Annotated in this window: 52 protein-coding genes and 3 pseudogenes (1 of these 55 only partly in view); 17 read left to right on the top strand and 38 right to left on the bottom strand. The window is 67.6% G+C overall.

The features are described from left to right. The 3 genes and pseudogenes from DIE12_RS24315 to DIE12_RS24325 all read left to right on the top strand — a co-directional run. Positions 1–468, top strand: a pseudogene (locus DIE12_RS24315) (TetR/AcrR family transcriptional regulator); the annotation flags it as partial. A 131-nt stretch (positions 469–599) separates the two neighbouring features. Next, the gene (locus DIE12_RS24320) at positions 600–1,475 is read left to right on the top strand and encodes an alpha/beta fold hydrolase (RefSeq protein ID WP_124521137.1); all 876 of its coding nucleotides are present in this window, start codon (positions 600–602) and stop codon (positions 1,473–1,475) included. Between the two features lie 37 nt (positions 1,476–1,512). Next, the gene (locus DIE12_RS24325) at positions 1,513–2,655 is read left to right on the top strand and encodes an FAD binding domain-containing protein (protein WP_124521139.1); all 1,143 of its coding nucleotides are present in this window, start codon (positions 1,513–1,515) and stop codon (positions 2,653–2,655) included. Between the two features lie 31 nt (positions 2,656–2,686). Here DIE12_RS24325 and DIE12_RS24330 read toward each other — a convergent pair. From DIE12_RS24330 to DIE12_RS24340, 3 genes and pseudogenes are all read right to left on the bottom strand, one after another. Beyond that, positions 2,687–3,237, bottom strand: a pseudogene (locus DIE12_RS24330) (SDR family NAD(P)-dependent oxidoreductase); the annotation flags it as partial. A 165-nt stretch (positions 3,238–3,402) separates the two neighbouring features. Continuing rightward, positions 3,403–3,684, bottom strand: a complete 282-nt coding sequence (locus DIE12_RS24335) for a YciI family protein (protein ID WP_044847093.1) — start codon at positions 3,682–3,684, stop codon at positions 3,403–3,405. Positions 3,685–3,797: 113 nt separating this feature from the next. Further along, a complete protein-coding gene (locus DIE12_RS24340) occupies positions 3,798–4,589 on the bottom strand; it encodes an alpha/beta fold hydrolase (RefSeq protein ID WP_124521141.1) in 792 nt (263 codons plus the stop codon). Between the two features lie 337 nt (positions 4,590–4,926). On the opposite strand from DIE12_RS24340, the gene DIE12_RS24345 reads away from it, so the two are divergent. Continuing rightward, complete coding sequence (locus tag DIE12_RS24345; protein WP_221623418.1) at positions 4,927–5,796, top strand: AraC family transcriptional regulator; 870 nt, start codon at positions 4,927–4,929, stop codon at positions 5,794–5,796. Between the two features lie 51 nt (positions 5,797–5,847). On the opposite strand, the gene DIE12_RS24350 is transcribed toward DIE12_RS24345, so the two are convergent. The 10 genes from DIE12_RS24350 to DIE12_RS24395 form a co-directional block, all read right to left on the bottom strand. Then, positions 5,848–6,780, bottom strand: coding sequence for a fumarylacetoacetate hydrolase family protein (locus DIE12_RS24350; protein WP_044847090.1), 933 nt, complete (start codon positions 6,778–6,780; stop codon positions 5,848–5,850). 48 nt (positions 6,781–6,828) lie between these two features. Next, positions 6,829–8,130 (bottom strand): MFS transporter, encoded by a 1,302-nt coding sequence (locus tag DIE12_RS24355; protein WP_124521143.1) that lies wholly within the window; start codon positions 8,128–8,130, stop codon positions 6,829–6,831. Between the two features lie 95 nt (positions 8,131–8,225). Continuing rightward, the gene (locus tag DIE12_RS24360) at positions 8,226–9,413 is read right to left on the bottom strand and encodes an acetamidase/formamidase family protein (protein WP_260427859.1); all 1,188 of its coding nucleotides are present in this window, start codon (positions 9,411–9,413) and stop codon (positions 8,226–8,228) included. Between the two features lie 48 nt (positions 9,414–9,461). Continuing rightward, the gene (locus DIE12_RS24365) at positions 9,462–9,938 is read right to left on the bottom strand and encodes a heme-binding protein (protein WP_260427866.1); all 477 of its coding nucleotides are present in this window, start codon (positions 9,936–9,938) and stop codon (positions 9,462–9,464) included. Positions 9,939–10,203: 265 nt separating this feature from the next. After that, on the bottom strand, positions 10,204–11,328 hold the full coding sequence (locus DIE12_RS24370; protein WP_124521149.1) for a YncE family protein: 1,125 nt from the start codon (positions 11,326–11,328) through the stop codon (positions 10,204–10,206). A gap of 102 nt (positions 11,329–11,430) precedes the next feature. Further along, positions 11,431–12,534: a porin gene (locus DIE12_RS24375; RefSeq protein WP_124521151.1), complete on the bottom strand. Its 1,104-nt coding sequence runs from the start codon at positions 12,532–12,534 to the stop codon at positions 11,431–11,433. A gap of 275 nt (positions 12,535–12,809) precedes the next feature. Then, on the bottom strand, positions 12,810–13,817 hold the full coding sequence (locus DIE12_RS24380; RefSeq protein ID WP_124521153.1) for an ABC transporter permease: 1,008 nt from the start codon (positions 13,815–13,817) through the stop codon (positions 12,810–12,812). Then, on the bottom strand, positions 13,814–14,794 hold the full coding sequence (locus tag DIE12_RS24385) for an ABC transporter permease (RefSeq protein WP_124521155.1): 981 nt from the start codon (positions 14,792–14,794) through the stop codon (positions 13,814–13,816). Before DIE12_RS24385 ends, DIE12_RS24380 begins: the two co-directional genes overlap by 4 nt. Further along, entirely contained in the window at positions 14,784–16,301 is a 1,518-nt protein-coding gene (locus DIE12_RS24390) for a sugar ABC transporter ATP-binding protein (RefSeq protein WP_221623419.1), read from the bottom strand. Before DIE12_RS24390 ends, DIE12_RS24385 begins: the two co-directional genes overlap by 11 nt. A 99-nt stretch (positions 16,302–16,400) precedes the next feature. Continuing rightward, complete coding sequence (locus DIE12_RS24395) at positions 16,401–17,411, bottom strand: sugar ABC transporter substrate-binding protein (protein WP_124521159.1); 1,011 nt, start codon at positions 17,409–17,411, stop codon at positions 16,401–16,403. 382 nt (positions 17,412–17,793) lie between these two features. Between DIE12_RS24395 and DIE12_RS24400 the strand changes: the two genes are divergently transcribed. After that, entirely contained in the window at positions 17,794–18,858 is a 1,065-nt protein-coding gene (locus tag DIE12_RS24400) for a LacI family DNA-binding transcriptional regulator (protein ID WP_124521161.1), read from the top strand. Between the two features lie 459 nt (positions 18,859–19,317). Here the strand turns inward: DIE12_RS24400 and DIE12_RS24405 are convergent, their stop codons facing one another. From DIE12_RS24405 to DIE12_RS24430, 6 genes are all read right to left on the bottom strand, one after another. After that, a complete protein-coding gene (locus tag DIE12_RS24405; RefSeq protein ID WP_124521163.1) occupies positions 19,318–19,668 on the bottom strand; it encodes a cupin domain-containing protein in 351 nt (116 codons plus the stop codon). Further along, the gene (locus DIE12_RS24410; RefSeq protein WP_124521165.1) at positions 19,665–20,642 is read right to left on the bottom strand and encodes a zinc-binding alcohol dehydrogenase family protein; all 978 of its coding nucleotides are present in this window, start codon (positions 20,640–20,642) and stop codon (positions 19,665–19,667) included. The genes DIE12_RS24405 and DIE12_RS24410 overlap by 4 nt, the downstream gene beginning before the upstream one ends. 105 nt (positions 20,643–20,747) lie before the next feature. Continuing rightward, complete coding sequence (locus tag DIE12_RS24415; protein ID WP_124521167.1) at positions 20,748–21,629, bottom strand: 3-keto-5-aminohexanoate cleavage protein; 882 nt, start codon at positions 21,627–21,629, stop codon at positions 20,748–20,750. Between the two features lie 18 nt (positions 21,630–21,647). Further along, complete coding sequence (locus tag DIE12_RS24420) at positions 21,648–22,397, bottom strand: SDR family NAD(P)-dependent oxidoreductase (protein ID WP_044847082.1); 750 nt, start codon at positions 22,395–22,397, stop codon at positions 21,648–21,650. A gap of 13 nt (positions 22,398–22,410) precedes the next feature. Continuing rightward, positions 22,411–23,325, bottom strand: coding sequence for a dioxygenase (locus DIE12_RS24425; protein ID WP_260427860.1), 915 nt, complete (start codon positions 23,323–23,325; stop codon positions 22,411–22,413). Positions 23,326–23,583: 258 nt separating this feature from the next. Further along, positions 23,584–23,904, bottom strand: a complete 321-nt coding sequence (locus DIE12_RS24430) for a hypothetical protein (RefSeq protein WP_124521171.1) — start codon at positions 23,902–23,904, stop codon at positions 23,584–23,586. Positions 23,905–24,194: 290 nt separating this feature from the next. On the opposite strand from DIE12_RS24430, the gene DIE12_RS24435 reads away from it, so the two are divergent. Both DIE12_RS24435 and DIE12_RS24440 read left to right on the top strand, forming a co-directional pair. Then, complete coding sequence (locus DIE12_RS24435) at positions 24,195–25,103, top strand: LysR substrate-binding domain-containing protein (RefSeq protein WP_124521173.1); 909 nt, start codon at positions 24,195–24,197, stop codon at positions 25,101–25,103. A gap of 286 nt (positions 25,104–25,389) precedes the next feature. After that, positions 25,390–25,626, top strand: coding sequence for a DUF4148 domain-containing protein (locus DIE12_RS24440; protein WP_124521175.1), 237 nt, complete (start codon positions 25,390–25,392; stop codon positions 25,624–25,626). Between the two features lie 395 nt (positions 25,627–26,021). On the opposite strand, the pseudogene DIE12_RS24445 reads toward DIE12_RS24440, so the two are convergent. Then, positions 26,022–26,305, bottom strand: a pseudogene (locus tag DIE12_RS24445) (porin); the annotation flags it as partial. A 5-nt stretch (positions 26,306–26,310) separates the two neighbouring features. Here DIE12_RS24445 and DIE12_RS24450 point away from each other — a divergent pair. The 5 genes from DIE12_RS24450 (at position 26,311) to DIE12_RS24470 (ending at position 33,249) form a co-directional block, all read left to right on the top strand. After that, positions 26,311–26,709, top strand: coding sequence for a helix-turn-helix domain-containing protein (locus DIE12_RS24450; protein WP_260427861.1), 399 nt, complete (start codon positions 26,311–26,313; stop codon positions 26,707–26,709). A 105-nt stretch (positions 26,710–26,814) separates the two neighbouring features. Beyond that, the gene (locus DIE12_RS24455) at positions 26,815–27,156 is read left to right on the top strand and encodes a DUF4148 domain-containing protein (protein WP_124521177.1); all 342 of its coding nucleotides are present in this window, start codon (positions 26,815–26,817) and stop codon (positions 27,154–27,156) included. A 278-nt stretch (positions 27,157–27,434) separates the two neighbouring features. Beyond that, entirely contained in the window at positions 27,435–28,670 is a 1,236-nt protein-coding gene (locus tag DIE12_RS24460; RefSeq protein WP_124522888.1) for an efflux RND transporter periplasmic adaptor subunit, read from the top strand. Next, the gene (locus DIE12_RS24465; protein ID WP_124522890.1) at positions 28,667–31,858 is read left to right on the top strand and encodes an efflux RND transporter permease subunit; all 3,192 of its coding nucleotides are present in this window, start codon (positions 28,667–28,669) and stop codon (positions 31,856–31,858) included. The genes DIE12_RS24460 and DIE12_RS24465 overlap by 4 nt, the downstream gene beginning before the upstream one ends. Continuing rightward, positions 31,855–33,249 (top strand): efflux transporter outer membrane subunit, encoded by a 1,395-nt coding sequence (locus tag DIE12_RS24470; protein ID WP_124521183.1) that lies wholly within the window; start codon positions 31,855–31,857, stop codon positions 33,247–33,249. The genes DIE12_RS24465 and DIE12_RS24470 overlap by 4 nt, the downstream gene beginning before the upstream one ends. Before the next feature lie 138 nt (positions 33,250–33,387). On the opposite strand, the gene DIE12_RS24475 is transcribed toward DIE12_RS24470, so the two are convergent. The 5 genes from DIE12_RS24475 to DIE12_RS24500 all read right to left on the bottom strand — a co-directional run bounded on the left by DIE12_RS24475 (position 33,388) and on the right by DIE12_RS24500 (position 38,458). Beyond that, positions 33,388–34,290, bottom strand: coding sequence for a LysR substrate-binding domain-containing protein (locus tag DIE12_RS24475; protein WP_124521185.1), 903 nt, complete (start codon positions 34,288–34,290; stop codon positions 33,388–33,390). Positions 34,291–34,615: 325 nt separating this feature from the next. Beyond that, a complete protein-coding gene (locus DIE12_RS24485; protein ID WP_124521187.1) occupies positions 34,616–35,527 on the bottom strand; it encodes an NAD-dependent epimerase/dehydratase family protein in 912 nt (303 codons plus the stop codon). Between the two features lie 248 nt (positions 35,528–35,775). After that, positions 35,776–36,945 carry a class C beta-lactamase gene (gene ampC, locus DIE12_RS24490; protein WP_124521189.1) on the bottom strand — a complete coding sequence of 390 codons (1,170 nt, stop codon included), beginning with the start codon at positions 36,943–36,945 and terminating at the stop codon, positions 35,776–35,778. Between the two features lie 185 nt (positions 36,946–37,130). Then, positions 37,131–37,943, bottom strand: a complete 813-nt coding sequence (locus DIE12_RS24495) for an alpha/beta fold hydrolase (protein WP_124521191.1) — start codon at positions 37,941–37,943, stop codon at positions 37,131–37,133. Between the two features lie 107 nt (positions 37,944–38,050). Continuing rightward, positions 38,051–38,458: a hypothetical protein gene (locus tag DIE12_RS24500; protein ID WP_124521193.1), complete on the bottom strand. Its 408-nt coding sequence runs from the start codon at positions 38,456–38,458 to the stop codon at positions 38,051–38,053. Between the two features lie 52 nt (positions 38,459–38,510). Here DIE12_RS24500 and DIE12_RS38190 point away from each other — a divergent pair, with 52 nt between their 5' ends. Beyond that, positions 38,511–38,990 carry a hypothetical protein gene (locus DIE12_RS38190; RefSeq protein ID WP_185641017.1) on the top strand — a complete coding sequence of 160 codons (480 nt, stop codon included), beginning with the start codon at positions 38,511–38,513 and terminating at the stop codon, positions 38,988–38,990. A gap of 148 nt (positions 38,991–39,138) precedes the next feature. Then, positions 39,139–39,897, top strand: a complete 759-nt coding sequence (locus DIE12_RS24510) for a hypothetical protein (RefSeq protein ID WP_124521195.1) — start codon at positions 39,139–39,141, stop codon at positions 39,895–39,897. On the opposite strand, the gene DIE12_RS38195 is transcribed toward DIE12_RS24510, so the two are convergent. The 9 genes from DIE12_RS38195 to DIE12_RS24550 form a co-directional block, all read right to left on the bottom strand. Beyond that, positions 39,891–40,028 (bottom strand): hypothetical protein, encoded by a 138-nt coding sequence (locus DIE12_RS38195; protein WP_185641015.1) that lies wholly within the window; start codon positions 40,026–40,028, stop codon positions 39,891–39,893. The two genes, DIE12_RS24510 and DIE12_RS38195, sit on opposite strands and share 7 nt — an antisense overlap. A 39-nt stretch (positions 40,029–40,067) precedes the next feature. Then, positions 40,068–41,270 carry a beta-propeller fold lactonase family protein gene (locus tag DIE12_RS24515; RefSeq protein WP_124521197.1) on the bottom strand — a complete coding sequence of 401 codons (1,203 nt, stop codon included), beginning with the start codon at positions 41,268–41,270 and terminating at the stop codon, positions 40,068–40,070. A gap of 120 nt (positions 41,271–41,390) precedes the next feature. After that, positions 41,391–42,893: a M81 family metallopeptidase gene (locus DIE12_RS24520; protein ID WP_124521199.1), complete on the bottom strand. Its 1,503-nt coding sequence runs from the start codon at positions 42,891–42,893 to the stop codon at positions 41,391–41,393. Then, positions 42,890–44,170, bottom strand: coding sequence for a Zn-dependent hydrolase (locus tag DIE12_RS24525; protein WP_124521201.1), 1,281 nt, complete (start codon positions 44,168–44,170; stop codon positions 42,890–42,892). The genes DIE12_RS24520 and DIE12_RS24525 overlap by 4 nt, the downstream gene beginning before the upstream one ends. Before the next feature lie 34 nt (positions 44,171–44,204). Next, a complete protein-coding gene (locus tag DIE12_RS24530; protein ID WP_124521203.1) occupies positions 44,205–44,906 on the bottom strand; it encodes an ABC transporter ATP-binding protein in 702 nt (233 codons plus the stop codon). Further along, positions 44,903–45,670: an ABC transporter ATP-binding protein gene (locus DIE12_RS24535; RefSeq protein ID WP_124521205.1), complete on the bottom strand. Its 768-nt coding sequence runs from the start codon at positions 45,668–45,670 to the stop codon at positions 44,903–44,905. Before DIE12_RS24535 ends, DIE12_RS24530 begins: the two co-directional genes overlap by 4 nt. Further along, positions 45,667–46,710 (bottom strand): branched-chain amino acid ABC transporter permease, encoded by a 1,044-nt coding sequence (locus tag DIE12_RS24540; RefSeq protein ID WP_124521207.1) that lies wholly within the window; start codon positions 46,708–46,710, stop codon positions 45,667–45,669. Before DIE12_RS24540 ends, DIE12_RS24535 begins: the two co-directional genes overlap by 4 nt. After that, positions 46,707–47,567, bottom strand: a complete 861-nt coding sequence (locus DIE12_RS24545) for a branched-chain amino acid ABC transporter permease (RefSeq protein WP_124521209.1) — start codon at positions 47,565–47,567, stop codon at positions 46,707–46,709. Before DIE12_RS24545 ends, DIE12_RS24540 begins: the two co-directional genes overlap by 4 nt. Before the next feature lie 69 nt (positions 47,568–47,636). Further along, positions 47,637–48,845: an ABC transporter substrate-binding protein gene (locus DIE12_RS24550; protein ID WP_124488055.1), complete on the bottom strand. Its 1,209-nt coding sequence runs from the start codon at positions 48,843–48,845 to the stop codon at positions 47,637–47,639. A 233-nt stretch (positions 48,846–49,078) separates the two neighbouring features. On the opposite strand from DIE12_RS24550, the gene DIE12_RS24555 reads away from it, so the two are divergent. Further along, positions 49,079–49,933 carry a FadR/GntR family transcriptional regulator gene (locus tag DIE12_RS24555; protein ID WP_124521211.1) on the top strand — a complete coding sequence of 285 codons (855 nt, stop codon included), beginning with the start codon at positions 49,079–49,081 and terminating at the stop codon, positions 49,931–49,933. Between the two features lie 67 nt (positions 49,934–50,000). On the opposite strand, the gene DIE12_RS24560 is transcribed toward DIE12_RS24555, so the two are convergent. The 3 genes from DIE12_RS24560 to DIE12_RS24570 all read right to left on the bottom strand — a co-directional run bounded on the left by DIE12_RS24560 (position 50,001) and on the right by DIE12_RS24570 (position 54,315). After that, entirely contained in the window at positions 50,001–51,425 is a 1,425-nt protein-coding gene (locus DIE12_RS24560; RefSeq protein WP_124521213.1) for an aldehyde dehydrogenase family protein, read from the bottom strand. Between the two features lie 36 nt (positions 51,426–51,461). Then, the gene (locus DIE12_RS24565) at positions 51,462–52,859 is read right to left on the bottom strand and encodes an aspartate aminotransferase family protein (RefSeq protein ID WP_124521215.1); all 1,398 of its coding nucleotides are present in this window, start codon (positions 52,857–52,859) and stop codon (positions 51,462–51,464) included. Positions 52,860–52,923: 64 nt separating this feature from the next. Further along, complete coding sequence (locus DIE12_RS24570; protein ID WP_124521217.1) at positions 52,924–54,315, bottom strand: APC family permease; 1,392 nt, start codon at positions 54,313–54,315, stop codon at positions 52,924–52,926. Here DIE12_RS24570 and DIE12_RS38725 point away from each other — a divergent pair. Both DIE12_RS38725 and DIE12_RS24575 read left to right on the top strand, forming a co-directional pair. Beyond that, complete coding sequence (locus DIE12_RS38725; RefSeq protein ID WP_260427862.1) at positions 54,314–54,442, top strand: hypothetical protein; 129 nt, start codon at positions 54,314–54,316, stop codon at positions 54,440–54,442. The two genes, DIE12_RS24570 and DIE12_RS38725, sit on opposite strands and share 2 nt — an antisense overlap. A 129-nt stretch (positions 54,443–54,571) precedes the next feature. Further along, complete coding sequence (locus DIE12_RS24575) at positions 54,572–55,666, top strand: AraC family transcriptional regulator (protein ID WP_124521219.1); 1,095 nt, start codon at positions 54,572–54,574, stop codon at positions 55,664–55,666. 136 nt (positions 55,667–55,802) lie between these two features. On the opposite strand, the gene DIE12_RS24580 is transcribed toward DIE12_RS24575, so the two are convergent. Beyond that, positions 55,803–56,955: the 3' portion of a multidrug effflux MFS transporter gene (locus DIE12_RS24580; protein WP_124521221.1), read on the bottom strand. It continues 26 nt past the right edge of the window; the window shows 1,153 of its 1,179 coding nt (coding positions 27–1,179); the start codon falls outside the window, past its right edge; its stop codon occupies positions 55,803–55,805.

The following is a 56,955-nucleotide window of genomic DNA, read 5'->3' on the forward strand; positions in this document are numbered from 1 at the left end:
GAGATCTACACGTGGAACTCCGACTGGGAAAAACTGATCGCGGACCGCACGGTCCCGCTGCAGGAACGGCTCGTCACGTTCTATCGCGCGTACGCGCAAACCATCCTGCGGCGCGAATGGATCCGCACCTTCATCTTCGCGGGGCTCAGCCGCGAGGGTTTCAACACGCGCTACCTGTCGCGGTTGCGCGAACGCGTGTTCCTGCCGGTGCTGCGCGAGTTGCGGCACGAATACGACATTGCGACGCCGGCGACCGAGGCACAGCGCAACGCGGAAATCGAACTGGTCTGGAGCTTGCACGCGAGCATCTTCTATTTCGGCGTCCGCAAGTGGGTCTACGGCCTGCCGGTGCCCGACGATCTCGACACCGAAATCGAACGGCTGGTCGATGCGTTTCTCCACGGCACGCCCGCTACGCTGAAGCAGCTCGCATCCGGCGCGGGTGGCCGGCGCCGCCGGCGCGCGTAATCCGGCGCGCCGCGCGCCGCCAGACGATTTCAGAACAATTTATCCGGCGCGCCGATCGCTTCGCCTATCCTCGAACGGCATCTGCGCCCGCCTCCGGCTGCGCGCACACCGAACCGGACAGGGACCACCCGATGACCCACGACGCGCCTTCGATCACGCATCACACCGTCACCGCGAACGGCATCCGCCAGCACTACATCGATGCCGGCAGCGGGCCGGTCGTCGTGCTGCTGCACGGGTTCCCGGAAACCAGCTTCGCGTGGCGCTTCCAGATCCCGGCGCTGGCGCGGCGTTACCGCGTGATCGCGCCCGACCTGCGCGGCTACGGCGAAACCGACAAGCCGGCCGCCGGCTACGACAAGCGCAACATGGCGCGCGACGTAGCCGGCCTGCTCGATGCGCTCGGCATCGGCCGCATCGCGCTCGTCGGCCACGATCGCGGCGCGCGTGTCGCGACGCGCTTCTCGAAGGACTTCCCCGAGCGCGTCGACCGGCTCGTCGTGATGGACAACGTGCCGACGCGCATCGTCGCGCAGAACATGACCGCGCAAACCGCGCGCGCGTACTGGTTCTTCCTGTTCCATCAGGTGCCCGACCTGCCCGAGGCGCTGATCGCCGGCAAGGAAGCCGAGTGGCTGAGCCATTTCTTCGCCGACTGGTGCTACAACCCGCACGCGATCTCCGGCGACGCGTTCGACACGTACGTGCGTGCGTACCGGCGCCCGGGCGCCGTGCGCGGCGCGCTGGCCGACTATCGCGCGAACGCGGAGGACGTGAAGCAGGATCTCGTCGACGCCGACGTCCCGATCGCCTGCCCGACGATGGCCATCTGGGGCGAGGATTTCTACGCGGTCGGCAAGCTGTTCGACATGAAGTCCGTGTGGGAAAGCATGGCGACGAACCTGCGCGCCGAGCCGATCGCGCAGTGCGGGCACCTGCCGCAGGAGGAGCAGCCGGAGCGCGTGAACGCGTTGCTGCTCGACTTCCTCGCGCACTGGGAAGGTTGAACCGCCGCGTGCGGCGAATCATCGGGGGAAAGCAATCATGAGCGATGTTTCGGGACCGTCGGCGATCGTCGTCGGCGGATCGGTGGGCGGACTGTTCACGGCAACCGCGTTGCGGGCGGCCGGTTGGCGCGTCAAGGTGTTCGAGCAATCCCCGAACGATCTCGACAGTCGCGGCGGCGGCATCGTGCTGCAGCCGCCGATCGAGCGCGCGTTCGCGTTCGGCGGCGTGCCTGTGCCGCGCGACGCGGGCGTCGATTCGGGCGACCGGATCTACGTCGACGAACGCGACCGTATCGTGCAGCGCTTCTACATGCCACAGACGCAGACCGCCTGGAACGTGATCTACACGGCGCTGAAGCGCGCGCTGCCCGCCGACGTCCTGCACGCCGGCGTCGCGTTCGACCGGTTCGAGCAGGACGGCGCGCGCGTGATCGCGCATTTCTCGGACGGCCGCGTCGAGCAGGCGGACCTGCTGGTCGGCGCCGACGGCGGCCGCTCGGCCGTGCGCGCGCAGCTGCTGCCCGATGCGCGCCCCGCGTACGCGGGGTATGTCGCGTGGCGCGGGCTCGTCGACGAGCACCTGCTTCCCGACCCGGTGCTGCAGGTGCTGCGCGAACGCTTCACGTTCCAGCAAGGCGACGCCCACCTGTTCCTGACCTATCTGGTGCCCGGCCGCGACGGCGCGATCGCGCCCGGCAAGCGGCGCGTGAACTGGGTCTGGTACCGGCGACTCGCGCAGGATCGCCTGCCGTCGCTGTTTCTCGGCCAGGACGGCATGCAGCGCGACGGCTCACTGCCGCCCGGCGCGATGCGCGACGACAACCGGCTCGAACTCGTGAACGCCGGCCGCCGGATGCTCGCACCGACGCTCGCCGCGCTCGTCGACGCGACACAGGCGCCGTTCGCACAGGCGATCCTCGATCTCGCGGTCGAGCGCATGGCGTTCGGCCGGGCCGTGCTGCTCGGCGACGCGGCCTGCCTCGTGCGGCCGCATACGGCCGCCGGTGTCGCTAAAGCGGCGGACAACGCGGTCGGTCTTGCCGAGGCGCTGCGCGGCGGCGTGCCCGCCAACGCGTTCGACGCCGCGCTGTCGCGCTGGGAAGCCGCGCAGCTCGCGGCCAATGCGTCGCTGTCCGCGCTCGGCATCTCGCTCGGTACGCGGATCATGGGACGCGCGTGACGGCACACCGGCCGTGTGCCGCATCGTTCGATCACGCAATGCTCTCGACCACGCCGCCATCGACCCGCAACGAGGCGCCGGCGGTCGCCGACGCCTGCGGCGAACGTACGTAGACGACCAGGTTCGCGACCTCCTCCGGCATGATCGGCCGCTGGAGAATCGAGCTGCGCCGATGCGCGCACACGAAGTCGATGCCGAACTGCTCCACGGACTTGCCCTGCCGTGCCGCGGTCGCCTCAACCATCGAGCGGAAGCCATCCGACAATGTCGGCCCCGGCAGGACCGCGTTCACAGTCACGCCGCTGCCGGCCGCCTGCTTCGCGATGCCGCGGGCGACGCTCAGTCGAGCGGTCTTCGAGAAGCCGTAGGCGAGCATGTCCGGGGGAACGTTCAACACGGACTCCGACGATACGAACACCGCGCGCCCCCGGCCGCGTGCGATCATGCCCTTCGGGTAAGCGCGCGTGAGCCGCACGCCGGACATCAGTTGACGAGGAAGTACCGCCCCCATGCGTCGTCGTCGGCGCTGAAAATCGTGCCCGGCGCATAGAAACCGACGTTGTTGACCATCGCGGCAAGCGCGGCTTCAACCCGTCGCGACCGCCCCGGCGGGCGCAGGCGGCACACGCGTCAAAGACGTGCGATACCGGTGGCGTCATCCCGTTGATCGATGCACGCGCGGACTGCATTTCCTTGGCCCCGCTCACGAACGCGCGCCGCGGGGCCGATGAATGGCGCAAAGGCGCCTCAGTGCTCATCTGCGCGGTTCAGGAAGAACCGGATGTCGACCGTCTTCCAGATGCCTTCCGTATGGAACGGATCGTCGAGCACGAGTCGCCGTACTGCTTCGATATCGTCGGCGTCGTAAAGAAACAGGCTCCCGCCCACCGAGCCGTCCGGATCGATGAGCGGCCCGGCAATGCGCGCCTTCAACGGCGAAGCGAGCAACCGCGCCTTGTGTGCGGCAAAGTGGGCCTGGCGCCGCTCCGCCATACCCGGGTGATCGAGGCAGTAGACAATAAATAGCATGTTCTTTCCTAATTTTCAGAATCCATCATTTGATTCGGATTCCTCCAATATCACCAAGCATCCTATGAACTCGTGAACGGAGCCGTTTCATCAGAGCGAGCGCATCGACGCGATCAGCGGCCGTAGCGCAGCAGGAAATCCCGCAGCTTCGGATTGACATCGTGGGCATGGGTCAGATTCGGCGTGTGTCCGGCCCCGGCCACGCCGACTATTCCCTTGGAGTTCGGCAGCCCTTCGGCAAGCGCCTCGCCGCAACGCAGCGGAATGGCCGCATCGGCCATGCCGTGAACGACGATCGACGCATGCGTGATCTCGGCGAGCCGCGGTGTGATGTCGTCGCGCGACGTCAGCGCATCGACCGGGTATTCGAAATGATCGCGCGGAATCTTCAGCCATTTCTCGATCCACGCCGACGCGGGAAAGCCGGCGCCGAGCAGGAACCCGGCGAGGTGCTCGGCGACGTTCGCCGCACCATTTCGCGCCCACTCCGCCTTGAGTTCCTCGAACGACGCAATCACCGGTGCCTCGTCGAGATCGCTGCGCGTCGCGATCAGCGCGAGCGCGCGGAACCTGGCGGGTTCGAGCAGCGCCGCACGCATCGACACGAACCCGCCCTGCGACATCCCGACCAGCGAAGCCGTCGCGATTTCCAGGTGATCGAGCAGCGCGATCAGGTCGCGGGCCGAGTCCCAGTAGCTGAACGCGCGGTCGATCGGCCCGGTCGTGCCGAAGCCGCGCTGATCCCAGACGACACACCGGAACGTGTCGTCCAGTGCGTCGACGTTCGGGCGAAACATGTCGCCGTCCATCAGGAAACCGTGACTGAAAACGACCACCGGCGCTTCCTTCGGGCCGGACTCTTCATATGCGAAACGGATACCCTCGCGTTCAAACCATGCTTTCATCCTCAGCCTCTCGTCAACTCGGACTAGCCGGGGCAGCGCCGTGCGGCCCACTCGCTTCACACTCTATCTTTCGGGCGGCGGAGGCGATGGTCGATTGAAGCGACGGCTTACCGGATCGTCCGGATTTTTTATCGCGAGGCATGTCGATGCGTTGCGCAATGCGCGTCTGCGATCTTCCCCGGATTGACGGGCCGCCGCGCATTTGATTTAGTAGATGGCTTGTGCGGACGTTCAGGCGCCATCGCTTTATCGCAACGGTGCCAGCCGTTTGCATCGAAGCGGAGCGAGCGAAACCTGCGACGGCGCTCCAGCCGCGGCGATACCGGAGAAGGTTGAAATGGCGCAAGCAGCAATGGAATCGGAAAAGCCCGTCTGGATTCTGCAAGGCGAGTTCGGCCGTGCCACGGTGAACTTCATCAGCCGGCCGCTGGTCGCCCATGCGCACTCGCAGTACCAATTCTTGTTCAAGCTGGGCGGCAGCGACTGCGATTTCCGGATGGGTGCGGAGGACTGCACGCTCAGTGCCGACTCCGCGATCTGCCTGAATCCGTGGGTCGAACACGCAAAGTGCGCGAACAAGGACACGCCGTCGCTGATCCTGTCGCTCGTGATCGAAACGCCGTGGCTGCGCAAGCAGCTCGGCCTCGCGGACGGCGGCCCGGCCGACATCTTCCCGCGCAGGATCGTCGTCGTGACGCCGGACGTGCAGCATCACGTCGATCGGCTGGCCGCCGCCATCACGAATCATCTCGTTGCGCAGGATGCGGGCTGCCTGCCGATCCTCGACGATCTCGTGACGGCACTCGGGCGCGATTTCGCCGATCCCGAACTGACGACGCGCATCGCGCCGTCGACGCGTCCGGTCGACTTCAGAATCCGGAAGGCGCTCGACTTCATCAAGCGCGCGCCATCCGCGAACATGACGGTCACGCAGGTCGCCGCCGAGGTAGGGTTGTCGCGGTCGCGTTTTTTCGAGCAGTTCCGGCGCTGCATGGGCATCTCGCCGCAGCACTTCATCGACTGGGTGAGAATGTCGCACGCCATCCGGCTGCTCGCGGCGAGCGACCGGCCGCTCGCCGATATCGCGGACGAGCTCGGCTTCGAGGAACACAGCCACTTCACCCGCTTCTTTGCGCAGCACATGGGCGTGCCGCCGAGCGATTTTCGCCGGCATTCGGTCACGCTCGATCTCGAGCGATTCGACTGACCGGCGCGGCCGGTCTGCCGCATGCACGCGCTGGCGCACATGCGGTACCGGTCAGGCGAGCAGGTCGGTCGGATCGGCAATCACCGGATTGCCCAGCACGCCCAGCCCGTCGATCTCGATCTCGACCCAGTCGCCCGGACGCATGTGCACGAGGCCCGGCGTCGGGAACGGTCCGTACTGGCGCGTCAGGTCGTTGCCCTCCACATCATCCGGTTCGGGCTTCAGCGCGCCCGGCGTCCCCATCGCGATCAGGTCGCCAGGGCGCAACCGGTAGCCGCGACTCAGGTAGCTGACCGTGCGCGCGACGTCGACGAGCATGTCGTCGAGGGGCGCGCGCTGCCGCACGACGCCGTTGATTCGCGTGAGCACGGTGTGCTTCGCCGGGTTGCCGAATTCGTCCGCGGTCATCAGCCACGGACCGTAAGACCCCGACGCCTCGAAGCATTTCCCGAGGCCGAACTGCCGGTTGTGCACCTGGTATTCGCGCACCGAGCCCTCGTTCAGGCACGTGTAGCCGGCGACGTATTCCAGCGCGCGCTCGACGGGAATGTAGCGCCCCGGCTTGCCGATGATCACGCCGAGTTCGCCCTCGTAATCGAATGCGCGCGCAACCGGTTCCGGCGGCGCGACGATCGGCTCGCCCGCGCCGACATACGACGCGGCCGTGCGCAGGAACAGGTGCGGATAGTCGGGATTCGTTTGCAGGCCGGTCTCGGCGATGTGGCTCTTGAAGTTCAGCGCAAGCGCCCACATCGCGTTGGGCCGGCCGAGGAACGGCTTCAGCGTCACGGACGCGAGCAACCGGGTGCCGGTCCGGCCGGCGGCCGATGCGCGCAGACGGTCGAGCCCGTCATCCATCTCGAGGATCTCGATCAGAGTCGCGGGCAAGTCCGGCGCGATCTCCGCGACCGGGATGAACTGCGTATCGCTGGTGACGACGCCGAGCGCTTGAGTGCCCGCGTCCGAATAAGCAATGATTTTCATGGTTGAGCGTGATTCCGCTGGTTGCGAGGAAGATGTGTCGAAAACGACTCAGTGCACGGTCGACGCGCCGCCCGCGGGCGCTTCGCGTTCGGGCGTGCGGCGGCCGATGATCGCCAGCGCGCCGAGCGCGGCAATTGCCGCGATCGCCGGCACCACGGCCACGAGCACGATGTTGCGCGGCTCCCAGCCGGTCGCGAGCAGTGCGCCGCCGATCGCGGGGCCGATGAAAGAACCGATCCGCCCGATCGCATGCCCCCAGCCAACGCCGGTGGCGCGGATGGCCGGCGGATAAAACGCCACCGCGAGCGCCGTCTGGCCCATGATTCCGTTGACGAGCCCCGCGCCGATCACGCCGATCGACAGCAGCACGGTCGACAGCGGCAACGCGGCCTGGCTCAACGCGCCGATGCCGGCGATCACGCAGACGATCCCCACCGCCAGTGCCGACTTCACGCGCAACCTGCCCGCAACCGTCATCGCCGTCACCGCGGCCGTCATCAGCAGGTTGCCGCTCAACCCGCCGACACTGAACGCAGCCATGCCGGCCGGTGCCCGATCGAGCGAAAAGCCGAACGAGAGCAGCAGGGTCGGCAGCCAGAACAACAGCGCATAGACGTCCATGAAGATCAGGAACGAGAACAGCCACAGCACGCCTGTATAGCCGGCACGGCCGTCGGCGAACAGCGCGCGGACCGGATTCGCCACCGGCCGCTCCGGATGCGTCGCGCCCTTCTCCTCGGCGGTGGCCGCCGGCAGGATCCCGAAGAACGCCGGCGCGACCACGAACGGCAATGCACCGCCGATCAGGAATACCGACTGCCAGCCGAAGCCGTGCATCAGCGGCCCACCGATCACGCCCCCGGTCACGGCACCGACCGACATCCCGGTCGTCACGAGCACCGACGCGGCAACCTTGTGCTTCGCGCCGATGATCGAAGCCGACGCCGTGATCGCGATCGGCAACGCCGCGCCCAGCCCGATCGCCGCCAGGACGCGCATCACCGACAGCAGCGCCACGCTGTCCGCGACCGCCGTCAGCAGCGTGCAGCCGCCGAACAGCACGACGCTGGCCAGCCCGACGGCGCGATGCCCGAAACGATGGGCGAGCGATCCGGTGACAATGAAACCGATCGCCGCGCCGACATTCGTCGCGACGAAGACCGGCGTGAACGCGGCCGGCGCGAGATGCCAGTCGCGCGCCAGCGTCGGCACGACGAACGAGATCGACGTCGTGTTGAAGCCGTCGAGAACGACGACGAGAAAGCAAACGAGCAGTGCGACAGCCCGGCGCATTCCGCCGATGTCCTGGCTGCCGGCGTCGGCCGTGGTGTGTTGGTCATGCGAATTCACTACGCAACCTCCTGCGGCGCGCGCGGGCCGGCTCGCCGTGAAGCACGGCCGCGGCCCGCGCGGCCGGTCGTTCCAAAGCGGTAAGGAACGTGCGCTTACGCGCGCACGTAATCGGACAGGCGCCGCAGCATGCCGGCGGAGAATATGTTCTTCGGCACCATGCAGTGCACGCCTTTCGGCGGCTCCGTCTTGTAGACCGTGCCGGTCTGGTGCGCGTACTGCGTGATCCGGAAGCTGCCGGCCACGCTCAGGATCCCGTAGCAATCGACCGCCGGGATTCCCGTGGCCGACGACATCCAGCCGATCGTCTGGCGAATGCACGACACGAGCGCGTCGTCGAGGCTGTCGGCGAAGCCGAAGGCGATCCAGTGTTCCGGGGTCTCGGCCAGCGGGCCGTTGAGCGCCGATCGCTTGTGGAGCAGGAACTGGATGCGCATCTCCTCGAACGCGGATTCGATCGACGTCTGATCGATGTTTCCCTCGCCCGATGCGCCCATGGAACCGCCCGTCCACACGCGCGCGCCGGCGACCTGCACGGGCAGAAACACCGAGGTCCCGACGCCGAGCACGGCGCAGTCGAGATTGCCGCCGTAGCTGCCTGCGAAGTTCGCGCTGGTCACCCGGTCGCCGGGCGGCTGGGTGCCGAGATAGGCCTGGAACGGCTTCAGCGGAATCCGCACGCCCGGTACGTACGATGCGTAGGTGCGCGCGTCATCGAACTTCAGGTACCGCAGATACGGGCCGAAATCGCCGGGCAGCGCGCCGACGCCCGGCGGCGCCGAATTCCAGCCCCAATCGATCGGCCGCATCTTCAGCATCCGGCATTCGACGAGGTCGCCCGGCTCGGCGCCGTCGATCTCGACGGGCCCGATCAACGAGAATGCACCGTTCGGATATTTCTTGCGGATGGGCTCGCGCTCCTTGAATCCCATCCCGTACTTCGCTTCATTGCCCCAATTGGTCCACGTGCCGTCGTACCAGACCGTGTCGCCCGACCGGATCGAAGCCGCGGCCTCGGCGTCCGGCGTCATCTGACCGACCTGCACCGTCTTCCACGACGGCACGAGCTTCACCGTCTTGCCGCCCGGCAGGACGTGCGGCGTGGCCGCCCGCGCCCCGGGGGCCGCCGTTTGCGCGCGTGCCGCGCCGGCCAGACCCGCCGCGATCGCGCCGAAGCCTAGCTTCAGCATCGTGCGCCGGCATTGCGCGGTGCCGTCCATCGTCATCGCGCCGCTCGTTTCCGTGCCGCTCGCCGGCGTGCCGGCCGCGTGTTCGATTTCCATGTTGTGTCTCATACGTCTTCCAGACTGGGTTTCAAGGACAATGCGCGTTCAACGCGCGGATTGGGCACCGAGCCCGGCGATCGCCTTCAGCACCACCTGATCGTCGATCTCGGACGGCGCGCCGGCGGCGCCGATCGCACCGAGCAGATGACCGTTCATGAAGACGGGGAACGTGCCGCGGCCGGGCAGGAACGGCGCGTAATAGCCGGCGCCGGACATGTTGCTGTACTCGGACGGATCGTCCCGGTAGCGATGTTCGAGCGTGACGCCTGACTGGCCGCCGAGCGCGACGGACGCGAACGCCTTGCCGCGCGCGAAGTCGATGCTCGAAAACGACGCACCATCCATCCGCACGGCGGCGAGCAGATGGCCGCCGGGATCCACGACCGCGAAACCCATCGCCAGGTGCCGTGCATCGGCCTCGGCAATCGCGAGCGACAGCAGCGCCTGCGTCTGCGCGTAGCTCAGCGCATAGGTCAGGGTCGCGGCGTCACTGCGCACCTCTTGCGCGCACGCAGCGTGCATGGCGACCACGCAGCCGGCTCCCACGCCTGCCCGCGTCAACCATCGCCGAACCCGTAACCTGCTGAATTTCACTTCCATCTCCTGACTCCATGCCATCCGGTACGCCCAAGTCCCCGCGCACGTCCGGCCAGGCCGTTTCGGTCGACCATCGGGCCTCGCGATCGACCGTCGAGTCCGATATCCGGTTGCGCGCAGCAGTCGCTCGCGGTGTACAAAAAAGTCCGCGGGAGCCCGTCTCCCGCGGCAAATCACCACACTGGAGCCGTTACTCCGTCGCAAACACCGCCACACCGGTTCCCGGGAACTGCTCGGAAGAGCCGGCACCGTACGGGACGAACACGTGATGCGACGCACCGTCGACCGCGACCGAATGCGAGAACTTGCCGGTCGGCACGATCGCGACGAGGCTGCGGGTGCTCGCGTCGACGATCCCGAGCGCGGAGTCGAACTTCGCGTCCTTCGCGCCCACCCGCGAGACGTTGTCCGCCGAGTGGTGGCCGGCGGCGAGGAAGTAGCGATTCGACACCGGGTCGTAGGCCACCTCGTCGGCGCCGCCGAACGGCAATTGCGCGAGCGGCGTCCCGTTCGTGCGATCGATGATGACCGTCGTCTGCTTCCCGCCTTCGTCGGGATCGCAGCCGATCAGCGCGTCGTTGCCCGGCCCGAGCGCGATGCCGGTCGGGCCTTCACAGCCCTTCAGCTTGAACACGGACTGCACGACCGGCTTGCCTTCGAGCACCGACTTCGCCGGAATCAGATCGACCTCGCCCTTCGGGTTGGCCTTCGTCCCGTCGTTGTTCAGCACGAAGTTGTCGTTCTTCGCGTCGAACTCGCATGCCTCGAGGCCAGTCGAGTCGGCAAGCGGCATCTTCGCGATCACCGATTGCGTCTCGGTGTTGATGAAGGTCACGAACGGCGGCTGCTCGGCACCGCTCGAGAACATCGCGACATGATGCTTCGGGTCGAGACAGCCCTCGTCCGCGCGAATGCCGGACGCGCTGACCTCGATGCGCTTGACGAGCTGCTTCGACGCGACGTCGATCACCTTGACCGCGTTCACGTCGCCCACGTACACCTGCGACGTGCCCGGAATCGGCAACACGCCCGACGGCCCCGACTTTTCGTGCGTCGGGCCGATACCTGCGAAATCGGCCTTGATCCGGTCGCGCAGCTTCATCGTGGTCGCATCGAATACGTCGAGCGTCCCGTTCGCGCCGTCGGCGAGGTAGTAGTTGCCGTCCGACACGGCGCTGATATCGAAGCCGAACGATTTCTCGCTCGTGACCGGGATGGTCGTGATCAGCTTCGGGCCGCCGGCATCGGCGCCCCACGCGATCGCGGCGGCAGCGGTCAGGCTCATCATCGCGAGTGCGATACAGGTACGTTTCATCTTTGTCTCCTCGTGGTACTCATGGATAGACCCGACGCAAGCCGGGAAGCGATGCATTCGCGGGCGACCGGCACCGTGCCGGCCGAGCGCCGCGCGATACGGTCAGAACGTGTGCGCGAGGCCGACCCGGACGTCCGCCTGATGACCTGTCGGTGCCGGCGCGAAACTCGCGCCGATCACGGCGTCGACTCCGCCGGACGCCTTCAGGTAATCGGAGGACAGGTAGACCGTCGTGCGCTTCGACAGGAAATACAGCGCAGCGGCCGTGACCTGGTTCCACGCGTGCGCTTCGAAACTGGTGTGCTGATAGCCGCCGACGAGCTGGAACGCCGGCGTCACCTGCCACGTCGCGCCGCCCTCGTAGACGTTCATGACCGACTTCGCGTCCTGGAACTTCAGCACCGTGTTGGTGTAGTTCGCATACAGCGTGACGTCGCCGATCGCATACGAGCCGCCGACACCCAGCGTGCCGAGGGAGCGGATCTGGAAATTCGGCGCGGTGTCGGTGACGCTGTCGCCCGCGCCCGTCGCGACCGGCAGGCCGAAGAACGAATGCACGCCGATCTGCGCGTACGGATCGATCGTCGGCGTGGCGACGAACGTGTACATGGTCGCGAGCGTCAGCGGGCCGTTCGTGTACTGCAGGCCCGCGCTCCAGCCGCTGCCGTCGTGGAAGCTGCCGGGGGTATTGCTGAACCCGTACATCGCGCCGAACTGGAATCCGCCCCACGTCGGGCTCATGTACTTGATCGAATTCGTCAGCCGATCGTTGTTCGTGCGGTCGAAATCGCCGAGGTGAATCGCATAGCCGCTGCCGGCCGAACTGACGTTGAGCGGCGCGAGGAATTCGGCCGTGAAGTCGAACTGCTTGCCCAGCGTGACCGAGCCGTAGGGTGTCTGTACGCCGACATACGCCTGTTGCCCGAACAACGTGTTGGCCTGGTTCAGTTGCCCGTTGTTCATGTTGAACAGCGAAGACAACTTGAAGATCGCGCGATTGCCACCGCCCAGGTCTTCCGCACCCGACATGATCCACACGTTCGGGAACAGCACGCCGCTGTCCATCTTGTAGTTGTGATGCCCGCCTTCGTTCGTCACGAATGTCAGGCCGTTGTCAAGCTTCCCGGAGAGCGAGATGCTGCTCTGTGCGAAGGCCGATCCGCTCAACGCCGCGCCGATCAGTGCGGCGATCGCTGTCTTTTTCATCTCCACCACTGTCTACCCCTCCATTTCAGTCTTTCGATACTGGATGCCGATGCACGGAATGCTTTTTTGATCTGTATAACTAATCATCCAGATGGCCACGTCGGAAGTGAAAGGTCGTGCGATCCGATCTGACGGCCCGACCGGACCGGATCGCAAGATGTCGATCACCTGGCATTCATGTTAAGGACACTTCCGCCGGCGACCATCGCCGAAGAGTCTCACCGCTTGTCAAATCGTCTCTTTGTTTTCGCCGGGAAAACCCGGCGTCGCGGCCGTCAGCCGATCCGCTCCGCATGCCGGCGGCCGAGCGCGTCGGTAAGCACGGCGACCAGCAGCACCACGCCGACGACGAGCGGTTGCCAGTTGGCATTGAGGTTCAGCAGATTCATCCCGTCGATGACAAGCGCCAGCGTCACGCAACCGAGCAGCGTGCCGAACAAGGTGCCGGTCCCGCCGAACAGCGAAGCGCCGCCGATCAGAATGGCCGCGATCGCAGGGAGCAGGATCGGCTCGCCCATCGCCGAATCGGCCGCATTCACGCGCGCCAGATAGACCACGGCCGCGATGCCGGCCATCAAGCCGCTGATCGTATAGACCGCGATCCGGCGGCGGCGCACCGGAATCCCGGACAGCCGCGCGACCTCCGGACTCGCGCCGATCGCGTAGATCTCGCGGCCGAAGTTCAGTCGCGCGGTGACGATCGATCCGACGACGAGCACGAGCAGCATCATGTAGACGGGAATCGGCACGCCCCACCAGAACCCGGTACCGAGCGCGCGAAAGCCGGCCGAAAAGCCGAAGATCTCGTTGCCGCCCATGTAGTGAAAGGCAAGGCCCTGCACGACCCAGAGCATCCCGTAGGTCGCCAGGAACGGCGGCAGCCTCAGGAACGTGACCGCCATGCCGTTCAGCAGTCCGATCGATGCGCCGCACGACATCGATATCGCGACGGCGAGCCACGGGGACACGCCCGCCTTCATCGCACCCGCTGCCAGACAGGCGGACAGCGTGAGATTCGCGGCGATCGACAGGTCGAACCCGCCCGACAGGATCACGATCGTGAGGCCGGACGCCAGCAGGAACATCAGGCTCGCCTGCCGCAGCACGTTCAGCAGGTTGCCGGACGTCATGAAGCCGTCCGATGCGAACGCAAGCGCAATCGCAATCGCGCCGACGAATACCGCTCGACAGATCAGCGCGTTCGCATCGTCGGACAGGCGGCCTCGGCGTTCGATGCGCCCGACGCGCACCGCCGCCGACGGAGAGGGATTCTGGAGATTCATGCTTGCGCTCCTGCGACACGGGATTGACGGACGCTATCGACGACGACGACCGCGAGAACCAGCAAGCCGATCGTCACGACCTGCAGCGACGATTCGATGCCGACCAGGTTGAGTGCGTTGCGCAGCACGCCGATCGTCAACACACCGATCGCCGTGCCGGGCAACCACCCTGCACCGCGCTCGAACGACGTGCCGCCGAGCACGACGGCCGCGATCGCATCGAATTCCATGCCGATCGCGGCATTCGGCTCCGCCGCGTTCATGCGCCCGACGAGCAGGAGTGCGGCGAGACCCGCGAACAGCCCGCTCATCGCGTAGATCGCGACGTGATGGACGCGCGCACGAACACCGGCCAGCGTGAGCGCGTCGCGGTTGCCGCCGATCGCGAACACATAGGCACCGAACCGCGTGTGGTAGAGCAGCAGATGCGTGACCGCGTAGGCCGCGACCGCGCACGCGATCGGGAACGGCACACCGAGTACCGACGCCCCGTACAGCGCGCCGACCGCGGGATTCGCGACGACGACCGCATTGCCGTCGGTCAGCACGAGCGCAACGCCATGCGCGACACCCAGCGTGCCGAGCGTCACGACGAACGGCGGCAGCGCGAGTCGCGCGACGAGCATCCCGTTCAGGAAGCCGATCGCGATCCCGACCGCCGCGGCCGCGCCGAGTGCGGCACCGACACCAGCGCCCGCACCGAGCATCTGCGCGAACACGACGCCGCACAGGCTCAGCAACGCGCCGACCGACAGGTCGAGCCCCTCACTCAGGATCACCAGCGTCATCGGCATCGCGATCATCACGAGGATCGCGACCTGGAGGCCGATGTCGACCAGGTTCGCGCGCGACGCGAATCCCGGTACACCGAACGCCGCCGCCGCGACCAGCGCGACGCTGGCCCATACGATCGAAGGCAGCGGCCGTTTGCGCCGTGCCGCCGAAACCCTGCCATTTCGTTTCGTTTCAATCGACATCGTCACCTCCATGCATCGCCAGACCCAGAATGCGTTGCTCGCTCAATTGTTCGCGCGGCAGTTCGCCCGAGATCGCGCCGCTGCGCATCACGTACGCGCGGTCGCAAACATGCACGATCTCCGACAGCTCCGAGCTGATCAGCAGCACTGCCGCGCCCTGCTCGACGAGCCGTTCGATCAGGTTGAAGATCTCCGTCTTCGCACCGATATCGATGCCGCGCGTCGGCTCGTCGAAGATGTACAGCCGACAGTCGGCGCTGAGCCATTTGCCGATCACGATCTTCTGCTGGTTGCCGCCGCTCAGGTTGCGCGCCCGTTTCGCCGGATCGCCCGGCGCGATCCGCAGCCGCTCGATCAGGTCGCGCGTCACGCGCCTCGCGCGGGCCGGGCGATACCAGCCGTTCGGGAACAGTCGCCACAGGCTCGACACGAGCAGGTTCTCGTGCACCGAGCGGCGCAGCGCGACGCCTTCGTGCTTGCGGTTTTCCGGAATCAGGCCGACGCCGCGCCTGACGACCTCGTGCGGGCCGCCCGATACCGCCTTGCCGAAGATTTCGATGCGCCCGCCCTGGATCGGGTCGGCGCCGATCACCGCGCGCGCGACCTCGGTCCGCCCGGCGCCGACGAGCCCCGACAATCCGACGATCTCGCCGCAGCGCACCTGCAGGTCGACGCCGTTCACGCCCGTCGACGTCGTCAGGCCGCGCACGTCGAGTGCCACCTCTCCGCATGCGCCGAAATAACGGCGCTCGTAGACCGCGCCGACCTTGCGCCCGACCATCAGCGCGATCAGCTGCTCAGGGGTCGCGTCGCCAGCCGGCATCGACGTCACGAGGCGCCCGTCGCGCAAGACGGTCACGCGATCGCCGAGATCGAACACTTCCTTCATCCGGTGCGAGATGTAGACGATCGCCACGCCGGAGGTGCGCAACCGATGCACGACCGCGAACAGTGCGTCGGCTTCCCGGTCCGAGATCGCGGCGGTCGGCTCGTCCATCACCAGCACGCGCGCATCGTGCGAAAGCGCTTTCGCGATCTCGACCATCTGCTGCTGCGCGACGCCCAGGTCCGCCGCGTGGGTGCGCGTGTCGTACGCGAGCCCCAGTTGCGCCAGCACGGCCGCCGCGTCCGCGTGCATGCGCCGGTGATCGACGAGGCCGAGACGGTTGCGCGGCTCGCGGCCGAGATAGATGTTCTGCGCGATCGACAGATGCGGCACGAGCGAGAACTCCTGGAAGATCACCGCGATGCCCAGGCGTTTCGCATCGGCGGGCGATTCGATCGCGACGGGCGTTCCGTCGTAGCGAATCTCGCCGCCATCGGCACGGTAAGCGCCGAACAGCACCTTCATCAACGACGACTTCCCGGCGCCGTTCTCGCCGAGCAACATGTGCACTTCACCCGGATACAGCGCGAGGTCGACGTCGGTCAACGCCGCCACACCCGGAAAATGCTTGCAGATCTTGCGTAATTCGAGACGCGGAACGCGCCCGGTCGAGGTTTCCATGTTCATCTCCACGGTGCGGTTCGGCGGTCGGCCGTGCATCATGCGGCGGCCGGCGCACGTACCGCGATACGGGCCGTCAGGCCGGCCCGCCTGCACGCGTCAGTTGCTGGCCACGTCGCTCCACGCCGGGCATTGACGCTGATCGCCCGGCTGCTCGAACGGCGCATAGTTCGTCTTGTCGATCACGATGCCCTTGATCAGCACCGTGTCGGGCACCGGCTCCTTCCGCAGCGTGCGGACCGCCGCCATCGTCGCGACGCAACCCATCCTGAAGCCGTTGAATTCGGCGGTCGCGAGCAGGCGCCCCTCCTTGATCGCCTTGACCGATTCGGGCACGCCACCGATGCCGACGACCTTCACCTGCTTCTGGCCCGCGGCCTCGAGGGCCTCGATCGCCCCCATCGCCATCACGTCGGCCGCCGCCAGTACGCCGTCGATCTTCGGATTCGACTGGATCAGGTTCTCCATCACCTGCAGCGCCTGCAGGCGCTGATAGTTCGCCGGCTGCGCCGCGAGCAGGCGAATGCCCGGGAATTCCTGAAGCGCCTTCCTGAAACCGCGCTCGCGTTCGTCGCTCGTCGTCGAGCCTTTCACGCCTTCGAGGATCACGACATTGCCCTTGCCGCCGAGACTCCTGAACAGGTATCGCGCGACGTCGAGACCGAGGTTGTAGTCGTCCGCGACGACGACCGACGAGAACTTGCCGCCCGCCACGCGATCGTTGTAGTTGACGACCGGGATGCCGATCGCGTTGATCTTCTGGATCGCCGGCACGACGCCGTGCGGATTCACGCCCATGAACAGCACGGCGTTCGGCTTCTTCACGCCGACGTCTTCGAGCTCGCTCAGCTGCTCGCCGAGATCGTTCGGGCGGGTCGGCGCGTAGTGCGTGACCGTCACGCCAAGCTGCTTCGCCTCGGCGTTGACGCCGGCGCGAACGAGCGCGAAATGCGGATCGACCTGGTTCTTGTAGAAGGCCGCGATCGTTTCGTTTGCCGCAAGCGCGCTCGCGCCGTGAGCAAGGCCGAGCGCCGCCGCACACGCGGCGGCGATGCGCATCGCCGCCCGACTGCCCGCCGGCTGCCGCCCGGAATTGTGGTTCGTCTCCATCCACTGTCTCCTGTCCGTCGTTCACGTTGGCCATGCCGCTAGCCGGCCTGGCACTCTGGGTGATCAAATGCAACCGTTTGCATAAATCCAGGCAAAACATCCACGCAACGCATCGGCGCTACTTACCGGTCGACGTCAATGAATCTGCATTTTTTCCCGGAATTTGCGGCATCCTTGCCGCCCGTGGTTTTCCCGGTCCTGCTACCGCTCCGATCGATCGCGTCGAGCTCGTGTTTTTCTTTATGCAAACGTATGCACATCGTACTCGACGCAAAACCTCTGTCAATGAGGTTTAGCGCTGAAAACATTAGGGTTTTACCTGCAACATTGATCGCAACCCATTGCATCGATACAATCGGATCCCTATCCACCGGCAGGTTCCATGAGCCCATCCTCCGACACGCGCGGCACCGGCCGCGTCACGATTCGCGAAGTCGCCGCGGCGGCGTCCGTCAATGCGTCGACGGTGTCGCGCGTGCTCAATCCGGCCACGCGTCACCTGATCGGCGACGAGGTCGTGCGCCGCGTGCTCGCGGCAGCGAAGTCGCTCGGCTATCGACAGAACCGCCTTGCCTCCGCGCTGCGCGGCGGGCAATCGAAGGTGATCGGCGTATGCCTGCCCGACATCTCGAATCCCGTGTTCCCGCCGATGGTCTGCGGAATCGAGGAGGAACTGTCAGCCGAGGGCTATGGCGTACTGATCGCGAACATCGTCGGCAATCCCAGGAATCAGGAACGGATGCTCGAGCAGATGCTCGAGCGCCAGGTGGACGGCCTGGTCCTCGCGACCGCCGCGCGGCACGATCCGCTCGTGCGACGCTGCATCCTCGACGGCGTGCCCGTCGTGCTCGTCAATCGCGGCGAGGACGGCGGTCACGTGCCCGAAGTCGTCAACGACGACTTCCTGTCCATGCGGCTCGCGGTCGAGCATCTGGTCGGGCTCGGGCATACGCGCATTGCGCACCTGTCGGGACCGGAACGGCTCGCGACCGGCCTGTCGCGACTACAGGGCTTCCAGATCGCGACCCAACAGTACGACCTTGCGGCCAACGTCATCGTGGAAGCCACCGAGTTCACGCGCGAAGCCGGACGCGCCGCCTGCGCGCAACTGCTCGACACGCACCGCAACGTGACCGCCATCATCGCGGCGAACGACCTGATCGCGCTCGGTTGCTACGACGTGTTCGCCGAGCGGCGGATCGCCTGCCCGAAGGACATCTCGCTGATCGGGCACAACGACATGCCGCTGCTCGACATGCTGAATCCGTCGCTGACCACGCTCCGGATCCAGCATCGCGAGATGGGCCGGCAAGCCGCACGCCTGTTGCTCGGCATGATCACGACGCCGGGTAAGGCGCCGCTGCGCATCACGCTGCCGCCCGAACTGGTCGTGCGCGGCTCGACCGGCGCGCCGCGTGCGGCGGGCGGCCGGGCGCGTTCGAGCTGACGAGTCGCACCGCGTCGCGCATGCACCCGCCGCACGCGCACTGCCCGCCGGTCAGAACAAGCGCGTCACCCTCATGACGACGGATCGCCGATCGATACAGGCGTTCCGCCAGAACTGTATTGGCGATCGTGAACGGCATTCCGCCGTGCGTCCGGACACGCGACGCGCACCGCGCATCGGGCATGCACGACCTGCCCGGCGCACACTTCGGCGGCGGTCCATGTCGTCAACGGCGCCCGCTCGTCGTGTCGGAAGCGCGTGCTCGCGCCCGAAACCGACGCCGCGCTTTCAGTGCGCGTCGTCGAATCGGGTGAATCGAATATACAGCGGGAGCCGCTTCGAAAGGTGACCGAAATGGTCTACGGCTTGTCGGATCGTCCGATAATCATGACCGGGCGCGGCCGGTCGCCACCGCGCTCGATCATCGACGGCATTGCACCGCCCGGCCTGCGGCCGCAGCTAGTCGTGCGAAGGACGCGCGAACGGCATCGCGAGCAGGATCCTGGCGGGACGGTCCGAGCGGTTGCGCAGTGCACGCCGCTCGCCCGGCGCGAGGCGGCACGAATCGAACACCTGCAAGTCGACTTCGGCACCATCCGTCTCGACGCACACCTGCCCCTCCAGGACGACGTAGTGCTTCTCGACGCCAGATCCCTCCATCGTCGTGTGCCCGCCGGGCTCGATCGTCGATACGCCGAGCCACAACGATTCGGCCGGACCTGCCTCGCGCCCCTGCAGCCGTACGCAGCGCATCCCGACGTGATTCGGAGGGAAGTAGTCGGGGGCATCCCGAAAGCGCGTCACGTTCATGGCTTGAGCAACACCCGGCTCGCGGTACCGCTGAATACCGTCCGATAGGCGTGCGCTGCATCCGCAAGGTCGAACACCGAGCCGGGATCGATCGGAAACGGCTTCAACACACCTTGCTCGAACGACGGCAACAACCTGTCGAGGATGTTCGCGCAGTGCCGCGTGTCGAGCGCGAGCGTGTCGATCCCGACGTAGGTATGCTGTCCGCGGTAGAACGCGAAGATGTCGAACGGTACCGCGCGCTCGATCGTCGAGATGAGGATCTGCGTGCCGCACACGGCCATCGCGCGATTCGCACGCTCGAAGTACGGACTCCCGACCGTGTTGTAGACGATGTTGGCGCCGCGGCCCGCCGTCATCTCGAGCACGAGTTCGTCGAACGGCTCCGCGGATGCGTTGATCATCGTCACGTCGCCGCTGGCGTGCCCGACGTACGACGGATCGTCTCGCACCACGCCGATCACTTCCGCCCCCGCCATGGTCGCCAGCTGGACGGTCGCTTGCCCGACCTTGCCGTTCGCACCCAGCACGAGCACGACGTCGCCGCGCCGCACGCCGCCGGCGCGGTGCAGGCCCTCGAATGCCGTGACGAACGGCACGCCGATCGAGCCCGCCTCGTCCATCGTCAGGTTTGCCGGTTTCTCGCGCACGGTATGTACCGGCACGACGAGATGGCTCGCGTGCGTGCCGTCGCGCCGGATGCCGAGTTCGCCGCTGCTGCCCCACACCGCCTTGCCGATCAGGTCCGGCGGACCGTCGATCACGCGTCCCGCGTAATCGCGGCCCGGCGTGCGCGGCCACACCGCGTGCGGCATGAAGCCGAGCACGGCCTTGACATCGCTCGGGTTGACGCCCGCGCTCTCGATTGCGATCACGCAGTCGGTCGCATCGATCCGCGGCACGGGCTGCGTGTCGATGTGCAGCGCGAGCGCGTTGATATCAGTACTTTTCTGCTGGACGCGAATGCATTTCATGCTCGATGGCCTCATGGAAAATTCGGATTCCGGCGCACGACACGATGACCGTCGGCCGATCGTGCCGGCGTGCGCCGTTGCCGCATGTCGTTCGCAGCGTTGCGCTCAGGACGCGAGACCGAGGCTCGCGCGCGCATCGCGGCACGTCGCGATCTCGCCGCCGAGCAGCGTGACGATCTCGCGGGCCCGCGCGACAAGCGCCGCATTGTTCTCGGCGAGCACGCCCTTCTCGATATAGATGTTGTCCTCGAGGCCGACGCGCACGTGCCCGCCCGCGAGCCATGCCTGCGCGACGATCGGAAACTCGAAGCGCCCGATGCCGAAGGCGGACCATATCGCACCCGGAGGCAGCAGCCCGCGCGCATACAGCAGCGTTTCGGGCGACGCGGCGAAGCCGTACTTGACGCCGCCGACGAACGTCCACAGGCCGGGGCCGTCGAGCACGCCGCTCGCCATCAGGTCGTGCGCCAGGTGGATATCGCCGGAGTCGAAGATCTCGAGTTCCGGCTTGACGCCGGCACGGCGTATCACCTCGGCCATCCGCGTGACGCTCTTCGGCGTGTTGATGACGACCTCGGCCCCCGAATTCATCGTGTTCAGGTCGAGGCTGCAGATATCGGGCTTCAGCGCGAGAATGTGCTCCACCCGCCGTTCGGGCGGCAGGAGCGTGGTGCCGGGAGCGGCCACCCGCGGGTCGTCGTCGCTCGGAATGAAACGTCCGCCCGGGCCTGTCGTCAGATTGATGATCAACTCGCGATCGACCGCGCGAATTCGCTCGACGACGTCGCGATAGAGTTCGATGTCCATCGACGGCCTGCCGGTGGCCGGATCGCGGACGTGGATGTGCACGACGGCGGCACCGGCCTGCGCGGCTTCGAGCGACGCGTTCGCGATCTGCTCGGGCGTGACCGGCAGCCCCGGATGCTGGTCGGGCCGCGTGATGTTGCCCGTGACGGCGCACGTAATGATGGTCTTGCGAGCATGCATGAGAAGCGCTCCTGGCAATCAGTTCAGACGGCGGCCGCCATCGACGACGATCGTGGTGCCGGTAGTGAACGTGAGCGTCGTCGCACACGCGACGATGGCGGCCGCGACATCGTCCGGTGCACCGATCCTGCGCAGCGGTGTCGTCGCCGCGGCCTTCTCGTTGAAATCGTCGCCGCGCCCCGGAACGAACTGCGTATCCACGACGCCGGGAGACACGTTCACGACGCGAATGCGCGGCGCCAGCGCGCGTCCGAGCGACAACGCCATCACGTCGATCCCCGCCTTCGCCGCGCAGTACGCCACGTTGCTGCCATTGCCCGTCGTCCCCGAGATCGACGACACGTTCACGACCAGCCCGTCGCCCGATTCGTCGAGCAGCGCGCGAAATGCCCGGATCGCCGCGAACTGGCCGCGCCAGTTGACCTTCATGATCTCGTCGATCAGGTCGTCCGTCAGCGCGTCGAGGTCCGCATGCCGGACCGGCTTCGTGAAGCCGGCGGCATTCACCAGGACGTCGGCCCGCCCGTAACGCGTGCGCACGTCGTCGGCAAGCGCGGCGAGCGTCGCGCTGTCGGTGATCGTCGCGATCGCGCCCGAGTGCCCTTCGCCGGGCAGCTTGTCGGCGATGTGCCGCGCGGCGTCGAGGTCGCTTCGTCCGACGACGACGACGCGCGCGCCCGCTTCGGCGAACTGCATGGCGGTCGCGAAACCGATGCCGCCGGTGCCGCCGAGAATGACGGCGACTTTATCGTTCAGATTGCGTGACACGGCCTGCTCCTGTTCAGTCGATTGGCGGCGTCGGGTACGTCGGCGTGCCGTCAGCCATCACGAATTCGAAATCGAGCGTGTAATACGCGTCGCCCGTTTCCGCGTGCGGCCCCGTCCCGGGCTCGTGACGCTCGAACGTGCCGACGAGGCGACGATTCACACCGAACACGACATCCGAGTCGAGATGCTCCGAATCATCGGCGAACACCTGCGACACCAGCGTCGCATGACCTTCCGCGACGATCACGAAATGGATGTGCGCGGGTCGATACGGATGGCGGCCCTGCGCGGCGAGCAGCGTGCCGACGGGGCCGTCGACGGGCACCGGGTAACCGGCGGGGCGCACGGTCCGAAAGTTGAAACGCCCGTGCGCGTCGGTATGAAAGCGACCGCGCAAATTGCGGTCGGGCTGCTCCGGATCCTGGTTCTCGTAGAGACCGACGGGCGATGCCTGCCACACATCGACCACCGCGTTCGCGACCGGCCGGCCCGACACGTCGAGCACACGACCGCGCATGAAAAGCGGCGAGCCGGGCGACCCGGGGCTTGCGATCGACCGGCCATCCTCGTAGACCGGCGAACCGCCGCGGTAGAACGGCCCTAGCAACGCGCCCGGCGTGCGATCGGTCGCGTCGGAATTGTTCAGCAATGCGACCAGCGTCGAAAAGCCGAGGACATCCGACAGCAGCACGACCTCGTTGTGGCGCTCGTTGCATGCGTGCCCCGCGGCCCGGATGAACGACAGGCCGCGCTCGAACTCCTCGTCCGTCAGCTTGACCTGCTTCAGGAACGCATGGCCGTGATCGACCAATGCATCGATGATCTCCTTCAGTCGGGCGTCCCGGGTTCCCGCCATCGCCGCCTTGACGATCGCGGTAACGGACGCGGGATCGTCGGTAATCGCACTCAATGTTGCCTGCTCCGTCATGATACCCTCCATGCAACCGTTTGCATAAGTTGATGCAATAGTACCTGCCTGACCGTAACAGGCTAGAGAGCGTTAACCCTGAATTTCGGCAATTTTTCAGTGAATATGGGTATGCTTCGCTTTGCAACCGTTTGCACCCAATCGAGCGAGAATGGACGCGGAGCCTGTCGGTTGCATCGCGCCAGCATGCACGGGAGGCCGCGGGCGGACGCCGTCACCCGCCACGCCACGCCGGGGCGCGGATACGGCGCCGGATCGTCATTGCCCGGGCGCGGACGCGCCGGCGGCAGCCTTCTGTGCATCGGCCTTGTGTTCCGCCCTTTGGAGGCTCTGCGGATAGTGATCGTCCTTGCTTACGCGATAACCGTTCTTCTCGAGCGCACTCAGTTCCTGGTTACGCTTCAGGCGAGCCTGCTTGCGCTGTGCCTTGCGTTGCGCTTTCAGTTCCTGCTTCGACATCGGTGCACTGGCCGCTGCCGGAGCGGCATCCGAATCCTGCGCGTACGCGGCCGGCGCACCCAGCAGCGCAACACCCGTCAGCACTGCAAGCGCGAGCGGCATCATGCCGGACTTGATCATGTCGATTCTCCTTTTTCGTCGACGAGCGAATGTCACGGTTCCGCGTGCCCGCCCCTCTCGATCCGCATCGTCCGCGGTTCCGGCCGAGGCCACGCCTATAAAACTTACATGACGGCGAGACGGATGTTCTTAAGATCACCTGAATTTTCCTGATCGATGACGACAACGACAGCAGGCCGCCCGGCGCACGGGCAACACGCCGTATCGCCCGCCGTGCGCTGCTCACGGGACACGACGATCGCCGAATGCACGCCGGACATGCACACACCATTGCGCTGAGGAAAGCGGAATTGAAACTGTCACTCGAAGCCCTCGAAGCCCTGGATGCGATCGACCGGACGCATTCGTTCGCCGATGCGGCTACCTTGCTGCACCGCGTGCCTTCGACCCTCAGCTATCTCGTGCAGAAGATCGAGAGCGATCTCGGTGTCGTCCTGTTCGATCGCAGCGGCCGCCGCGCGAGGCTGACACACGCGGGGCGTGTCGTCGTCGAGGAGGGCCGCCGGCTGCTCGCGGCCGCCGAGCAGCTCGAACTGCGAGCGCGCCGGATCCAGGACGGCTGGGAGACCGAATTGCACGTGTGCGTCGACGAAGTGCTGCCGTTCGCAGGATTCTGGCCGTACGTGCATGAATTCGACGCGCTCGAAATGGACACGCGCCTGCGCTTGTCGACGGGCGTGCTCGGCGGAACGTGGGATGCGCTCGTCTCGGGACGCGCGGATCTCGTCGTCGGCGCGACCGGCGAGCCGCCCGCGCTGACGGACATCGTCGCGCGCCCGATCGGCACGTTGCGTTACGTGTTCGCGGTCGCGCCGCATCACCCTCTGGCAACGATGCCTGAACCGCTCACGCTCCTCGCCGTGACGCAATTTCGATGCGCGGTGGTCGAAGGCCCCTCGCGCGAATCGCTGCTGCGGTCGGCGGCGTTCCAACCGTCCCAGCCCTACCTCGCGGTGCCGACCCTCGAGATCAAGCTCGCGGTGCTGTGCGAAGGGCTCGCCGTCGGCGCGCTACCCGCGGGCCTGGCCGCCCGCGCGATCGAGGAAGGCAAGCTCGTAACGCGCCAGGTGACCGGGATGCGAGAAACGACGCCATGCTATCTGGCATGGCGCGACGACGAAGCCGGACGCGCGCTGCGATGGTGGCGCGACAAGTTCGACCACCGGGATCTGCTCGAGCAATTCATTGCGCTGCAGTAAGCACGAGAAACTCGGTCGATCGGCGTATCGTTCGACGCATCATTCGCCTTTTCGAACAAGCACGGCATCGCTCGAACGATGCCACGCGCTGTTCCCGCGCCGATACTTCGAACGTTTCGATCGAATCAATCCGGTTTTTCGAAATGACATCCGGATAATCTGAATTGCACGTTCGAGCAATCATGTTTTACCAGCATGGGGATGCAGTCTCGGCTACACTGTTCTTACCGGTGACTGACAGGAAGGTTGAGATCGCCATACGCATCCGCATCGGAGGTAAATCACTATGGAATCCTTTATTAATACATTCGCAATCGCCGCGATGATCGCCATTCCCGCCGTGTCGTTCGCCCAACCGCAGAATCCGGCGAAGACCCGCACGGAAGTTCGCAACGAGCTGATCCAGATCGAGACGGCGGGTTACCGGCCGTCCATGGCCAGACGAACGCAATTTCCGGAAAACCTGCAGGCCGCCCAGGCGCGCGTTGCAGCAGTGAACGGCCAGAACGCGGACCGTCAGTGAGCCGGCAGCGGCCGGCGGCACCACCGCGCCCGACGCGCAATGACGAAGCGTTCCGCACATTCACCCGCACTAACGGCAGTCGCCGCCTCCTGATCACCGAAATCGTCGCTCCGGGGCTTGATCCGATTCGCGACCGGCAATCCAGGATGTTGATGAAGATCGTCGAGCGCGCACTTCGAGAGGCGAATGCAGCCGACCGGGTATTTCAATAGATCTTCCCGGATCGGCACCGTGGAGCCTTGGCCGCCGCTAAAGCGGCCGCAAGATCACGTCTCGTTCTTCGAGCGAGCCCGCACCGAGAGAATCTCCCTGTCAATCCCTCTGCGTGCGGGCGCGACGAAGAACGTCGACCGGAATTTCGCGGCCCGTCCCTGTTGCTCAAAAGAATGATGCGACTAGAACGAGTGGCGCATCCCGATCCTTAGTCTGCCGGTGTCGTGGTCGACGACGGCACGAAGCTGTAACCCACCACCGCGTTCACACCGCTCGACGCCTTCACGTAGTCTCCCGACAGATAGACGTCGGTCCGTTTCGACAACAGGTAATGGAGGCCAAGCGCCCCTTCGTTCCCGTGATGGCCTTCGAACGTCGTGTACTGATACCCTCCGATCACGCTGAACGACGGCGTCACCTGCCAGGCTGCACCGCCCTCGCCGACTTTCATTCTCGACGTTTGCCCGCCAGTTGAACCGCGCTCCTTCCACGATTTCCCGTGAGATTGCGCGTAACGGCGGAACGGGCCACTATCGAGCTCTGGAAGCGGATGAGCGAGCCTTGCAGGCTGCTCTGCGACCCAAACGCTGCTTCCTGGAGCAGAACCGGCGCTTGCGCTATGCGGTCGAGCGTAAGCTTTGCCGCGAATGGTCTCCAGAGCAAGTGAGCGGTTGGCTTAAGAACCGATATGCCGATGACGAGGCGATGCGCGTGTCTCACGAGACGGTCTATTGCGGCCAATGCGTCGCTGTCCGCGCTCGGCATCTCGCTCGGCGCGCGGATCATGGGGCGCGCGTGACCGGCCGGCCGCCGTGTGCGGGCTCGATCGTTTGCATCGACCGCCGATTCGTGATTCCAGGTCAAAAATGATTTCGCCGGCGGCCCGTTTTTCCGCGGCGTCGGGATACCTATATTGGCAGCACTCGCAACGACGACGACGTGGTTGCGGTTCACTCGACCCGATAGGTACCCCTGATGAAAACGCTCGTTTCTTCCACGCTTGCCGCACTGATCATCGCCACGCCGGCCGTTTCGTTCGCGCAGCAGCATGACCGCCCGCTGACCCGCGCCGAAGTGAAAGCCGAAATGGCCCGCCTCGCGGCCGTCGGCTATACGCCGGCACTGGACCACAACCAGTATCCGGTCGCGATCCTCGCCGCCGAAAAGCGCGTGCGTGAAAACGCCGTCGCGCAAGCGGCATCGAACACCGCACCGGCAGCCGACACGACCGGCTACGGCAGCGAAGGCACCAGCACCAGCGCATCCGGCCACGCGCTGACGACCAACGGCCGCGCCGCGATCTATCGCGGTCATTGAGCGGCGTCGACGCGCGCGAGCACCTTGCCCGCCACGCGCCCCCGCTCGTCCGTCCCCTCCGCATCGCCGGCCCGAATCGCCTGAACAGGCATTCGGGCCGCGCGTCGTCGCACCGCTTCCCGCATCACGCCCCTGCCGCGCGCATCGTCGCCGCACCGCGCGATTCGTGACTGCGCAGTACAAGTTCTTATGACGCCGCGTCCGTTTATCCATCGCGCGCCACGCACGATACTGCGCACCATCCGGCGCCGTGCGCGTCATTCGATACCCCGAACAACATGAACAGCTACCCAGGATTGAAGCGCTTCGCGCGACCGGCCGTGCTGGCCGCCCTTCCGCTCGCCGCATTGCTCACGTTGACGGGCTGCCGGTCGGACGACACCGCGCCGGCCCCGAAGCCGAACGTGATCGTCAGCGCACCCGTCGCGCGCAACGTGAACGACGTCGACGTCTACACGGGCCGTTTCGAAGCGGTCGACACGGTCGACGTGCGCCCGCGCGTGAGCGGCTATCTCGAACGCGTCGCGTTCCAGGATGGCGCGACCGTGAAAAAAGGCGACCTGCTGTTCGTCATCGATCCGCGCCCGTACCAGGCGGCGGTGACGGCCGCGCAAGGCACGCTCGAGCGCGCGCAGTCGCAACTGAAGCTGAGCCGGCAGGATTTCGAGCGGGCCAGCGTCCTGATCAAGACCGACACCATCGCGCAGAGCCTGTACGACCAGCGCCGCCAGGCCGTGCAAAGCGCGCAGGCCGACGTGACGAGCGCGCAAGGCGCGCTCGAACGCGCGCGGCTCGACCTGTCGTTCACGCGCATCGTCGCGCCGATGTCGGGGCGCATCAGCCGCAAGCGCGTCAGCGAGGGCAACCTCGTGAAGGGCGGCGACAGCGAAGCCACGGTGCTGACGACGATCGTGTCGCAGGACCCGATCGACATCTACTTCGACGTCGACGAGGAAAGCTACCTGCGCTACACGCGCGAAGCCGCGCAACATGGCGGCAGCGCGTCGTCGCGACAGGTGGCGATCGCGCTGCCGGGCGACGCGAAGCCGTCGCTGTCGGGCACGATGGATTTCGTCGACAACCGCCTCGACAATTCGACCGGCACGCTGCGCCAGCGCGCGCGCGTCGCGAATCCGGACGGGCGCCTGAGCCCTGGCCAGTTCGGCCGCGTGTCGCTGTCGAGCCGCGTCGCGCACGCGGCACTGCTCGTGCCGGATTCGGCCGTCGCGACCGACGCGACGCGCCGCGTGCTGTATTTCGTCGACGCGAACGGCACCGTATCGGTGCGCCCGGTGACGCCCGGCCGCCTGTTCGGCAACCTGCGTGAAATCGATGCGGGGCTGAAGGCCGGCGACCGCGTGATCGTCGACGGCTTCCAGCGCGTGCAGGCCGGCGATCAGGTCAATGCGGTGCCGCGCGCGATCGATGCGGCGCAGATGGCGAATGCGACGAATTCCGAAAAAGTTGCGAACGCAACCGCTGCGTCCAGAACCGCGACCGGGAGCGCGCAATGAACCTCGGCCGCCTGTCCGTCCAGCAGCCGGTGCTCGCGATCGTCCTGTCGATCGTGCTGACCATCGCAGGCGCGCTGGCCTATTTCTCGCTCGCGGTGTCCGAGTATCCGGACATCGCGCCGCCGACCGTCGTGATCCAGGCGAGCTACCCGGGTGCGTCCGCGGAAACCGTGTCGCAAACCGTCTCGACCCCGATCGAGCTGGAAGTGAACGGCGTCGAGGACATGCTGTACATGTACAGCCAGGCGACCTCCGACGGCAGCCTGAACATCACCGCGACGTTCAAGCCCGGCACCGACGTCGACAAGGCGCAGGTGCTGGTGCAGAACCGCGTCGCGCTCGCGACGCCGCGCCTGCCCCAGCCCGTGCAGCGCAGCGGCGTGTCGGTCCGCAAGTCGTCGCCGACGCAGCTCGGCACGATCTTCATCTACTCGCCCGACCAGCGCTACGATCCGCTGTACGTGTCGAACTACGCGATCCGCAACGTCGCCGACGTGCTGAAGCGGATCGACGGCGTCGGCGACATCAACCCGCTCGGCGCGCGCGAATACTCGATGCGCATCTGGCTCGACCCGGAACGCGTCGCGTCGTTCGGCCTGAGCCCGCGCGACCTCATCGCCGCGGTGCGCGCGCAGAACACGCAGCTCGCGGGCGGCGTGGTCGCGCAGGCGCCGATCACGAACCAGGCGTTCCAGCCGAACCTGATCTTCGAAGGGCGCCTGAAGCGGCCCGAGGATTTCAGCGACATCGTCGTCAAGCAGGGGCAGGACGGGCGTCTCGTGCGGCTGAAGGACGTCGCGCGCATCGAGGTCGGCGCGCTCGCGTACGCGACCGACAGCTACATGCTGCGCCACCCGACCATCGCGCTGCAGGTGCTGCAGCAGCCCGGCGCGAACGCGGTCGCGACGATGGACGCGGTCGAGAAGAAGATGACCGAGCTCGGCAAGGCGTTCCCGAAGGGCATCGTCTACAACATCGGCTACAACCCGACCGCGTTCATCGGCGACAGCATCCACGAACTCGTGAAGACCATCTACGAGGCGGTCGTGCTCGTGGTGTTCGTCGTGCTGCTGTTCCTGCAGGGCTGGCGGCCTTCGATCATCCCTATCCTGTCGATTCCGGTGTCGCTGGTCGGCACGTTCGCGGCGATGGCCGTGCTCGGCTACTCGATCAACAACCTGACGCTGTTCGGCCTCGTGCTCGCGGTGGGGATCGTCGTCGACAACGCGATCGTCGTGGTCGAGAACGTCGAGCGGCACCTGGCGGCCGGCACCGCGCCGCGCGATGCGACGCTGCTGACCATGAAGGAAGTCGGCGGCGCGCTGTTCGCGATCACGCTGGTGCTGTGCGCGGTGTTCGTGCCGACCTCGTTCATTCCGGGCATCTCCGGCCAGTTCTTCCGCCAGTTCGGCGTGACGATCGCCGTGTCGACCGCGATCTCGTTCTTCACGTCGGTCACGCTCGCGCCCGCGCTGTCCGCGATGATGCTGAAGGCGCACGACTCCGCGCACGATGCGCCGGCGTCGACGTCGCGCACGGTCGCGCTGCTCGCGCCGCTCATGCGCGCGGTGCAGCGTTTCGCGGATGCCTTCAACCGCGTGTTCCAGCGCGTGTCCGACGCCTACGGCGCGCTGGTCAGGAAGCTCGTGCGGATCATTCCCGCGATGAGCGTGCTGTACGTCGTGCTGATCGCGGCGACCGGCTATCTGCTGGTATCGAGCCCGAAGGGCTTCATTCCCGCGCAGGATCGCGGCTACCTGGTGGTGCTGGTGCGCACGCCCGACGGCGCGACGCTCGAACGCACGAGCGCGGTCGCGCGCAAGATCGAGGACATCGCGCTGTCGGTGCCGGGCGTCGCGCGCGTGCCGGTGTTCTCCGGCGTCAACGCAGCCACCGGCACGAATTCGGCGAACAGCGCCGGCCTGTTCCCGGTGTTCAAGCCCTGGCCCGAACGCAAGGCGCAGGGCCTCACCATCGACACGATCGCGGCCGAGCTGCGCAAGCGCCTCGCGGGCATCACCGAAGCGTCGATCGTCGTCGCGATGCCGCCGCCGGTGCAGGGCCTCGGCAGCACGGGCGGCTTCGCGATGCGGCTCGAAGACCGCAACGGCCTCGGCACGGCCGCGCTCGCGAAGGCGACGCAGGATCTCGTCGACGCCGCGAACCGCACGCCCGGCATGGTCGGCGTCTACACGCCCTACTCGGCGACGAGTCCGCAGGTTCACGTCGAGCTCGATCGCGAGAAGGCGGAGATGCTCGGCGTGCCGAGCCAGGAGATCAATGACGCGGTCGAAACGTATTTCGGCTCGACCTACATCAACGACTTCAACATCGTCGGGCGCACCTATCGCGTCACCGCGCAGGCCGACCTGCCGTTCCGCGTGACGGCCTCCGACCTCGGGCGCCTGAAGGTGCGCAACCGCGACGGCGACATGGTGCCGATCGGCAGCGTCACGCGCATCGACGACACGCTCGGCGTCGATCGCGCACCGCGCTACAACCTGTATCCGGCCACCGAGATCAACGGCGATACCGCACCCGGCCTCGGTTCCGGTTTTGCGATCAAGACGATGGAGACGCTCGCGAAGCAGGTGCTGCCGCCGGGCATCTCGTTCGAATGGACCGACTTGTCGTACCAGCAGACCACGGCCGGCAACACGGGGCTGCTCGTGTTCCCGCTGTGCGTGCTGCTCGTCTATCTGGTGCTCGCCGCGCAGTACGGCAGCTGGAGCCTGCCGGTGTCGATCCTGCTGATCGTGCCGATGTGCCTGCTGGCCGCGTCGCTCGGCGTGCGCGCGCTCGGCCAGGACGTGAACATCCTCACGCAGATCGGCTTCATCGTGCTGGTCGGGCTCGCCGCGAAGAACGCGATCCTGATCGTCGAGGTCGCACGGCAGCTCGAGGCCGACGGCAGGGAGCTGGTCGACGCGGTGGTCGACGCGTGCGTGCAGCGGCTGCGCCCGATCGTGATGACGTCGCTCGCGTTCATTCTCGGCGTGCTGCCGCTCGTGATCTCCGAAGGCGCCGGCGCGGAAATGCGCCAGGCGGTCGGCGCGGCCGTGTTCTTCGGGATGATCGGCGTGACGTTCTTCGGGCTGCTGTTCACGCCTGTGTTCTATGTGCTGGTCCGCCGGCTCGCGACACGCAAATCCGGCGTCGCGGCGGCGGCCGCGGAGGTGGTGCAATGAAATTCATCCGACTCGTGGCCGCGCTGTCCGCGGCGGCCGTCCTGACCGCGTGCACGAGCGCGCCGGTCGCCACCGTCGCCCCGCCGCCGCTCGCCGCGACCTACGCGAACGCGGATCTCGTCGCCGCCGGCCCTGCCGCCGCGACCGACGCGTGGTGGCACGGCTTTCACGATCCGATTCTCGACCGGCTGGTCGATCGCGCGCTCGCCAACAACCTCGACCTGAAGGCGGCGGTCGCGCGCATCGACGCGGCGCGCGCGGTACGGATCGGCGCCGCGTCGCAGTGGTTCCCGTCGCTCGATCTGAATGCGGGCGCCGGCCGTCAGCGTCTGTCCGCGTCGCAGGCGTTCCCGACCGACACGCCGACGACCGGCAATGCGTTCGACCTGAATGCGAGCGTCGCGTGGGAAATCGACATCTTCGGGCGCATCCGCCAGGGCGTGTCGGCCGCCGACGCCGACATCGCGTCCGCGCAGAACGACGCGGCGGCCGTGCGGATCGCGACGATCGACGAAACCGTGCGCACCTACGTGACGGTGCGCGGGCTCGAGCAGCGGCTCGCGCTGGTCGAGGCGAACGCAGAGAGTCAGCGCGGCACCGAGGCATCGACGCGGCGCCTGTTCGACGCGGGCGTCGTGCCGATCGCCGACGTCGACCGCGCCGCCGCGCAGGCGGAAACCACGCTCGCCGAGTTGCCCGTGCTGCAGTTGCAGCGGCAGGCCGCGATTCACCGCTTGTCGATCATCACCGCGGCGACGCCGCAGGACGTCTATGCGCAACTCGATCCGCCCGCGCCGGGGCCGGTGTGGACGGCAGCGGCGCCGGGCATCGGCACGCCAGCCGACCTGCTGCGCCGCCGGCCCGACGTGCGCGCCGCCGAAGCGAGGGTCGTCGCCGCGTATGCACGCATCGGCGTGGCCGAAGCCGATCTCAGGCCGCACCTGCAGCTGATCGGCGTGATCGGCGCGGCCGTCGACGGCTTCTCCGGCGCGACGCTCGCGCGTTCGCTCGCCTGGATGGCCGGCGCCGGCGCGAGCGCGCCGCTGTTCGACGGCGGACGGCGCCGCAGCATCGTCGCGTTGCGACGCGCGCAGGCCGATCAGGCCGTCGCCGCCTATCGCTCGACCGTGCTCGGCGCGGTCAGCGATGTCGAAACGTCGCTCGCCGCAACCGCCCGCGATCACAGCCGGACCGAGCGCCTCGAACGCGCGGCGTCGAATGCGCGCGATGCCTATGCGCAGATCAACCGGTCGTGGCGCAGCGGCGAATCGGCGTTCATCGACACGCTGGAGGTGCAGCGCTCGCTGCTCGCGGCCGAGGATTCGCTCGCGCAGGCGCGCACCGACGAGATGCTCGCGCAGGTCAGGCTGATGACCGCGCTCGGGCAGTAGGCGGGTTGGTGCGATGCGGCTGGTGCGGCGCATCGGTCGCGTTGGTCGCGTCGGTCGCCATGAAAAAAGGGCGACGTGCCCGATATCGATCGAACACGTCGCCCTTCGCACGAGACGAGCGGCGGTTTGCGCGCCCCTTCAGTCGATATCGCCGCCTTCCTTCAGCTGTGCGCTCAAGTAGTCCAGAAAACTGACGATGCGCGACGACAGCGTAGCGTTGCGATAGTAGACCGCGTGAATCGGCTGGCGGAATTCGGTCGTGTCGTCGACCAGCACTTCGACGAGGCTGCCGTCGCGGCGATGGGTGCCCGTCATGTAGTCGGCGAGGCACACGATGCCCGCGCCGTTAAGCGCGAGCGTCAGCAGCGTCTCGCCGCTCGACGCCTGCAGCGCGGGATGGATCCGGTATACGTCGCCGTCCGCGGTGCGCAGCGGCCAGTGGTTCAGCGTTTCGGGCTGCACGAAGCCGAGCAGCGTATGGTCCGCGAGATCGGCCACGCGCGTCGGCACGCCGGCCTTCTCCAGGTACGCGGGGCTCGCGAGAATGCGCAGCCGGCTGCTGCCGAGCTTGCGCGCGTGCAGCGTCGAATCGCGCAGCTCGCCGATCCGGATCGCGACGTCGGCGCGCTGTTCGAGCAAGTCGATGATTTCGTCGCTGGTATGCAGTTCGGCCGCGATCGCCGGAAACGCTTCGCGAAAGCCCGGCATCATCGGCGCGATCACGTGCTGCATGAACGGCATCGCCGCGTTGATGCGCAACCGCCCGGCCGGCTTCTCGCGCTGGCTGGCGAGCTGTTCCTCGGCGAATTCGACCGACGCGATGATCTCGCGCGCGTATTCGAGGAACAGCGTGCCCTCTTCCGTCACTTCGAGCCGGCGCGTCGTGCGGCGGATCAGCGTCGTGTCGAGCTTTTCCTCGAGACGCCGCAGGATCCGGCTCATCACCGACGTCGGCTGGTGGAGCTTGTCCGCCGCCCCCGTCAACGAGCCGGTATCGGCGATGGTCACGAATGCGAGCATCTCGTCGAGGGTGGTCTTCATGGTCGGGAATCGGTGACGGTTTCAGAATCGTCACGATAGTGCCGCAGCGCCCGTTTGATAAGCGGGAGCCGGCGCGAATCATAGTTGATTCAGATTCAAGAATGCGCGGCCAATATTGTCCGAGCAATGCGATCGCGGGCCGGGGGGCGCACGCGCCCGGGAGGGCGCGTGTTGCGTGTTGCGTGTTGCGTGTTGCGTGTTGCGTGTTGCGTGTTGCGTGTTGCGTGCTGCGTGCTGCGTGCTGCGTGCTGCGTGCTGCGTGCTGCGTGCTGCGTGCTGCGTGCTGCGTGCTGCGTGCTGCGTGCTGCGAAGCAATTCTGCGGCGTCAGGCCGCGATCGGCATGTCGTGGCGGATCCAGTCCTGCATCGCGCCATGCTGCGGCGCCCAGCCGAGTTCCTGCCGCGCGCGCACGGCTTTCACGCGGCTGTTCGACGCCAGCGAGAAATGCGCGCGCGAGTGGCCGAGCACCTGCTCGGCCTCGGCGATGTCCCACTCGACGACCGACGGCAAACCGAGACGCGCGGCGAGCGCCGCGCCGATGTCCGCGAACGACGCTTCGCCGTTCTCCGCGAAATACAGCGCGCCGGGCGCCGCGTGCCGCATCGCGCGCACGTAGAGATCGGCGACGTCCTCGACATGCACGTTCGACCAGCGGTTCAACCCCTTGCCGATCACGCGGACCGCGCCGGCCTCGCGCGCGATCGCCGCGAGCAGCGGAAGCTGCGCGCTGTCGCGCCGGATGCCGAGCCCGTCGCCGTAGATCATGCTGTTGCAGATCACCGCCGAGCGGATGCCGAGCGTCGCCGCCGACATCACGAGCTGATCGATCGCACGGCGCTCGGGCTTGGCCGGCGCGACGACCGGCGTCGCTTCGTCGAACACCGGCGCGTCGCCGTGCGCGCCCTGTGCGTCGTCCGCGATCACGCTGGTGCCGCTGGTATGCAGGAACGTCTTGCCCGAGCCGCTCAGCGCCGCGACGATCGTCTCGACCGATGCGCGGTGGTCGCTGCTCGCCGCGTTGATCACGCAGTCCGCGTCGCTCGCGAACGCATGCAGCAGCGCCGTGTCGTCGAGCGTGCCGATGACCGGCAAGATGCCGGCTGCCGCGAGTGTCGCGGCCTTCTCGCCGTTGCGCGCCAGCCCGGTGACGACATGCCCTTCCGATACCAGCCGTGCGGCCACCGAGCCGCCGATGTAGCCGGCCGCGCCCGTCACGAATACCTTGATGCCCTTCATCCACCGCTCCGATGGCGAGGCCGCGAAACTGCCCGCGCCTCGCGGAAATGAGTCGGCCCGCGCGCACCGGTGTCGGATGGGCGCGGGCCGTCGATGCCGGCCGTGCGGCGCGTCGAACCTGCGCAACGCGGCCTGTAGCGTCAGTATCGATGCCGCGCGCGGGCGGCGAAAGAGGCGGATCGCGAAAAGAGTTTTGATCCGGGCGGGAAGATCGGCGGCGGCGCCGCGTCAGTGCCGGATCCTCCAGGCTACGGCTTGCCGCCCAGCGACTCGACGATCCGGTACGCAGTCTTCACACGATCCTCGATCGGGAAGCTGCGGTTCGCGAGCATCACGATCGCGAGCCGCTTCGCGGGCACGAACGCGACATAGGTACTGAAGCCGTTGGTCGACCCCGTCTTGTTGATCCACGCGTCCGGGCGCGGTGCGAGCGGCGGCTTGAGTTCGATCGCGGGCGTCGCGTCGTGAAGCATCGGCGGCGCATTCCCCGCGAGCAGCGTCGGCAATGCGACCGGATACGGATACTGTTCCCAGATCAGGTCCTGCGTGAACGGCCCCGCGTGGAAATAGCCGGTGTGCGTGCGTTCGAGCGCACGCTGCAACCGCGGCGCCGTTTCGACGAGCCCCATGTTCGCCTGCACGAAGCGCAACAGGTCGGCCGCCGTCGTCCTGACGCCGTACGCCGGCTGCCACAGCATGCCGCCCGTCATCCGGATCGGCTTGCCGTCCTGCGTATAACCCTGCGCATAGTCGGCCTGGCGCGCGGCGGGCACGTTGATGTAGGTGTGCGCCATCCCGAGCGCGGGAAACAGCCGCTGTTCCATCAGCCCCGCGAAGTCGCGGTTCATCGCCATCGCGGTGAGCTGCCCGAGCATCCCGATCGCCACGTTCGAATAGGTGCGCCGCGTGCCCGGCGCGTACGCGGGGCGCCACGCGTCGAGATAGCGCATCAGGCCCGCGTCGTCACGGATGCTGTCGGGCACCTGCAGCGGCATCCCGCCGGGCGTGTGCGTGCCGAGCTCGAGCAGCGTCACGCGGCCGAACGGCTTGCCCCGCAGCGCGGGCAGATACTTGCCGGCCGGGTCCGTGAGCGACAGCTCGCCGCCCTCCTGCGCGTCGGATGCGAGCGTCGCGGTCAGCGTCTTGCTGACGGAGCCGATCTCGAACAGCGTGTCGCCGGTCACCGGCTGGCCGGTTTGCGTCGACATCACGCCGTAGTCGAACACATAAGGCTTGCCGTCGGCGACGATGCCGATCGCCATGCCGGGAATGGCGAACTGCTTCATCAGCGGTGCGACGTGGCGGGTTACGGTGTCGTGAATCTCGTCCTGCGTGGCGGCGGCCGCGCGGCCGGCCGTGGTGGCGGCGCATGCGGCGACGAACAGGGTCGCGGCGATGCGGATCGCGTTGAATCGCATGGGTGCGGTTCCTTCGATTTTCAGATGGTTGCATGAACAACGGATTCGGCCGCGCCGCGCGGACGCCGCGCCAGCCGTCCCGTCGAAGCAGGACTATCCGCTGCCGGCCGCCAACCGACAATCGACGATATGTTGCGCGAGCCTAAAGAAAATCTTATGCGGCGCGTGAACCGGTCCCGCGCGTGTCAGTCCGGCAAGCGGTCGAGAAACGCCAGCATCGCGGCATTGAAGCGCGCCGGCCGCTGCAGCGGCGCGAAGTGGCTCACGCCCGGCAGGATCGTCAGCGTTGCGTCCGGAATCGTGCGCGCGAGATACGCCGCATGGTCGGGGCGGATGAACTCGTCGTGCTCGCCCTGCACGATCGCGACCGGCACGGCGATCGCCGCGAGGTCGGCCGCGCTGTAATCCGGTTGCGTGCGCATCATTTCGCTGACGGCGGCAACGAACGCGTCGAAACGGTCCGGCGTCGCGGACAGCCGCACGTAGTCCTTGCGGTGCCGCGCGAAGCAGCGGTCGATCAGCGGGCTCGGCATCATCTCCTTCGTGCCGCCCGGATCCATGTTGCACGCGAAGAAGAACACGCCCGCCGCACGCGCCGGCGCGCGGGCGGCCAGCACGAGCGACACGCACGCGCCATCGCTCCAGCCGACGAAGCGTGCGCGCCCGATGCGCAGCGCATCGAGCACCGCCAGCACGTCGGAGGCCATGCGTTCGTAGGAATAGGGGCGATCGTCACGCGTGCTGCGGCCGTGGCCGCGGCTGTCGATCACGATCGCGCGGTAGCCGGCCGCGAGCAGCGCCGGCACCTGGTTGCCCCAGTTGCCGCCGTGGCCGAGGCCGCCGTGCAGCAGCACGACCGGCGGGCCGTGGCCGAACGACGCGTGCCAGATGCGCGCGCCGTCGTGGTCCAGCCATCCTTCGGCGTCGGCCGCCGGCAGCAGCGCGCCGCCTTGCGCGTCGAAGCGGACGAGGTCGTCGTCGGCGAATTCCGCGTTCATCGTTCTGCCGTCCTTGCGAGGGAGACGAGCTTGCGATTGTAATGCGCGCGACGGCGTGCCGCGACGCGTCCGCGCGCTGCGGTGCGCGACGGCGCGGCGTCGTGCCTTCAGGCCTGCGTCGACACCAGCGCGCCGGACGTCGAGCCGCCCGACTTCTGGATCGCCTGCGCAAGCTGCGCGATCGCCGTCGACAGCGCGGCGGAGATCGTGCTGGCTTCCGCGCCCAGCGTCTGCTGCTCGAGTGTCGCGGCCGGATCCTGCTTCGCGCGCTGCGCGGCCGCCGCCATCTGCTGCTGCAGTTGCGCAAGCTGTTTCTGCAGGCGCTCGATGAGTTGCTTCAACTGCTTTACCGCGGGATCCTCGGCCGAGGATCCCGACGCGCCCGGCGTCTGCCCCGCGCCGTCCGACTGCGCGGCACCGCCCGCCGGCGACGCGGCACCGGTGCCGGACTGGTTGGCGGTCGCGTTGCCAGCGGCTGGCGAGGTCTGCGCGGCGGAAGAAGGGTCGATCTGCATCGTATCGGTCCGTAGTGAGTGTGCGACTCGGGTTGGTTGAACAGGGGAAACCTTGCAACCGGTTTACGGTATTCGTCGGATGAAACTTGAGCCGCGCCTTTCCAGCTGCCCTGAGATGCCCCGAGATGCCCGCGCCGTGCGCGTACCGCCGATCGTCGCGAAGGGGCCAGATTGGCCGGCCGTCGACGCTGGTAAAATCGCCGGCTGGCCTGCTGCCGCAGCACACCGGCTGCTTCCGGCAAGGCCTCGCGGGCTACCCCGCGTCGGTGCCCGCCCGGTCGGGCCCGATACGCGATGCCGTCCGGCGCCGTCGCAACGCGAGCCCCGCGCCCGCATCGACATGCGACGCGCCGACTTCGGCACGCCCCCCTTCATCACGCATTTCGAGGAATTCACGATGGCCCGCATCGGCGCCTTCTGCCTGACCACGTGGCTCGCGGCCGCGATTCTCTATTTCGGCCAGCATTCGGTCGCGATGATTGCGCTCAGCGGCGTGGTCGTGTTCGGCGGATTCGACCTGCTGCGTCCGTAACGACGGCGGCGCGCACGGCAGCGGCAGACGCGACGACGCCGCACTGAAAAACGCCGACCGGCGGGCCGCGACGCAGGGTAAGATCCGGGTCGGAGTCGTCATTCTCGCGCAGCACGAACAGGGCACCGCCCACGCAGGCCGTCCGATCATGAAACAAGGCATTTTCGTCGCCACGCCCGCCTACGGCGGCATGTGTTACCTGCCCTACGTGAACGGGCTGCTGGAGCTCCAGCATGCGTGCCTGAGCGCCGGCCTCGCGTTCGAATACTTCTACCTGAGCGGCACCGCATTGTTGCATCAGCAACGAAACGTCGCGGTCGAGCGCTTCCTGCACAGCGGCCTGTCGCACATGATGTTCATCGATGCGGACATCGGCTTTCGCGGCAGCGACGTGATCCGGATGTTCGAACAGCAGCACGACGTGATGCTCGGGCTGTATCCGTCCAAGAGCATCAACTGGGCGGCGGTCGCCGAGGCCGCGCGCTCGGATCCGTCGGCGCCGCCCGAGCGGCTCGCGTTGTTCAGCGCCGATTACAGCCAGACCGCGTATGCGGTGGACGGTGCACAGTCCCGGATCCAGCTCGATTCGGTTTCCGAAATCCACTCGGGCGGCGCCGGCCTGATGATGATCGCGCGCCCCGTGTTCGACACGATGGCGCAGGCCTATCCCGAGACGCAGGTCCAGTTTCCGCCGAGCTATCGGAACCTGTCGCCGAATTCGACCTCCATGTACGAGCATTTCGAGTTCCTGAGGGAACCCGACGGGCGCTCGCTGTCGGAGGATCTGTCTTTCTGCAAGAAATGGCGGATGTGCGGCGGCAAGCTGTATGCGTGTTCGTGGTTCCAGACCGTCCACGCGGGCGTTCATCTCTATGAGGGCAACCTGCCGGCGTTGCTCGGTCAATGAGCCGCGGGCGCGAACGGCTGGCGCTGCGCAACGCGTAGCGGCGCGAGCAGTTCGGCTAGCGGATGGCGGCTGACCGTCGCCGTCATCGCGACTTCGGGCTGCGTGCGCAGCCCGGCATCCCGGACCGGCACGACGCACGCGTCGGCCACCCCGTCGAACGCTTCAACCCATCACCGCGGCAACGTCCGCAACGACGACGGCCCGCCCGTCAGCGCGATGCGCTTGCCCGTATCGCGCAGCTTGCCGCCCTCCACCGCATACAGCGCGAGCTGCCGCTCGACGTTGAACTGCACGATCACGTGCCGGCTGTCGGCGGTAAACACGATGCCCTGCGCGGCTTCGCCGCCCGGCACTTCACTCGTCTGCACCGCACGGCCGTTGCGGATCTCGAACAGCACCACCTTGCCGAGCTTGTGGCGACCCGGGTTGTCGGGCGTCAGGTTCGAGCCGTCCATCGCCTGCACGGCGATCCACTTTCCGTCCGGCGAGATCGCGACGCCTTCCGGCAGCGACGGCACCGTCAGGTACTGGACCGTGCGGAACGGCGTGCGCGACACGTCGATCAGCGCGACCGAATCGGCATCGCCCGCGAGCGTGCCCGTATAGCCCGGCAGCCCCGCGAGCCCGACGTTGCTGACGACGGCCCAGCGATTGTCGCTCGACACGTCGATCGTGTAGGGCGCGACGCCCGTGCTCAGCCGCGTGCCGCTGTCGGTCACCTTGCCGTCGTCGACGTTCAGCACCGCGATGCCCTGCTCGTCGCGCAGCGACACGAGCGCATGCTTGCCGTCGTGCGTGAAACTGATCCCGGCGAGCCGCTTCTTGCCGATCTTCAGGTTGCCGTCGAGCGTCACCTGCGTTCCGTCGATCCGCAGGATCGACACGCTGCCGTCGACGTTCGCCGCCAGCGCGAGCCGGCCCGACCGGTCGATCGCGATCCCCTGCGGGTGCGTGCCGAGTTCGACGCGCGTGATCGCCGGCGGCGACGCAGCGAGGTTCACGACCTGCAGAAACGTGTCGAACACGAGTTGCCTCACCCCCAGGTCGTAGCGCGTCGGCGCGCCGACCAGCGCGAGCTTCGCGTCGGGTGCGATCGCGACGGCCTGCGGCGGGCCCTGGATGCCGTTCTCGACATCGACCTGCAGCGCGACCTTCGGCGGAAACACGCTCGCGTCGAGCAACGTCAGCGTGTCGGCGGGCGGCGACGCGAGATAGGTGTCGCGCCCTTCGACGCGCTGATACGTGCCGTCGTTGCCGGACACGATCCAGTCGGCCGCGTGCGCGGTGACGGCGGTGCCGGCGGTGGTAGCGAGCGTCAGCGCGGCGAGCAGGCGGGCGCGACGAAGGCGAAAGCGAAAGCGATTCGAATGCATGGCGGTCGGTTCTCCGGATCGGTTGCGGACGCAAGGACTGGCACGACCCTGCTGCTCGACGGGTCGATGCCACCGCATGATGCACGAAAGCGCGCGAAACCGGCGTCTCGCGCCCGCCGCTCAGGTCGTGCGCACGTCCGCGCTGTCCCACCGATCGACGTCGTCGAGCGGATACACGGGTCGCGCGAGCCGCTCGTAGCGGAACAGGCCGTAGTCCGAACCGGTCACGCCGCGGCTGTCGCACTCGACCAGCGCGGCCGCGATCGGCACGAACACCGGCCGGCAGTACATCCGCGACTTCAGCAGCAGGAATCGCGCCCGGCGCGGATCGATGCCGACGCTCTCGAACACGCCGAGATCCCACGGCTCCTGCGTGCGCTCGGTGACGACCAGCGTCGCGTCGCCGATATCGAGCACCGCCGCGCGGCCCATGTATGCGCGCTGGCCCGTATACGTCGGCCCGGTAATCACGTATTCGCCGTCGGTGATCGCGCGCACGATGCCCGTCGCCCGAAACGGCGCGCGCCGCGCGCCGCCGTGCGACGGCATCCGGTTGCCGACCGGCACGGTCACGGTCGCGCCGACGCCCACGCCGATCAGCGCCGCGACTGCATCCGGGTCGCACAGCGGCCCGCTGACGATCCCGTCGAGCCCCTGCGCGAGCGCTTCCTCCAGCAGGTCCATCGTGTCGCACGGGCCGCCCGACATGCAGTTGTCGCCGTGATCGAGCATCAGCACCGGACGGTCAGCACCGCGCGCCAGCGCCGCGGCCTGCGCGACCGATTCCGCGAGCGGCGCGCTGCGGTAGACGAACGCGTCGCGTGCGTCCCAGATCTGCCGGGCGATGCGCTCGGCCACCGCGTCGGCCGCCGCGTGGTCGCCATCGGCGACCACGACGATGCTGATGCACGGCGCGGGAATGTCCGCGAGCGAGAAGCCGGGCAGCACCGATACCGCCAGCATCCCGTCGGCTTCAGCCGCGCGCGCGGCCTCCACCGCGCGCCGCATCGCGCCTTCGGCGCTCGCGCTGCGCAGCGTCGACGTCATCAGCGGCGGCTGCCGCCACGCGAGCACTGGCCGTGCGCGGCCGTGCAGCCGGTCGAGCAGCACACGCGCCGCGTGCTCGCCGGTTTCGTACATGTCGACGTGCGGATAGGTCTTGAAACTGACGATCACGTCCGCGTGATCGATCATCTTCTGCGTGACGTTCGCGTGCAGGTCGAGCGCGACCGCGATCGGCGCATCGGGCAGCGCGGCGCGCACGCGCGCGAGCAGGTCCCCCTCGCCGTCCGCGCTCTGCTCGGCGACCATCGCGCCGTGCAGGTCGAGCATCACCGCGTCGCAGCCGGGCGCGGCCGCGACGATCGCGTCGCAGATCGCCGCATACGCGTCGGCGGCGACCGGCCCGCTCGGGTTCGCGGCCGCCGACACCGGCGTGACGATCTCCGCGCCTGCGCGAGCCGCCGCATCGATGAACGCGGCCATCGCGGTGCGCATCCCGCGATTCGCGCGATACGCGTCGTCACCCCAGTCGGGGCCGTTGCGGCCGAACGCGGCGAGCGGCGTCGGCACCGGCGAGAACGTATTGGTTTCGTGGTTCATCCGGGCGATCAGGATCTTCATCGCGTGGCGCCCTCCGCCACGCCCGCCGCGCCGAGCATCGCATGCAGCAGCACGTTGCAGCCCGCTTCGAGGTGGGCGGGATCGGCATCCTCGATCTCGTTGTGGCTGATCCCGTCCTTGCACGGCACGAAGATCATTGCGGTGGGCGCGACGCGTGCGAGATACACCGCGTCGTGACCCGCGCCGCTGATCACGTTCATCGACGACAGCCCGAGCGCACCGGCGCCCGCGCGCACCCGCTCGACGAGTGCCGCGTCGAACGGCTGGGGAGCGAAATACACGACCTGCTCGACGTCGATCCGCATGTCGGCCACCGCCCCCAGATCGGCGCAGGCCGCGCGCAGTTCCGCATCCATCGCCGCCAGCGTCGCATCGTCGGCCGCGCGCAAGTCGACGGTCAGCGTCACGCGGCCCGGAATCACGTTGCGCGAATTCGGATGGACGTCGACCCAGCCGACCGTGCCGCGCCCGTGCGGCGGGTGCGCACGCGCGATGCCGTTCACCGCGCGCACGAGATCGGCCGCGACCAGCAGCGCGTCGCGCCGCAGTTCCATCGGCGTGGGTCCCGCATGCGCCTCCATCCCGTGTACGGTCACGTCGTACCAGCGCTGCCCGAGCGCGCCCTCGACCACGCCGATCGTCGTGTCGTGCGCCTCCAGCACCGGGCCCTGCTCGATATGCGCCTCGAAATACGCGCCGACCGGATGCGCGCCGTTCGCGTCGCCCGCATAGCCGATCGCGGCCAGCGCATCGCCCACCGATATGCCGTCGCGATCGCGTTGCGCGAGCGCGTGATCGAGCGTGAACGCACCCGCGAACACGCCGGAGCCCATCATCACGGGCACGAAGCGCGAGCCTTCCTCGTTTGTCCACACGGCGACCTCGAGCGGCGCACGCGTGCGCACGCCCGCGTCGTCGAGCGTGCGCAGCACTTCGAGGCCGGCGAGCACGCCGTAGTTGCCATCGAACTTGCCGCCGGTAGGCTGCGTGTCGATATGGCTGCCCGTCGTCACGGGCGGCAGGTCGTCGCGTTCGCCCGTACGTCGCGCGAAGATGTTGCCGATCGCATCGATGCGTACCGTGCAGCCCATTTCCTTCGCCCACGCGACGAACAGGTCGCGCGCCTCGCGATCGAGTTCGGTGAGCGCGAGGCGGCACACGCCTCCCTTGTTGGTCGCGCCGATTCGCGCGAGACGCATCAGGCTGTCCCACAGCCGCGCGCCGTCGACGCGCAGGCCGGACGCCGTGGCGCCCTGTGTCGAATCCAGAACTTGCATCGATGGAATTCCTCGCAATGAACGGGCCCGGCGCTTACGCGACGCCGACACCCAGGTAACGGTCCTTCACCTCGTGATCGGCCGCGAACGCCGCGTTGCTGCCTTCGTAGACGATCACGCCCTGTTCGATCACGAAGTGGCGGTCCGCGAGCTGCGTGCACACTTCGAGGTTCTGTTCGACGAGCAGGATCGCGACGCCGGCCGCCTTGATCTGCTTCAATTGCGCGACGATCTCCTCGACGATCACCGGCGCGAGCCCTTCGACCGGCTCGTCGAGCATCAGGAGCCGCGGGTGGTTCATCAGCGCGCGGCCGATCGCGAGCATCTGCTGCTCGCCGCCCGACAACTGCGCGCCGCCGTTGCGGCGGCGCTCCTTCAGGCGCGGGAAGATCCGGTAGATGTCGTCGAGCTGCCACGGCGAATCGCGGCGTGCGCCGAGCCGCAGGTTTTCCTCGACCGACAGCAGCCGGAAGATGCCGCGATGCTCGGGCACGAAGCACAGGCCGCACGCGGCAATCCGGTGCGCGGGCTGCCCGGACACCGGCCGGCCGGCGAACGTCACCGTCCCGCCGGTCGGCGCGACGACACCCGCGATCGTCTTGAGCGTGGTCGATTTGCCCGCGCCGTTGCGGCCGAGGAGTGTCACCGTCTCGCCTTCGTTCACGTTCAGCGAAACGCCCTGCAGCACGTGGCTCTTGCCGTAGCAGGCGTGAACCTCCTTCACGTCGAGCATCATGCGCGGCCTCCGGTGATCATGTTGCCGAGATACGCGCTGCGTACGCGCGCATCGCCGCGAATCGCATCGGGCTTGCCTTCGACCAGCACGCGCCCCTGCTGCATCACCGTGATCGTGTCCGAGATGTCCATCACGATTCCCATGTTGTGTTCGATCAGCACGACCGTGTAGTCGTCGCGCAGGCCGCGGATCAGCGCCTTCATGTCGTCGAGGTCGTCGATGCCCATGCCCGACGTCGGCTCGTCGAGGAAGATCGCGCGCGGCCGTGCCGCCAGCGCCATCCCGACCTCGAGCCGGCGCTGCTGGCCGTGCGACAGCACGCCGGCCGCCGTGTCGGCGAAGCGCTGCAGGCCGAGCCGCTCGAGCACCTCGTCGACGATGCCGTCATGCGCGAGTGCGCCGCTCGGCGGCGTCCACGGATTCAACGCGCGCCGCGATTCCACGCCCTGCGCGGCGACGCGCAGGTTCTCGCGCACGCTCAGGTTCGGAAACAGGCTCGTCACCTGGAACGAGCGTGCGATGCCGCGCCGCACGCGCTTGTGATCGGGTTCGCGCGACACGTCGTGACCATCGAACAGGATCGAGCCCGACGTGATCGGCAGCGTGCCGGTCAGCGTATGGAACAGCGTCGTCTTGCCGGCACCGTTCGGGCCGATCACCGAATGCACGGTGCGCGGCATGATCCGCAGATCGACGCCGCCCAGCGCCGTGAACTTGCCGTAGCGCTTGACGATGCCGCGCGCTTCGAGAATCGCTTCGCTCATTGCCGCTCCCTGGCCGTAGCCGCAGTACGATCGGCGCGCCGCAGCGATGCCGCGACGCGTTCGCCGAGCCCCCACAATCCGCGCTGCATGAACAGGCTGACCGCGATCAGCACGAGGCCGAGCAGCAGCAGCCAGCGCGGCCACAGCGTCGACAGCCAATCCGCGAACAGCACGTAGAATGCCGCGCCGAGCACCGACGCGAACAGGTTGCCCGTGCCGCCGATCACCGTCATCACGAGGATCATCTCGCTCGTGTGATAGTCGATGTTCGACAGCGGCGCGATGCCCGTCATCAGCGCGTGCAGCGCCCCCGCGAGGCCCGTGACCGCGCCCGAGATCACGAACGCCGCGAGCTTGAATCGCTGCACGTCGTAGCCGGCCGCCGCCGCGCGTGCCTCGTTGTCGCGAATCGCGAGCAGCGTCCGGCCGAACACCGAGCGCGATACGCGCAGCAGCAGCCAGAACACCGCGACGAACAGCACCGCGACGAAGCCGTAGTAGCGCCACGGCGAATCGAGCGGAACGAGCGGATGCCCGAATGCGGACAGCGCGGGGCGCGGGATGTCGAGCAGCCCGTTGTCGCCGCCCGTCAGATCCGGCGTCGTATACGCGAGGAAGTAGAACAACTGCCCGAACGCGAGCGTCAGCATCACGAAGTAAGTGCCGCGCTGCCGGATCGAGAACCAGCCAACGAGCGCGGCCGCGGCGGCGCCGAGCACGGCGGCCGCGACGAGCGCAACCGTCACCGACCCGACGCCGTGCGTCAGGACCAGCCCCGCCGCATAACTGCCGAGCCCGAAGAAGATGCCCTGCCCGAACGAGAGCAGCCCCGTATAGCCGAGCAGCAGGTTGCAACCGAGCGCGGCGAGCGCGAACACCAGCACTTCGGTCGCGAGCGAGCCCGAGCTCAGCGCCAGCGGCAGCACGCACGCGACGGCCACCGCGAGCCAGCCCTCCGGCCGCCGCAGCGCACCGCACCACGGCCGCGAACGCTGCGAGGCTGCCGCCGCGGGCGGCAGCGGTTTCGACGATTCGATCATGCGGCCCTCCCCAGCAATCCGTTCGGACGCAACAGCAGCACGGCCGCCATCGCGACGTAGATCATCAAGCGCGCGCCTTCCGGCCACAGCGTGCTCATCAGGCTCTGCACGATGCCGACCAGCAGCCCGCCGACGAGCGCCCCGAGAAAATTCCCCATCCCGCCGACGACGACCACCACGAACGCGACGCCGAGCGCCTCGATGCCCATGAACGGATCGACGCCGCGGATCGGTGCCGCGAGCACGCCGGCGAGCGCGGCGGTGGCCGCGCCGAGCGCGAATACGAGGCTGAACACGCGCGTCACGTTGATACCGAGCAGCGACACCATCTCCGTCGATTCGCTGCCCGCGCGCACCGTACTGCCGAGCCGCGTGCCTTCGAGCACCCACCACAGCAGTCCGGCAAGCACGGCCGTGAACGCGATCACGAACAGCCGGTATTTCGGGTAGACGAAGCCGCCCCAGATCACGACGCCGTTCAGCGCGTCGGGCGGCGGCACGTTGTCGCCAAGCGGGCCCCAGGCGAGGATCGCGCACTCCTGCAGCACGAGCGCGAGCCCGACGGTCGCGAGGATGTGGAATTCATGCTGTTGCGCATACACGTGACGCAGCACGAGCTTCTCGACGATCCACGCGAACGCGCCGACGACGAGCGGCACGACCGCGAGCGCAACCCAGAAGTTGGCCGACCATTGCAGCGCCTGGTAGCAAAGGTACGCACCGAGCAGATAGAACGCGCCGTGAGCGAAGTTCACGAAGCGCAGCAGGCCGAACACGATCGACAGGCCGACGGCGAGCAGGAAATACAGCATGCCCACGCCGATGCCGTTGACGATCTGCAGCAGATAGACGTTCATGGCTTCCGTACCGGAAAGGAGTGAAACGGACGTCCGCGGCGCGCGACGGCCGCGAACGCGCGCATCGCGTTACGCGAGCTTGCACCCCGTCTTGTCGACGGACAGGAACGATTGACCCGAGCTGACGATATCCGCGTAGTCGTCCGCGTTCTTCATCCGGCTCTTCGGCTTGCCCTTCAGCAGGTAGTAGTTCTTCAGCACCTGGTGGTCGCCCTTGCGGATTTCCTCCGGGCCCGTGAGACCGTCGTACTTCATGCCTTCCATCGCCGCGACGACCTTCTTCGGATCGGCGCTGCCGGCCTTCACCATCGCGTCGAGCAGGATCTTCGAGCAGATGTACGAACCCGCGAGGCTGTAGTTCGGGTTCGCCTTGAACGCGGCGTTCGCCCGCTTCACGAAGTCGCGATTCAGCGGCGAATCGATGCCGTGCCAGTACTGCGCGCCGAAATACACGCCGTCGCAGATGTCGGGGCCGAGCGCCTCGAACTGCTCGAGGCCCGATGCCCACGCAAGCAGGATCGTGCAGTTGCGCTTCATCCCGAAGCTGACGGCCTGGCGCAGCGTGTCCGATGATTGCGAGCCGAAGTTCAGGATCAGCAGCACGTCCGGTTGCGCGGCCGCCGCGTTCGTCAGGTAGCCGCTGAACTCCTTCTCGGCGAGCGAGTGGTAGCTGTTGCCGACATGCTCGATGCCTTTCTCCTTGAAGATCGCCTTCGCGGCGGACAGCAGGCCCTCGCCGAACACGTATTGCGGCGTGATCGTGTACCAGCGCTTCGCTTTTGGCAGCATCTGGAGCAACGGCCGCACCGTCTGCTCGATCGCGCCGAAGGTCGGCACCGACCAGCGGAACGTCGCATCGTTGCAGTCCTTGCCGGTCAGTTCATCCGCGCCCGCCGTCGTGATGAACACGCCGCCCGCCTTCTGGACTTCCTTGCCCATTGCCAGCGATTCGGACGACAGGATGCCGCCCGCGAAAAAGCGGGCCCCCTTCTGCTGCGCGATCTCCTGCACGCGCCGCACGGCGGTCGCGGGCTTGCCCTCGGTGTCGAGTGCCGTATACGCGAGCGGCGCACCGAGCACCTTGCCGTATTGCCGGACGGCGAGCTGCATGCCGAGATCGGCGTACTTGCCATTGGCGGCGAACGGCCCCGACATCGGCACCGGGCAGGCAAGCTGGATGGTCGAACCCTGCGCGAATGCGGCACGGGACGACATGCTGCCGAGCGCGCCCGGCACGGCCGACAGCGCGGCCAGTTTCAACAGTTCTCGGCGATTCAAGTTGACGCTCCTGATAAAGGGGGACACACGATGCGACCGACTGCCAAACCCAAACCGTATCCACGCCCTGCAGGATGCGCGTCGCCGGTTGATCCTATTTATCATGATAAATAGAATGAACCTGATGCTAGAGTTGATCAAAATTGGTGTCAATCAGGCAAAATTCCGTACCCCGCGCCGCAACGGATCGTCGACGATGACGTGGCGCGCAGTCAGACAAAGGAGTCTTGAAGATGGTCATGGACCGAGCCAGGGCGGGCCTCGCGGTCGAAATCAAGCAGCCGAAGCGGGCGGATCTCGTCGCCGAGGAGATCAAGCGGCTGATCACCGAGAAGGATCTGAAGCCGGGCGACCGCCTGCCGCGCGAGGCGGAACTGCAGCAGCTGTACGCGGTGAGCAAGAGCACGATCCGCGAGGCGCTGAAGTCGCTCGAGGTGCAGGGGCTCATCAAGGTCACGACGGGGCCGTCGGGCGGCGGGATGGTCGTCGAGGTGCCGCTCGACCGCACGCTGCAACTTCTGCAGAACTACCTGTTCTTCAAGGACGTGACGATCGACGACATCTACACGGTGCGCAAGCTCCTCGAACCCGAGCTGGCGGCGGGCGCCGTGCCGCACCTGACCGAGCGCGACTTCGCGGCGCTGGAGGCGAACATCGCGTGCTGCGACGGCGCGTCGGGCGTGCACGACCGCGGCCACATGCTGCGCCAGCGGCAGGAGGACACGACGTTCCACGACATCCTCGCGGCCGCGAACCCGAACCCCTTCCTGCGCTTCAGCTGCGAGCTGATCAACGAGATGATCCGGCAGTTGATCGAGTTCAGGAACGATACGCCGCTCGCGGAGCACAAGCGCTTCGGCGAAGCGAACGTGTCGATCCACAAGGAGATCCTGCTGGCCGCGCGAGCGCGCGATGCCGAGCGCGTACGTGCACTGATGGTCGAGCACATGACCGAGGCGCCCAAGCACGTGAAACGGATGAAAGGGAAGCTGCGCGGGCGCTTGATCCTCGACTCCGAAATCCGCAGGCGGGCCGCCGCGCCCGTCTCGGGCTCCGACGCGGCCGCGGCGGATCGCGAGGACAACTGACTGTCGGTACACGCGAAGCCGGCTCGAGGCAGGGGCCGACCGTCCGGCGGCGGTCGGCCACCGCCGCTCACGCGTACCCCGTCGTGCCTTTCGTCTCCAGATATTCCACGAGGCCGAACTCCGCATACTCGCGGCCGTTGCCCGAACGCTTGTAGCCGCCGAACGGCGCGGCCGGGTTCCACGCCGGATAGTTGATGTGCACGTTGCCGACGCGCAAGCGCGCCGCGATCCGGCGGGCGCGCTCGAGATCCTTCGTCTGCACGTAGGCCGCGAGCCCGTAGACCGAATCGTTCGCGAGCGCCACGGCTTCATCCTCGGTCCGGTAGGTCAGGATCGACAGCACCGGCCCGAAGATCTCCTCGCGCGCGATCGTCATGTCCGGCGTGACGTTCGAGAACACCGTCGGCTTCACGTAGAAGCCGTCGCCGAGCCCGTCCGGACGGCCGGGTCCGCCCGCGACGAGCGTCGCGCCCTCGTCGATGCCGCTCCGGATCAGCTGCTGGATGCGGTCGAACTGCGTGCGGCTGACGACCGGCCCGATGCCCGTTTCCGGCGAACGCGGATCGCCGACGACGGTGCGCGCAGCCTCATCGCGCGCCGCCGCCTCGGCCGCGGCCAGCTGATCGACGTGCACGAACATCCGCGTCGGCGCGTTGCACGACTGTCCGCTGTTGCTGAAGCAGCTGCGCGCGCCGCGCGTGACGGCATCCTCGATGTCGGCATCGGGCAGGATCAGGTTCGGACTCTTGCTGCCGAGTTCCTGGTGCACGCGCTTCACGGTATCGGCCGCGGCCTTCGCGACTTCGACACCGGCGCGCGTCGAGCCCGTAAACGACACCATGTCGACGTCCGGATGCCGCGACAGCGCATCGCCGACCTCATGCCCGTAGCCGTGCACGAGGTTGAACACGCCCGGCGGCACGCCGGCTTCGTGCAGGATCTCCGCGAACAGGATCGCGCTGAACGGCGCGATCTCGCTCGGCTTGAGCACCATCGTGCAGCCCGCCGCGAGCGCCGGCGCGACCTTGCAGACGATCTGGTTGATCGGCCAGTTCCAAGGCGTGATCAGCGCGCACACACCGATCGGCTCGTGCGACACCAGCAGCGAATCGGTCTGCGTGCTGAACCGGAATGACTGCAGCGCGCGGATCGTCTGTTCGAGATGCGCGGTGCCGACCGCGGCCTGCATCGCGCGCGCGAACGCGATCGGCGCGCCCATCTCCTGGCTGATCGTGCGCGCGACTTCGTCGTAGCGGCGCCGGTAGATCTCGAGCACGCGCTGCAGCAGCGCGACGCGCGCGTCGACCGTCCAGCGCGAATACGCGTCGAATGCCCGCTTCGCCGCGCCGACCGCGCGGTCGACGTCAGCCGGCCCGCCGATCGCGAGCCGCGCATACGGCTTCGCGGTCGCCGGATCGATCACGTCGATCGCGCGCGCATCGGCCGGATCGCACCACTGTCCGGCGATATAGCTCTGTTGTGAGGTTCGCATCGAAGGCTCCTGGAATGACGAACGGTGCTGCCGCGCTCAGCGCGTCGCACGCGCGTAAGTGTCGGCGAGAATGTCGCGGATCTTCGCGACGAACCACACGATCTCGTCGCGCGACATCACGAGCGGCGGCGAGAACTGCACGATCGGCGTGCCTTCGTGGTCGACGCCCGCGCGGCACAACAGCCCGGCTTCGAAGATCGCGGGCGCGAGCAGCGTCGACACGAACGTCTGCGCGCTGATGCCGGCCGCCCAGCGGCGCGCGGCCTTGTCGGTCACGAGTTCGAGCGAGTAGTGGTAGCCGTCGCCGCGCACGTCGCCGACACACGGCAGCTCGCGCAGGCCGTCGAGCGTCTCGCGGAACACCGCCTCGTTGGCGCGGACGTTCGCGAGCACGCCTTCGCGCTCCATGATCGCCAGGTTCGCGAGCGCTGCCGTGCACGCGACCGGATGGCCGCCGTAGGTCGCGCCGTGCAGGAACATCTGCTGCGGGCCGGCGAGCACGGTGTCGACCACCGTGTCGCTCGCGATCACGCCGCCGAGCGGCACGTAGCCCGACGCGATCCCCTTCGCGAACGTGATGAGGTCCGGCTTCAGCCCGTAACGCGTCGACCCGAAATATTCGCCGAGCCGGCCGAACCCGCAGATCACTTCGTCGGCCACGAGCAGCACGCCGTGCCGGTCGCACAGCGCGCGCAGCCCCTGCGCATAACCGGCCGGCGGCGTCAGGCTGCCGCCCGCGTTCTGCAGCGGCTCGACGACGAGCGCGGCGACGGTGTCCGGCCCTTCCTGGACGATCAGCGCTTCGATCTCGTCGAGCAGATGGCGCGTGAACTGCGCTTCCGTCTCGCCTTCCGGCCGCCCGTAGCGCTTCGTGTTGCTCACGTGCCGCACGCCCGCCATCAGCGGCTCGAAATGCTTGCGGAAGTTGGTCATCCCGTTCAGCGCGAGCGCGCCGAACGACGTGCCGTGATACGCGACGCGCCGCGCGATGAACTTGCGCCGCTGCGGCTCGCCGCGCGCCTGGTGATACTGGCGCACCAGCTTGATTGCCGATTCGTTCGACTCCGAGCCGCTAGACGTGAAGAACACGCGGTTCAGGCCGTCCGGTGCGAGCGCCGCGAGCTTGTGCGCGAGGCGGATCGCCGGTTCGTGGCCGTAGCCCCAGTTGGTCGCGAACGGCAGCCGCACCATCTGCTCGCGGATCGCGTCGCCGATCTCCGCGCCGTGGCTGTAGCCGACCTGCACGCAGTACAGCCCGGCGAGCCCGTCGAAGTAGCGCTTGCCGTTGCGATCGACGAGCCAGCAGCCTTCGCCGCGGTCGAACACCGTCAGCGCGTGGTCGCGATACGCATCGGCATGCGTGAAGTGCATCAGCAGATGGCGCTTGCCGAGCGCCTGCAGGTCCGCATCGAGATTGACGTCAACACCGTTCATGGGTCATTCCTCCTTCAGGGATTCGAGACCGGCGGCCCGCAGCCGGAGGCCGCCGGCCCGTCATTCAGTTCATCGACAGCGTCGGCGCCGGGCGCGTGAAGCCGCGCGTGAGCCACAGCAGCTGGCACAGCCCGATCGCGAGCCAGCCGATGCCGACGTAGAAGGTCTGGCGCGACAGGCCCGACCACAACCAGACGTTCATCGCGAAGCCGAGCGCCGGCACCGCGCCGAACCTGATCCAGCCCGCGAAGCGGCGATGTTCCGGGCGGCCGAGATAGCTGCGCATCACGCACAGGTTCACGACCGCGAACGCGACGAGCGCGCCGAAGCTGATCATCGTCGACGCGAGATCGAGCGAGATGAACAGCGCGGACAGCGACACGACACCGACCGCGAGCGTCGCGCGCACCGGCGTGCGCAACCGTGCATGCAGGTGGCCGAACACGCGCTCGGGCAGCACCCGGTCGCGGCCCATCGCGAACAGCACGCGCGTGACGCTCGCCTGGCCGGCCATCGCGCTCGCGAAACAGCCGGCCACGTAGACCGCGACGAACAGCGCCGACAGCGTGCCGCCGCCGATGCGCCGCATCAGTTCGAGGCTGGCCGAATCGAGATCCTTGAACGCATGCCAGTCGGGGAACACCACCTGTCCCGCATACGCGATCAGCATGAACAGCAGGCCGCTCGCGAGCGTGCAGAGCAGGATCGCGCGCGGCACCGTGCGGCGCGGCTCGCGCGTTTCCTCCGACAGCGTCGACACCGCATCGAAACCGAGGAACGACAGGCACAGGATCGCGGACCCGGCGAAGATCGCCCGTGCGTCGTCCGACGACGGCAGCGCGAGCGTCGGCGCCAGCCCCTCGCCGCTCGCGACATGCGCGGCCGCCGCGACGAAGACCGCGATGAACACGAGCTGGCTCGCGATCAGGATCAGGTTCACGCGGTTGACGAGCCGGATGCCGACGATGTTCAGCCCGGTGACCAGCGCGATGCTCGCGACGATCCACACGCTGGCCGGCACGGCCGGGAACAGCTGTTTCATGTAGATGCCGATCGCGAGGTAGCTGATCATCGGGATGAACAGGTAGTCCATCAGCAGCGCCCAGCCGACCATGAAACCGGCCGAGGTGCCGAAGTTGCGGCTCGCGAACGTATAGGCGGAACCGGCGCTCGGCATCAGCCGCGCCATGTGGCCGTAGCTGCGCGCGGTCAGCAGCATCGCGACCAGCGTGACCGCATACGCGATCGTCAGGTGTCCGTTGGTTTCGCGCGTGACGATCCCGTAGGTCGTGAACACCGTCATCGGCAGCATGTATGCGAGGCCGAAGATCACCAGCGTGAACAGCCCGAGCGAATGCGCGGCGCGTGGCTCCGCGTCGGCGTGCCCGTCCGTGCGTGCCCGCACGTCGTCTGTCGCGGCGCTGGGCGTGCGCTGCTCCGGCCTGGTGTCTTTCATGCTGTCCTCACGTGGCGTGGTCCATGACATCAACACTCGTCTCGTCGGCAATGCGTGCCGTGCAGCAGTGCAGGCATTGCGCGATCCGGAGACGAGTGTGGTGCGCCAAAAAATCGACGACGAATGAGAAAAGCGGACGTAATCGGGGGATATTTCCGGACGCGTGGCAGCCGGCCGCCCCCCGCTGATGCGGGCCCTCTGGCGTTTCGCGGACATTCCGGCTATGTTCTACGCGAACCCGTTGCCGCCCCTCGCCATGGACAGCAAGTCCCATCGACCCCAAAGCCGCGCCGAACGCAGCCTGCGTTCGGCGCTCGGCCTCGCGCGTCCGGCCGGACGCCAGGAAGACATTCCCGCCACCGTGCACGCGATCGCGGTCGCGCTCGACGAATGCCGCGTCCGGCACATCGACGGCGCCGCGCTGCTCGAGGGCACCGGCCTCGGCGCGGCCGAAGTCGCGTCGCCGAACCTGCACGTGAATCGCGGCCAGGAGCAACGTTGCTTCCGCAACCTGCTGCGCTGCAGCGGCGTACCGTCGATCGGCCTGTCGATCGGCGCGCGGCTCCATGTGTCGACGCTCGGCCTCGCCGGTTACGCGATGCTGATCAGCGGCTCCGTGATGCAGGCGTTCCGGTGCATGAGCCAGTTTCCGCTGTTCATGGGGCTGTATTTCGACGTGCGCGTGCACGCGCACGCGGACGGGATGAGCGTGACGATCGGCCGCTACAACGGCGAACCCGACCTCGAGGTGTTCCAGACCGACATGTGCCTGTCGAGCCTGCGCCTGATCGTGTCCGATCTGGTCGGCAAGCCGGTATGGCCCGCGCAGCTGCATCTCGCCCGCCGCACGCCGCGCAACGGCGCGGACTACGCGCGCCACTTCGACTGCCCGGTCACGTTCAATGCGGGCGAGAACCGGCTCGTGTTCACGAGCGTGAACGGCACGGAAGCCCCGCGGCTCGCGAACGAGGTCAGCTTCAATGCGCTGCACGGGCAATGCGAAGCGCTCGAACGGCAGTGGGCCGCGTCGGTCGGCACGCGTTTCGCCGATCGCGCGAAGGAGTTGATGGCGCGCGACCTCGCGCGCTTCAAGTCGATGACGTCGCTCGCGAACGCGCTGCACCTGACCGAGCGCACCTTGCGACGCCGGCTCGACAAGGACGGCATCACGTTTCAGTCGCTGCTCGACGACGTGCGTCGCCAGGAGGCGGTGCGGCTGCTCGACGAGCCGGCGCTGAGCGTCGCCGCGATCGCGGAGCGGCTCGGCTACAGCGAGCCGCGCAGCTTCCGCCATGCGTACCGGCGCTGGACCGGCAAGACGCCGCGAGCGGGCGCGAACGACGACACGTGAGCCGTCCGCGAACGAAGGATCAGGACCGAGCGGGCTTGCGCGCCCGGCGTGGCGATCTTTCTTCGGACTGCTTTTGATATCGACTGACGCGATCGCCCTGGTCGCACCGCGCCCCGGCCCTCCGCCTGTTCCTGCCTCATGCGGGATCGACCGCGCGCGCGCGCGTCGGCCGCGCGACGCATGCCGCGAGCGCAACGAACGACAGCACCAGGATCGACATCGTCAGCACGGTCTGCCCGGTGCCGGCCGTTGCACTGACGAGCGTCGCGACCAGCGCCGCGCTGCCGATCTGGCAAAAGCCGACGAGCCCCGACGCGCTCGCCGCATGGCCGTGCTGGCCTGCCACCGCACCGGATACGGCCAGCGACAGCGACGAACCGTTCGCGAGGCTGACGATGCACATCGGCACGACGGTCGCGGCGACGCCCGTGATCCCGAACGCGCGAGCGACGCCGAACGCGACGCCGCCGAGCACGAAGCACACGATGCCCGCCGCGACGATGCGGTCGTACGGCCAGCAGTCGAGCAGGCGCTTCGCCACGACGTTCGCGACGACGATGCCGGCCGTCAGCGGCAGGTAGAGCCAGCCGCGCCGCGCCTCGTCCACGCCCGCCGCCGCAAACAGAAACGGCGATTGCGTCAGGTAGACGAACCACGCGCAGTAGATCGCGCACACCACCGCCGTGTAGCGGCGGAACGCGGGATCGCGCAGCACGTTGCCGAACCCGGCGAACGGCGACGTGCGGGAGCGTGCGTGCGCGGGCCGGGTTTCCGGCAGCAGCGCCAGCGTCGTCGCGAGCGCGGCCACGCCGAATGCCGCGACGAACAGGAAGTCGGCACGCCAGCCGGCCCATGCGGCAAGATGCCCGCCGAGCGCCGGCGCCAGGGCCGGCGACAGCGACACCAGCGGATAAATCACCGCGTAGACCTTCGCGGACACCCGCTTGTCGCACGTGTCCGCGATCACCGCGCGGCCGATCACGAGCCCCGACGCGGCGCCGGCCGCCTCCACCATGCGCCAGGCGACGAACGTCGCGAAACTGCCGGCCGACGCGCACCCGAGCGAGCCGCCGACGTAGATCAGGATGCCGGCCACCAGCACCGGCTTGCGGCCGTGACGATCGGACAGCGGCCCATACGCCAGCTGCGCGAACGCCAGCACGAGCAGGTACGCGGACACGGTCTGCGGCATCCGCCAGCCGGCGACGCCGAAATCGGCGGCCATGCCCGGCATCGCGGGCAGGTAGACGTCCGACGCGATGAGGCCGAATGCACTCAGCATCGCGATG

Source organism: Burkholderia sp. Bp9015 (assembly GCF_003853505.1).
Classification (GTDB): domain Bacteria; phylum Pseudomonadota; class Gammaproteobacteria; order Burkholderiales; family Burkholderiaceae; genus Burkholderia.

Coding starts and splice junctions, on each gene's coding strand:
- DIE12_RS24320 (WP_124521137.1), top strand. CDS start 600: ATGACCCACGACGCGCCTTCGATCACGCATCACACCGTCACCGCGAAC.
- DIE12_RS24325 (WP_124521139.1), top strand. CDS start 1,513: ATGAGCGATGTTTCGGGACCGTCGGCGATCGTCGTCGGCGGATCGGTG.
- DIE12_RS24335 (WP_044847093.1), bottom strand. CDS start 3,684: ATGCTATTTATTGTCTACTGCCTCGATCACCCGGGTATGGCGGAGCGG.
- DIE12_RS24340 (WP_124521141.1), bottom strand. CDS start 4,589: ATGAAAGCATGGTTTGAACGCGAGGGTATCCGTTTCGCATATGAAGAG.
- DIE12_RS24345 (WP_221623418.1), top strand. CDS start 4,927: ATGGCGCAAGCAGCAATGGAATCGGAAAAGCCCGTCTGGATTCTGCAA.
- DIE12_RS24350 (WP_044847090.1), bottom strand. CDS start 6,780: ATGAAAATCATTGCTTATTCGGACGCGGGCACTCAAGCGCTCGGCGTC.
- DIE12_RS24360 (WP_260427859.1), bottom strand. CDS start 9,413: ATGGAAATCGAACACGCGGCCGGCACGCCGGCGAGCGGCACGGAAACG.
- DIE12_RS24365 (WP_260427866.1), bottom strand. CDS start 9,938: ATGCACGCTGCGTGCGCGCAAGAGGTGCGCAGTGACGCCGCGACCCTG.
- DIE12_RS24370 (WP_124521149.1), bottom strand. CDS start 11,328: ATGAAACGTACCTGTATCGCACTCGCGATGATGAGCCTGACCGCTGCC.
- DIE12_RS24375 (WP_124521151.1), bottom strand. CDS start 12,534: ATGAAAAAGACAGCGATCGCCGCACTGATCGGCGCGGCGTTGAGCGGA.
- DIE12_RS24380 (WP_124521153.1), bottom strand. CDS start 13,817: ATGAATCTCCAGAATCCCTCTCCGTCGGCGGCGGTGCGCGTCGGGCGC.
- DIE12_RS24385 (WP_124521155.1), bottom strand. CDS start 14,794: ATGTCGATTGAAACGAAACGAAATGGCAGGGTTTCGGCGGCACGGCGC.
- DIE12_RS24390 (WP_221623419.1), bottom strand. CDS start 16,301: ATGGAAACCTCGACCGGGCGCGTTCCGCGTCTCGAATTACGCAAGATC.
- DIE12_RS24395 (WP_124521159.1), bottom strand. CDS start 17,411: ATGGAGACGAACCACAATTCCGGGCGGCAGCCGGCGGGCAGTCGGGCG.
- DIE12_RS24400 (WP_124521161.1), top strand. CDS start 17,794: ATGAGCCCATCCTCCGACACGCGCGGCACCGGCCGCGTCACGATTCGC.
- DIE12_RS24405 (WP_124521163.1), bottom strand. CDS start 19,668: ATGAACGTGACGCGCTTTCGGGATGCCCCCGACTACTTCCCTCCGAAT.
- DIE12_RS24410 (WP_124521165.1), bottom strand. CDS start 20,642: ATGAAATGCATTCGCGTCCAGCAGAAAAGTACTGATATCAACGCGCTC.
- DIE12_RS24415 (WP_124521167.1), bottom strand. CDS start 21,629: ATGCATGCTCGCAAGACCATCATTACGTGCGCCGTCACGGGCAACATC.
- DIE12_RS24425 (WP_260427860.1), bottom strand. CDS start 23,325: ATGACGGAGCAGGCAACATTGAGTGCGATTACCGACGATCCCGCGTCC.
- DIE12_RS24430 (WP_124521171.1), bottom strand. CDS start 23,904: ATGATCAAGTCCGGCATGATGCCGCTCGCGCTTGCAGTGCTGACGGGT.
- DIE12_RS24440 (WP_124521175.1), top strand. CDS start 25,390: ATGGAATCCTTTATTAATACATTCGCAATCGCCGCGATGATCGCCATT.
- DIE12_RS24455 (WP_124521177.1), top strand. CDS start 26,815: ATGAAAACGCTCGTTTCTTCCACGCTTGCCGCACTGATCATCGCCACG.
- DIE12_RS24460 (WP_124522888.1), top strand. CDS start 27,435: ATGAACAGCTACCCAGGATTGAAGCGCTTCGCGCGACCGGCCGTGCTG.
- DIE12_RS24465 (WP_124522890.1), top strand. CDS start 28,667: ATGAACCTCGGCCGCCTGTCCGTCCAGCAGCCGGTGCTCGCGATCGTC.
- DIE12_RS24470 (WP_124521183.1), top strand. CDS start 31,855: ATGAAATTCATCCGACTCGTGGCCGCGCTGTCCGCGGCGGCCGTCCTG.
- DIE12_RS24475 (WP_124521185.1), bottom strand. CDS start 34,290: ATGAAGACCACCCTCGACGAGATGCTCGCATTCGTGACCATCGCCGAT.
- DIE12_RS24485 (WP_124521187.1), bottom strand. CDS start 35,527: ATGAAGGGCATCAAGGTATTCGTGACGGGCGCGGCCGGCTACATCGGC.
- ampC (WP_124521189.1), bottom strand. CDS start 36,945: ATGCGATTCAACGCGATCCGCATCGCCGCGACCCTGTTCGTCGCCGCA.
- DIE12_RS24495 (WP_124521191.1), bottom strand. CDS start 37,943: ATGAACGCGGAATTCGCCGACGACGACCTCGTCCGCTTCGACGCGCAA.
- DIE12_RS24500 (WP_124521193.1), bottom strand. CDS start 38,458: ATGCAGATCGACCCTTCTTCCGCCGCGCAGACCTCGCCAGCCGCTGGC.
- DIE12_RS24510 (WP_124521195.1), top strand. CDS start 39,139: ATGAAACAAGGCATTTTCGTCGCCACGCCCGCCTACGGCGGCATGTGT.
- DIE12_RS24515 (WP_124521197.1), bottom strand. CDS start 41,270: ATGCATTCGAATCGCTTTCGCTTTCGCCTTCGTCGCGCCCGCCTGCTC.
- DIE12_RS24520 (WP_124521199.1), bottom strand. CDS start 42,893: ATGAAGATCCTGATCGCCCGGATGAACCACGAAACCAATACGTTCTCG.
- DIE12_RS24525 (WP_124521201.1), bottom strand. CDS start 44,170: ATGCAAGTTCTGGATTCGACACAGGGCGCCACGGCGTCCGGCCTGCGC.
- DIE12_RS24530 (WP_124521203.1), bottom strand. CDS start 44,906: ATGATGCTCGACGTGAAGGAGGTTCACGCCTGCTACGGCAAGAGCCAC.
- DIE12_RS24535 (WP_124521205.1), bottom strand. CDS start 45,670: ATGAGCGAAGCGATTCTCGAAGCGCGCGGCATCGTCAAGCGCTACGGC.
- DIE12_RS24540 (WP_124521207.1), bottom strand. CDS start 46,710: ATGATCGAATCGTCGAAACCGCTGCCGCCCGCGGCGGCAGCCTCGCAG.
- DIE12_RS24545 (WP_124521209.1), bottom strand. CDS start 47,567: ATGAACGTCTATCTGCTGCAGATCGTCAACGGCATCGGCGTGGGCATG.
- DIE12_RS24555 (WP_124521211.1), top strand. CDS start 49,079: ATGGTCATGGACCGAGCCAGGGCGGGCCTCGCGGTCGAAATCAAGCAG.
- DIE12_RS24560 (WP_124521213.1), bottom strand. CDS start 51,425: ATGCGAACCTCACAACAGAGCTATATCGCCGGACAGTGGTGCGATCCG.
- DIE12_RS24565 (WP_124521215.1), bottom strand. CDS start 52,859: ATGAACGGTGTTGACGTCAATCTCGATGCGGACCTGCAGGCGCTCGGC.
- DIE12_RS38725 (WP_260427862.1), top strand. CDS start 54,314: ATGCTGTCCTCACGTGGCGTGGTCCATGACATCAACACTCGTCTCGTC.
- DIE12_RS24570 (WP_124521217.1), bottom strand. CDS start 54,315: ATGAAAGACACCAGGCCGGAGCAGCGCACGCCCAGCGCCGCGACAGAC.
- DIE12_RS24575 (WP_124521219.1), top strand. CDS start 54,572: ATGGACAGCAAGTCCCATCGACCCCAAAGCCGCGCCGAACGCAGCCTG.